Annotated in this window: 43 protein-coding genes (1 of these 43 running past the window's edge); 24 read left to right on the top strand and 19 right to left on the bottom strand. The window is 38.1% G+C overall.

What is annotated here, in order from left to right; genetic code table 11:
• Positions 1 to 1,048, top strand: a 1,048-nt coding sequence (locus LB467_RS12970; RefSeq protein WP_224474471.1) for a site-specific integrase, incomplete at its 5' end; no start/stop codon positions are given.
• A gap of 1,183 nt (positions 1,049 to 2,231) precedes the next feature.
• On the opposite strand, the gene LB467_RS12975 is transcribed toward LB467_RS12970, so the two are convergent.
• A complete protein-coding gene (locus tag LB467_RS12975; RefSeq protein WP_224474472.1) occupies positions 2,232 to 2,528 on the bottom strand; it encodes a hypothetical protein in 297 nt (98 codons plus the stop codon).
• Between the two features lie 61 nt (positions 2,529 to 2,589).
• Positions 2,590 to 3,657: a 3-dehydroquinate synthase gene (aroB, locus tag LB467_RS12980; RefSeq protein ID WP_224474473.1), complete on the bottom strand. Its 1,068-nt coding sequence runs from the start codon at positions 3,655 to 3,657 to the stop codon at positions 2,590 to 2,592.
• A 107-nt stretch (positions 3,658 to 3,764) separates the two neighbouring features.
• On the opposite strand from aroB, the gene LB467_RS12985 reads away from it, so the two are divergent.
• Positions 3,765 to 4,967, top strand: a complete 1,203-nt coding sequence (locus tag LB467_RS12985; protein WP_224474474.1) for a proline dehydrogenase family protein — start codon at positions 3,765 to 3,767, stop codon at positions 4,965 to 4,967.
• A gap of 171 nt (positions 4,968 to 5,138) precedes the next feature.
• On the opposite strand, the gene LB467_RS12990 is transcribed toward LB467_RS12985, so the two are convergent.
• The 4 genes from LB467_RS12990 to gcvT all read right to left on the bottom strand — a co-directional run bounded on the left by LB467_RS12990 (position 5,139) and on the right by gcvT (position 8,235).
• Positions 5,139 to 5,858: a YebC/PmpR family DNA-binding transcriptional regulator gene (locus tag LB467_RS12990; RefSeq protein WP_224474475.1), complete on the bottom strand. Its 720-nt coding sequence runs from the start codon at positions 5,856 to 5,858 to the stop codon at positions 5,139 to 5,141.
• 95 nt (positions 5,859 to 5,953) lie between these two features.
• Entirely contained in the window at positions 5,954 to 6,244 is a 291-nt protein-coding gene (locus tag LB467_RS12995; RefSeq protein WP_224474476.1) for a 4a-hydroxytetrahydrobiopterin dehydratase, read from the bottom strand.
• An 89-nt stretch (positions 6,245 to 6,333) separates the two neighbouring features.
• The gene (locus LB467_RS13000) at positions 6,334 to 7,149 is read right to left on the bottom strand and encodes a sugar nucleotide-binding protein (protein WP_224474477.1); all 816 of its coding nucleotides are present in this window, start codon (positions 7,147 to 7,149) and stop codon (positions 6,334 to 6,336) included.
• A gap of 3 nt (positions 7,150 to 7,152) precedes the next feature.
• On the bottom strand, positions 7,153 to 8,235 hold the full coding sequence (gene gcvT, locus LB467_RS13005; protein ID WP_224474478.1) for a glycine cleavage system aminomethyltransferase GcvT: 1,083 nt from the start codon (positions 8,233 to 8,235) through the stop codon (positions 7,153 to 7,155).
• Positions 8,236 to 8,473: 238 nt separating this feature from the next.
• Between gcvT and LB467_RS13010 the strand changes: the two genes are divergently transcribed.
• Together LB467_RS13010 and hutH are read left to right on the top strand one after the other, a co-directional pair.
• A complete protein-coding gene (locus LB467_RS13010) occupies positions 8,474 to 9,997 on the top strand; it encodes an NAD(P)H-hydrate dehydratase (protein ID WP_224474479.1) in 1,524 nt (507 codons plus the stop codon).
• 248 nt (positions 9,998 to 10,245) lie between these two features.
• Positions 10,246 to 11,754 carry a histidine ammonia-lyase gene (gene hutH, locus LB467_RS13015; protein ID WP_224474480.1) on the top strand — a complete coding sequence of 503 codons (1,509 nt, stop codon included), beginning with the start codon at positions 10,246 to 10,248 and terminating at the stop codon, positions 11,752 to 11,754.
• Here the strand turns inward: hutH and LB467_RS13020 are convergent.
• A complete protein-coding gene (locus LB467_RS13020; RefSeq protein ID WP_224474481.1) occupies positions 11,751 to 12,125 on the bottom strand; it encodes a hypothetical protein in 375 nt (124 codons plus the stop codon). The two genes, hutH and LB467_RS13020, sit on opposite strands and share 4 nt — an antisense overlap.
• A 117-nt stretch (positions 12,126 to 12,242) precedes the next feature.
• Complete coding sequence (locus LB467_RS13025) at positions 12,243 to 14,804, bottom strand: ATP-dependent Clp protease ATP-binding subunit (protein WP_224474482.1); 2,562 nt, start codon at positions 14,802 to 14,804, stop codon at positions 12,243 to 12,245.
• Between the two features lie 248 nt (positions 14,805 to 15,052).
• Here LB467_RS13025 and gyrA point away from each other — a divergent pair, with 248 nt between their 5' ends.
• The 10 genes from gyrA to cobA all read left to right on the top strand — a co-directional run bounded on the left by gyrA (position 15,053) and on the right by cobA (position 28,073).
• The gene (gyrA, locus tag LB467_RS13030; protein ID WP_224474483.1) at positions 15,053 to 17,584 is read left to right on the top strand and encodes a DNA gyrase subunit A; all 2,532 of its coding nucleotides are present in this window, start codon (positions 15,053 to 15,055) and stop codon (positions 17,582 to 17,584) included.
• Between the two features lie 22 nt (positions 17,585 to 17,606).
• Positions 17,607 to 18,848, top strand: coding sequence for a tetratricopeptide repeat protein (locus tag LB467_RS13035; protein WP_224474484.1), 1,242 nt, complete (start codon positions 17,607 to 17,609; stop codon positions 18,846 to 18,848).
• A 433-nt stretch (positions 18,849 to 19,281) separates the two neighbouring features.
• Entirely contained in the window at positions 19,282 to 19,746 is a 465-nt protein-coding gene (locus LB467_RS13040) for a (2Fe-2S)-binding protein (protein WP_224474485.1), read from the top strand.
• Between the two features lie 28 nt (positions 19,747 to 19,774).
• Positions 19,775 to 22,051, top strand: coding sequence for a xanthine dehydrogenase family protein molybdopterin-binding subunit (locus LB467_RS13045; protein WP_224474486.1), 2,277 nt, complete (start codon positions 19,775 to 19,777; stop codon positions 22,049 to 22,051).
• A gap of 17 nt (positions 22,052 to 22,068) precedes the next feature.
• Positions 22,069 to 22,407: a winged helix-turn-helix domain-containing protein gene (locus tag LB467_RS13050; RefSeq protein ID WP_224474487.1), complete on the top strand. Its 339-nt coding sequence runs from the start codon at positions 22,069 to 22,071 to the stop codon at positions 22,405 to 22,407.
• 209 nt (positions 22,408 to 22,616) lie between these two features.
• On the top strand, positions 22,617 to 23,771 hold the full coding sequence (locus LB467_RS13055; RefSeq protein WP_224474488.1) for a cysteine desulfurase family protein: 1,155 nt from the start codon (positions 22,617 to 22,619) through the stop codon (positions 23,769 to 23,771).
• Entirely contained in the window at positions 23,768 to 24,922 is a 1,155-nt protein-coding gene (locus tag LB467_RS13060; RefSeq protein ID WP_224474489.1) for an XdhC family protein, read from the top strand. The genes LB467_RS13055 and LB467_RS13060 overlap by 4 nt, the downstream gene beginning before the upstream one ends.
• A complete protein-coding gene (locus LB467_RS13065; protein WP_224474490.1) occupies positions 24,919 to 25,527 on the top strand; it encodes a nucleotidyltransferase family protein in 609 nt (202 codons plus the stop codon). The genes LB467_RS13060 and LB467_RS13065 overlap by 4 nt, the downstream gene beginning before the upstream one ends.
• 82 nt (positions 25,528 to 25,609) lie before the next feature.
• On the top strand, positions 25,610 to 26,365 hold the full coding sequence (locus LB467_RS13070) for a sulfite exporter TauE/SafE family protein (RefSeq protein ID WP_224474491.1): 756 nt from the start codon (positions 25,610 to 25,612) through the stop codon (positions 26,363 to 26,365).
• A 916-nt stretch (positions 26,366 to 27,281) separates the two neighbouring features.
• Positions 27,282 to 28,073: a uroporphyrinogen-III C-methyltransferase gene (gene cobA / locus LB467_RS13075; RefSeq protein WP_224474492.1), complete on the top strand. Its 792-nt coding sequence runs from the start codon at positions 27,282 to 27,284 to the stop codon at positions 28,071 to 28,073.
• A gap of 93 nt (positions 28,074 to 28,166) precedes the next feature.
• Here cobA and LB467_RS13080 read toward each other — a convergent pair whose 3' ends face one another.
• From LB467_RS13080 to nirB, 8 genes are all read right to left on the bottom strand, one after another.
• Positions 28,167 to 29,615 carry a rubredoxin gene (locus tag LB467_RS13080; RefSeq protein ID WP_224474493.1) on the bottom strand — a complete coding sequence of 483 codons (1,449 nt, stop codon included), beginning with the start codon at positions 29,613 to 29,615 and terminating at the stop codon, positions 28,167 to 28,169.
• Between the two features lie 50 nt (positions 29,616 to 29,665).
• The gene (locus tag LB467_RS13085; RefSeq protein ID WP_224474494.1) at positions 29,666 to 33,190 is read right to left on the bottom strand and encodes a nitrate reductase; all 3,525 of its coding nucleotides are present in this window, start codon (positions 33,188 to 33,190) and stop codon (positions 29,666 to 29,668) included.
• 114 nt (positions 33,191 to 33,304) lie between these two features.
• The gene (locus LB467_RS13090) at positions 33,305 to 34,705 is read right to left on the bottom strand and encodes an MFS transporter (RefSeq protein WP_224474495.1); all 1,401 of its coding nucleotides are present in this window, start codon (positions 34,703 to 34,705) and stop codon (positions 33,305 to 33,307) included.
• A 226-nt stretch (positions 34,706 to 34,931) separates the two neighbouring features.
• Positions 34,932 to 35,603: a response regulator gene (locus tag LB467_RS13095; protein ID WP_449619103.1), complete on the bottom strand. Its 672-nt coding sequence runs from the start codon at positions 35,601 to 35,603 to the stop codon at positions 34,932 to 34,934.
• Positions 35,604 to 35,649: 46 nt separating this feature from the next.
• A complete protein-coding gene (locus tag LB467_RS13100; RefSeq protein ID WP_224474496.1) occupies positions 35,650 to 37,467 on the bottom strand; it encodes a sensor histidine kinase in 1,818 nt (605 codons plus the stop codon).
• A 3-nt stretch (positions 37,468 to 37,470) separates the two neighbouring features.
• Positions 37,471 to 38,049: a DUF4202 domain-containing protein gene (locus LB467_RS13105; protein ID WP_224474497.1), complete on the bottom strand. Its 579-nt coding sequence runs from the start codon at positions 38,047 to 38,049 to the stop codon at positions 37,471 to 37,473.
• An 11-nt stretch (positions 38,050 to 38,060) separates the two neighbouring features.
• Positions 38,061 to 38,438, bottom strand: a complete 378-nt coding sequence (gene nirD, locus LB467_RS13110) for a nitrite reductase small subunit NirD (protein ID WP_224474498.1) — start codon at positions 38,436 to 38,438, stop codon at positions 38,061 to 38,063.
• Positions 38,439 to 38,485: 47 nt separating this feature from the next.
• Positions 38,486 to 40,996 carry a nitrite reductase large subunit NirB gene (nirB, locus tag LB467_RS13115; RefSeq protein ID WP_224474499.1) on the bottom strand — a complete coding sequence of 837 codons (2,511 nt, stop codon included), beginning with the start codon at positions 40,994 to 40,996 and terminating at the stop codon, positions 38,486 to 38,488.
• Between the two features lie 628 nt (positions 40,997 to 41,624).
• Between nirB and LB467_RS13120 the strand changes: the two genes are divergently transcribed.
• Positions 41,625 to 43,148 carry an FAD-dependent oxidoreductase gene (locus LB467_RS13120; RefSeq protein WP_224474500.1) on the top strand — a complete coding sequence of 508 codons (1,524 nt, stop codon included), beginning with the start codon at positions 41,625 to 41,627 and terminating at the stop codon, positions 43,146 to 43,148.
• A gap of 185 nt (positions 43,149 to 43,333) precedes the next feature.
• On the top strand, positions 43,334 to 43,783 hold the full coding sequence (locus LB467_RS13125; protein WP_224474501.1) for a hypothetical protein: 450 nt from the start codon (positions 43,334 to 43,336) through the stop codon (positions 43,781 to 43,783).
• Positions 43,784 to 44,364: 581 nt separating this feature from the next.
• On the opposite strand, the gene LB467_RS13130 is transcribed toward LB467_RS13125, so the two are convergent.
• The gene (locus LB467_RS13130) at positions 44,365 to 47,826 is read right to left on the bottom strand and encodes a sensor histidine kinase (protein ID WP_224474502.1); all 3,462 of its coding nucleotides are present in this window, start codon (positions 47,824 to 47,826) and stop codon (positions 44,365 to 44,367) included.
• Between the two features lie 37 nt (positions 47,827 to 47,863).
• Positions 47,864 to 49,207 carry an SdrD B-like domain-containing protein gene (locus LB467_RS13135; RefSeq protein WP_224474503.1) on the bottom strand — a complete coding sequence of 448 codons (1,344 nt, stop codon included), beginning with the start codon at positions 49,205 to 49,207 and terminating at the stop codon, positions 47,864 to 47,866.
• A 528-nt stretch (positions 49,208 to 49,735) separates the two neighbouring features.
• On the opposite strand from LB467_RS13135, the gene LB467_RS13140 reads away from it, so the two are divergent.
• The 8 genes from LB467_RS13140 (at position 49,736) to LB467_RS13175 (ending at position 56,995) form a co-directional block, all read left to right on the top strand.
• On the top strand, positions 49,736 to 51,064 hold the full coding sequence (locus tag LB467_RS13140; protein ID WP_224474504.1) for a sensor histidine kinase: 1,329 nt from the start codon (positions 49,736 to 49,738) through the stop codon (positions 51,062 to 51,064).
• Between the two features lie 6 nt (positions 51,065 to 51,070).
• Positions 51,071 to 51,451, top strand: coding sequence for a response regulator (locus LB467_RS13145; protein ID WP_224474505.1), 381 nt, complete (start codon positions 51,071 to 51,073; stop codon positions 51,449 to 51,451).
• A 2-nt stretch (positions 51,452 to 51,453) separates the two neighbouring features.
• Positions 51,454 to 52,494: an adenylate/guanylate cyclase domain-containing protein gene (locus tag LB467_RS13150; protein ID WP_224474506.1), complete on the top strand. Its 1,041-nt coding sequence runs from the start codon at positions 51,454 to 51,456 to the stop codon at positions 52,492 to 52,494.
• A gap of 39 nt (positions 52,495 to 52,533) precedes the next feature.
• The gene (locus LB467_RS13155; protein ID WP_224474507.1) at positions 52,534 to 53,517 is read left to right on the top strand and encodes a YitT family protein; all 984 of its coding nucleotides are present in this window, start codon (positions 52,534 to 52,536) and stop codon (positions 53,515 to 53,517) included.
• 19 nt (positions 53,518 to 53,536) lie between these two features.
• Positions 53,537 to 54,421 carry a YitT family protein gene (locus tag LB467_RS13160; RefSeq protein WP_224474508.1) on the top strand — a complete coding sequence of 295 codons (885 nt, stop codon included), beginning with the start codon at positions 53,537 to 53,539 and terminating at the stop codon, positions 54,419 to 54,421.
• Position 54,422: 1 nt separating this feature from the next.
• A complete protein-coding gene (locus tag LB467_RS13165) occupies positions 54,423 to 55,004 on the top strand; it encodes an HD domain-containing protein (protein ID WP_224474509.1) in 582 nt (193 codons plus the stop codon).
• 561 nt (positions 55,005 to 55,565) lie between these two features.
• On the top strand, positions 55,566 to 56,534 hold the full coding sequence (locus LB467_RS13170) for an ion channel (protein ID WP_224474510.1): 969 nt from the start codon (positions 55,566 to 55,568) through the stop codon (positions 56,532 to 56,534).
• 245 nt (positions 56,535 to 56,779) lie between these two features.
• Complete coding sequence (locus LB467_RS13175; RefSeq protein ID WP_224474511.1) at positions 56,780 to 56,995, top strand: hypothetical protein; 216 nt, start codon at positions 56,780 to 56,782, stop codon at positions 56,993 to 56,995.
• 214 nt (positions 56,996 to 57,209) lie between these two features.
• Here the strand turns inward: LB467_RS13175 and LB467_RS13180 are convergent, their stop codons facing one another.
• Positions 57,210 to 57,671: the 3' portion of an inositol monophosphatase family protein gene (locus LB467_RS13180; RefSeq protein WP_224474512.1), read on the bottom strand. Its footprint extends 345 nt past the window's final position; 462 of the gene's 807 nt are visible here — the last part of the coding sequence; its start codon lies beyond the right edge, outside the window — the gene reads right to left on this strand; the stop codon is at positions 57,210 to 57,212.

A 57,671-nucleotide genomic window follows, 5' to 3' on the forward strand; every position in this document is an offset into this window, starting at 1 on the left:
ACTTATTGGTAACAGTTCTGAAAGCCGGGTAATCAATAAAAAAATTGATGAAACCAAGGTGCAGCTCTATAAAACCCAGGACAGTCTTTTAAAAGAAGGACTGCTGATAACGGCACAGACGGTCAAAGCTAGATTTCTGGGGAGTGATCAGCAACATTATACGCTAATCTATTTGATCAAATATCACAAAGAGAAAATGGGTAAGGTTTTAAAGTATGGGACTATGAAAAACTATACTACTACGGAAAACTACCTCAAAGATTTTTTAAAAGACCAGTATCATACTTCGGATATTTATTTAAAACAGGTTGATTACCAATTTACATTGAGCTTTGAAAGTTTTTTAAGGGGCTTGCCCAGCCTCCAAAATAATGGAGTCATGAAACATATGGAACGCTTTAAAAAATTAATGCGCCTTGCCGAAGATTTGGACTGGATTGAAAAGAACCCAACCAAAAGGTTTAAACTCCGTTTTGACCAGGTGGATATGGTCTATCTTTCCAAAGCGGAATTACAAAAAATAAAAAACAAAAAATTTAAAAGGTCTACTCACAATATCAACCGAGATATTTTTGTGTTCTGCTGTTATACTGGATTGCCATATGGCGATGTCAAGGAGCTAAAGAAAAAGCATATTCAGATAGGTGTTGATGGGAATAAGTGGATCTACACCCGAAGGATCAAAACTAATACGATGCTGAGAATCCCGCTGTTAGAAGAAGCTGAACGAATTCTTGAAAAGTACCAGGACCATCCAAAGGTTTGTTCCAGTGATGTTTTACTTCCGGTCTATTCCAACCAGAAAACCAACCAGTACTTACGCGAAATCACTAAAGAGGTAAAGATAAATAAAGAACTTAGTTTCCACGCCGCTAGGCATACATTCGCAACAACGGTAACCTTAGCCAATGGTGTTCCTATTGAAACAGTATCTAAGCTTTTAGGACATACAAAATTATCTACTACTCAAATTTATGCCCGGGTGATTGATTCCAAAATTTCAAGTGATATGGACTCTTTGAGAATTAAATTAAATAATAAAAATTAAAACTTCTTTTAAAGAAATGCAGTTGGTGCAAACCAAGATGTATGAAAATTTTGTCCCGCCCACGGGACGAAATCGAATAGCAAGAGGGTAACACGCAGAGCGATGTTATTCGATTTCTTTTTTAACAAAGGCCTGATTTTACAGGGCTTTTAAATTTGAAACTTTAAAAAAATATCCACCCTACTGGATATACCCGTCTGGAAAGGTCAGTAAAATAAAGATGGCGGTAGCCAGTAAGTATTAAAATAGTATCCATTATGACAAAATAAAGGGTTCAACTAAAAACAAGTACGACAGACAAGTTGCTGAAGTTTTCTAAAAAAGCTTAGAATATAAAGTACGCGAAGTATAATACCAAATAAGCTTTTTGACTCAAGTCCGCTAGGCGGTGACTTAAATTCACCGATCAGGATTTCATAATTTCTTTAAAACCCTTCTTACATCACCTTACCTTTCAATGCTAAAAAAACAAGCTTTGAAATTAACCGGAGCGCATAAACCGCTTTGCTATTTATAGCTCCTCTATAATTTTAAAGCTTGAAGATATAGAAGCATCAAAAGGTAATGCGATGGCACTGGAAGAAGTAAATAAAAATTCAGAATAAACCGTTTCATCCTGATCTTCACTATTTTTTCTTTTCGCCGGCAAAAGGAAAATGCTCCAGATGAAAAAAGTAAATTGGATCTTGTTATAAACTTTCCGGATTGAACAGGTTCGATGCTATAATCCTTAATTTATTTTTGGAGTCGGAACTTTTAATTTCCTTCAATAATATGAGCGCATTACTACTCCATTTATTTGTATATTTGGTTAGGTCAGAATATCAAACTGCACCAATACGTTCTATTTAAATTTTGAGTTAATCGTGAGTTCAAAAATTGGAACTGCGTGAAACCGTATAAATACTGGGGTTTTCAGCGTTTTAAAAGCGTTCTGCCACCCCGACTTTTTGAGTATCAAAATACATCAAAAAAACACCTAAATAAATGATTTTCAGTTTTTTAAGTAAAACTGGGGATCATTTTTTTTAGTTTCATATCAAATAAAATGTGACCTATTCGGTTACCTGATTCATTTAATCCAGAATGATTCGGTGAATCCAATACATTTAAATGAAAAAAGGGATCCTTCCTAAAGAAAAATCCCTTCTAAATTTTAATACAGAACTCAGTTAACAGTTCACTATGACTTGTCTTCTTCCTCTTCGTCCTTTTCTGGGATTTCTACAATAGGTTCGTTGTAATCTGCATCATCATAGTCCTCTTCGTCAAAATTAGCCATAGTATTTTCAAGGCGTGTACTTACCTTCACCAGGTATATAGCATCTTCAGTTTTTACCTCAACTGCTTCAATCTTTTCGTTTTTTGCGTTTTTAAATGCAATAATTTGGTCATCGTCGTATCCGTCGGGATATTTCTCCACTAGAAGTCCGAGGATCTCTGGAGTTAGTTTCTTGTAGTCAACAATAATTCTTTTCATAAATAAAAGTTTATGAGGATGTAGTTAGTAGGTTTTAAAAATACTGTTTTTATATTATAAATCAAGCTTTCCTGTAATATTCAAAAGCATTCCAAATTAGTTCATTAGGAACTTTGCAATCTATCACTGTGTCGCCAATATCTTTTAGCAGTACAAAATTTATATTTCCGTGGGAATTTTTCTTGTCGTATTTCATCAAATCTATGATTTGCTGAATATCTTCTTCTGAAAATTCAACACGTTCATAAATATCCAGAATTTTATTAGTGATTTCCTTTAGTTTATCTTCAGGGAAATCCTGCAGTTCTTTAGAAATATAAGTGGCCAATACCATCCCAACAGCTATGGCTTCTCCATGAAGTAAAGTAGTTTTTTCTGAATGTGTCAAAAAATAGGACTCTATAGCATGACCAAGTGTGTGGCCGTAATTTAGTGTTTTTCGTAATCCGTTTTCTTCGGGATCTTCGGTAACTACTTTAGATTTAATCTCTACCGATTCTTTAATGATCTCGTCCAGGTCATCTAAAGTAAGTTCACTTAGATTAGTCACCTTATTCCAGTAAGTTTCGCTGCTAATTAGGGCGTGTTTTAAAATTTCAGCAAGACCGCTTCGCATTTCGGTTTGCGGTAAGGTAGCCAGAAATGAGGGATCAATTATCACCATTTCTGCATGGTTAATAACCCCAATTTGATTTTTTAAGTTCCCGAGATCAACACCGGTTTTTCCGCCAACCGATGCATCTACCATAGCCAGTAAGCTGGTGGGTACGTTTATATAACTAATGCCACGTTTAAAAGTTGAAGCAACAAATCCGCCAAGATCGGTTACCACGCCACCACCAACATTTATCATCAGGCTTTTACGATCGGCATCTAATTCAGAAAGGGCATTCCATAAACCGGTACAGGTCTCTAGATTTTTATTGATTTCACCGGCTTCAATTTCTAAAATATCAAAATTCTCGGAAGCTTCAATCTTCTGAAGGAAAACAGCCAGGCAATCACGATGTGTGTTATTGTCTACTAAAATAAAGACTTTAGAAGGTTTTGATTCCTTTAAATAAGCATTTATTTGGAGAAAGCCGTCTTCCTGGAAGTAAACCGGCCCATTAACTGCCATATTAGACATAGTTCTTGACGTTTTTAGCATTTGTGATTCGGCTTCGAAAATAAGCAGAAATATTCATAATAAAATCAAACTTCAATAATTATATTTGCGGCACTTAAGACACGCTCATGATTAATAGAAAAATCTTTAACGACACTAAAACAGCTTTTAAATTAAAAACCGATTTAGAGCTGGATCGTGCTATCTTTTTGTTTAGCATGATGAATAAAAAGCAGTTGGTTGACGTTGGTTCCTGGTTGACCAAATTTTCTTTAAAACTACACCTGCCGGTAGAGGGACTGATTAAAAAGACAATTTTTGAACAGTTTTGTGGTGGTATAACCGAAGAGGATTGTAAGCCACTTACCAAGGAAATGTATTCTAAAAAACTGCATAGCATCCTTGATTACTCGGTAGAAGGGAAGGAAACTGAAGAACAATTTGATTCTGCTTTAAATAAGAAAATGAAGTTGATAAAATTCGCTGCGGAAAGTGATGAATTACCATTTTCTCTCTTTAAACCAACCGGAATAGGAAGATTTGCTATCTGGGAAAAAATCACGGAGCGTATTAATCTTAGTGATGACGAAAAAGAAGAATGGGAACGTGTTAAGGAAAGAGTTAATAGCCTTTGTAAATGTGCTTACGATAACAACGTAAGATTATATGCCGATGCCGAGGAAAGCTGGATGCAACTCGCAGCCGATGAGTTGATGGAGGAAATGATGAAGAAATATAATAAGGACAAAATCCTTATTTATAATACCTTCCAGTGTTACCGTTGGGACAGATTGGAATATGTGAAAGCTTTACACGAAAGAGCTAAAAAAGAAGGATTTAAAGTCGGAGCTAAGATTGTACGCGGAGCTTATATGGAGAAGGAAAATGCGCGCGCCAAAAAATACAATTATACTTCACCAATTTGCGAAAACAAAGAAGCAACAGATGTTAACTTTAACAGTGTGATGTCTTATTGTTTAGCAAATCTTCAGGATATTCACTTATTTATAGGAACTCATAATGAGGTGAGTAATTATCTTGCGCTGCAAAGTATGGAAGACAAAGGATTACCTTTAGACGACGATCGTATTTGGTTTAGCCAGTTGTACGGGATGAGTGATCATATTAGTTATAACTTGGCCAAAAAAGGTTATAATTCAGCTAAATTACTGCCTTTCGGACCGGTACGGGAAGTAGTGCCGTACTTATTGAGAAGGGCACAGGAAAATACATCTGTAAAAGGACAAACCGGTCGTGAACTTTCGCTTCTGGAAGAAGAAAAGAAACGCAGAAAAGGTCAGCCTACCAAACACGATAGGGGCGAGCATTAAATTTAAAAAGCTGTTTGGGAATCAAATTTCTTAGGCCGTCATTCTGAACTCGTTTCAGAATCTAATATGTTAGAACTCCGAAAAATTATCGGAGCAGGCTCTGAAACGAGTTCAGGTTGACGATTAAAGAATAATCCCAAATAGCTTTTTTACGTTTTATACTGAAGAAAACTAATCCTCGGTTTCTTCCATAGTATGATATACATTTTGTACATCGTCGTCTTCTTCCAGTCTTTCCAGTAGTTTTTCAACATCAGCGGCTTCTTCTGCTGAAAGTGGTTTTGTTACCTGTGGGATTCTTTCAAACCCTGAAGAAAGTATTTCGATTTCCCGGTTTTCCAGTTCTTTTTGGATCGCTCCAAAAAATTCGAAGGGCGCATAAATATGAATTCCATCTTCATCTTCAAAAACTTCTTCAGCCCCAAAATCTATAAATTCCAGTTCCAGTTCTTCCACGTCCAATCCTTCAGCATTCAACCTGAAATTACAGGTATGATCAAACATAAACTCTACAGATCCTGAAGTTCCCAGGTTTCCGTCACATTTATTAAAATGAGAACGAACATTGGCAACAGTACGGTTATTGTTGTCGGTAGCGGTTTCTACCAACACAGCGATTCCGTGGGGGGCGTAACCTTCAAACAGTACAACTTTATAATCGCCCTGACTTTTATCACTAGCCCTTTTAATGGCACGTTCAATATTGTCTTTGGGCATATTCACGCTCTTCGCGTTTTGGATAACCGCCCTTAGTTTTGCATTGGTATCAGGATCGGGTCCGCCTTCTTTAACGGCCATAACGATATCTTTTCCAATACGGGTAAAGGCTTTGGCCATTGCAGACCAGCGTTTCATCTTACGCGCCTTTCTAAATTCAAATGCTCTTCCCATTTATTCTGAATAAAAAATTGAGACAAAAATATAAAAAAGCTTCCAATTCAATTTGAAAATTGGAAGCTTTAAATTTTAAAATATTTTTTCTGAAACTAAGCTGAAGCCTCTACTATTTCTTCAATAGCTTTTGCCAGCTTAAAATCCTTTTCGGTTATCCCATCTGCATCGTGGGTGGAAAGTGAGATTTCCAGTTCGTTGTACACGTTTCCCCAGTTAGGATGGTGTTCCTGGGCTTCAGCTTCAAAAGCAATACGCATCATTACCGTAAAAGCATCTTTAAAATTAGCAAACTGAAAAGATGTATGAATTGCATTATCCTTGTAGACCCATCCTTCAAGACTCTCCAACTTTTTATTGATTTCGTCTTCGCTAAGCTTTTTCATCTTAATAATTTTTAGTGATTAGTTCTTTAAATTTAAGCATCTAAAGCCTGAATTTTTAATCTATATCACTTTTAGTACAAGATTAACACCTAGTTCTTTACTGAAGCCTTTGTGACCTGTTGTACTGAAACCTGCAGGTTTTTGGGTAAGATATTTTCTTTGGGTAAAACCGCTAAAAACCGATCGAAATTAGAATCGTAGATATTTTTAAAAATAAGGTTCTTATGTCCTAGAACTTCGCAAACTTCTTCAATAAAATCTTTTTGATGAACCAGGTCGGTGCTGCCTAGATGAAAAACCCCTTGTTTTTTACGATTAATGATATAATGAATTTGCTGGGTTACTTTTTCAATTTCAGTAACATTAATTACCACGTTTGGAAAAACCTCTATAGCTTCCCCTAAATCTATAAGCGTTTTAATTTGCTTGATCCGGGGAGAATTTTGGCCAAAAACCATGGGCAAACGTAAGATGTTGTATTTATCGTTTGGAAGTCTTAGCAGTGCATTTTCAATTTTAATTTTAAACCTGCCGTAAATACTTTGCGATAAAGTCTTATCGTATTCATAAGAGGGAAAATTGGTAAAAGCATCAAATACATTGGCCGATGAAATAAAAAGCAATTTACACTTATGGGTAAGGATATAGTTGATTATTTCAAAATGCGCGATAATTTGGGCGTCAAAATTTCCCCGAACAGCGGAGATAATTATTGTAGGCTTTATATTTTGAAGCAGGATTTCAATATTTTCAGTTTCCATGTCAAAATGGTGAAACTGATGATTTTCCTCAAAAACGCGGTTTGCAGTATGATAGGTTCCGTGGGTATCAAAAAAGGAGCACAGTTCTTTATATAAGGCATTGCCTATAAAGCCGCTTGCTCCTAAAATTAAAATTCGTTCCAAAAATTATCCTTTATAAAAGGGCAATTTCACCTGTACGGCCGGAATGGATTTCTTTCTAACTTTTATAAAAATCTTGTTGCCAAATTTAGCAACTTCAGCAGGCACGTAGCCTAAGCCTATTCCTTTTTCCAGCGATGGTGACATTGTCCCCGAAGTTACTTCGCCAATAACCTTGCCATCTTCATCTTCAATTTCGTAACCCTGGCGTGGGATTCCACGCTCTTCCATTTCAAATGCGATCAACTTTCGTTTTGGCCCTTCTTCTTTTTCTTTCTTTAATGCTTCAGAATTAATAAAGTCTTTGGTGAATTTGGTGATCCAGCCTAATTTAGCTTCAATAGGGGAAGTGGTTTCGTCAATATCATTTCCGTAGAGACAAAAGCCCATTTCCAGTCTTAAAGTATCACGTGCAGCCAGTCCTATGGGTTTTATTCCGAAGTCTTTTCCGGCCTCCATCACACGATCCCAAATTTGCTCGGCATCTTCGTTTTTGAAATAGATCTCAAATCCGCCGCTTCCGGTATAACCTGTAGCTGAAATTATCACTTTATCTACTCCCGCAAATTCGGCAACTTCAAAAGTGTAAAATTTCATATTAGAAAGGTCTACATCTGTCAAAGATTGCATTGCTTCGGCAGCTTTTGGCCCCTGAATTGCTAAAAGCGAAAATTCGTCTGACATATCACGCATTGTAGCATCCATCGTATTATGCTGCGAGATCCAGTTCCAGTCTTTATCAATATTAGAAGCATTTACTACCAGTAAATATTTTTCAGAATTAATCCTGTAAATGATTAAATCGTCTACAATTCCGCCGGTTTCATTAGGCATCACGGTGTATTGTGCTTTCCCGTCTACCAGTTTTGAAGCATCATTGGTAGTAATCTTTTGTATAAGTTCCAGTGCCTTATCACCGGTGATAAGGAATTCTCCCATATGGGAAACATCAAAAACACCTAATTTCTCACGAACGTTTTGATGTTCAATATTTACACCTTCATAGGAAACAGGCATATTATAACCTGCAAAAGGTACCATTTTGGCATTTAGTTCTTTATGTCTGGCAGCGAGGGCAACTTCTTTCATTTTATCTAAAATTTGCGCAAATTTATTGATTTCACTTTGAATACAATATTAAAAAGGGCTTTTTGTGAAGAATCCTTGGAATAATGGAGCAGGGCTTAGTTTCCCAGGTAATAAAGTCTTTGAATTAAACTTTTATTGGCAAATCCATTTGAAATTTAAGTTTAGATTAATTTTTTAAGCCGAAGCTTTCAGGCATTAATTTGTAATTTTATGAATGAAAATTTCAACGAAGCCAATTATGAAAATATTATCCGCAGAACAATTAGGCGAAGCCGACGAAGTCACACTTAAAAATGAAGGAATTTCAAGTACGCGTTTGATGGAGCGGGCGGCGAGCCTGGTATTTAACGAAATTCACACAAGGCTGGAAGGTGCAGATATCAATATTAAAATTTTCTGCGGAATAGGGAATAACGGTGGCGACGGACTTGTAGTAGCGCGTTTACTGCATAAATACGGCTATAAGGTGAAAGTTTATGTGGTGAATTACAGCGATAAGCGCTCTGATGATTTTCTGGTGAATTCCGATCGTTATAAAAAGGAAAGCCACACCTGGCCTGAACTGATAAAACGAAAAGAAGATTTTCCTGAAATTTCTCCCGGTGATTTCGTGGTAGACGCGATTTTTGGAATTGGCCTAAACCGACCAGCAGAGGGATGGCTTGCAGAATTACTGGAACATATAAATGAATCTGGAGCCTTTTGTCTGGCTTTAGATATGCCATCTGGTTTGTTCCCGGATAAAGCACCTGCAAAAGATGCCTCAGTGATTAAAGCGAATTATACCCTGACTTTCCAAACTCCAAAAATTGTGTTTTTTCTGCCGCAAACGATGAGATATGTGGGGGAAATGCAGGTTCTGGATATTGGTTTGGACCGCGAATATTTGAAAGAGGTTAAAGCTATGGCTCAACTAATAGGTAAGCGTGAAGCCAGGCAATTTTATAAACCGCGTAATAGAAATAGCCATAAAGGTGACTATGGCCACAGTCTTGTAGTAGGAGGAAGCTATGGGAAAATTGGAAGTATGGTGCTTTCAGCTAAATCTACGCTAAGGGCAGGTGCTGGATTATGTAGTGTTTTTGTGCCAAAATGCGGTTACAATATTTTACAAACGAGCTTTCCGGAAGCTATGGTAATTACCGATGAAGATGATAACGAACTCACCAATATAGATACCGATCTCGAACCAGATGTTATTTGTTTTGGGATGGGCGCCGGTAAATCTTCTAAAACCGTAAATGCCTTCAAAAAGTTATTAGAAAAAACTGAAAATCCCATGCTTATTGATGCTGATGGATTAAATATGCTTTCTGAAAATAATGAACTTTTGGAATTGCTCCCAAAAAAATCGGTTTTAACGCCTCATCCCAAAGAACTGGAAAGGCTTATTGGAAAATGGGAGGATGATTTTGAAAAGATTGATAAGATCGAGGATTTCACGAAAAAATATAAGGTGATAGTGGTTTTAAAAGGAGCACATACCTTTGTTTTTAGCGGGAAACACACCTATATAAACAATTCCGGCAATCCCGGAATGGCAACAGCGGGAAGTGGAGATGTGCTTTCAGGAATTATTGCAGGTTTGATGTCTCAAAAATATGAACCGCTTGTTGCAGCAATTTTAGGTGTTTATGTACATGGACTTTCAGGTGATATTTGCGCTGAAGAAAGAGGATACGAAGCTTTGCTTTCCGGAGATATTAGCGATAATTTAGGGAGAGCTTTCCTTGCTCTAAAGAAAGATGAAGATCATGTCTAAATCGGCTTTTACAATTGTTTAAGTTATTTTTTGAAAATATCTTAAAAATTTAGTTTTAAATTTGGATTACGTTAGTAGAAATAAGAATTTTGGCGCAGAAATTTAAGTGGATTTGATTTAATAGTGAATTCAAAATTTAGAACCCTTTTTAGATCAAAAATCATTCATTTCAAAAAACCTGATTAGGCCTGCGAATACTTAAATGTAAAGGCTTTAACATTAAACTTCATTACCTAAAACCATAATTTATGCAGTCTCACCATTATATCAGTTCAGCCATTTTGGATTTGGAAACCATAGAAGATATATTGAGGAGTAAAATGAAATTGGCGCTTAGTGAAGAAGCTGAATGTAATATCCGAAAATCAAGAAAATACTTAAACAAAAAAATTACTGAAAGCGAAACCCCAATTTATGGAATCAACACCGGTTTTGGGGCTTTATGCAATGTGAAAATAAGTCCGGGTAAACTAACCGAACTTCAGGAAAACCTGGTAAAATCGCATGCCTGCGGAACCGGAGATAAAGTTAACAAAGAGATTGTGAAGCTGATGCTATTGCTGAAAATTCAATCTTTAAGCTATGGGAATTCAGGGATCGCCTTAGAAACCGTTTTAAGACTTATCGATTTATATAACCTTGATATTTTACCGGTAGTTTACGAACAGGGGTCTTTGGGAGCTTCCGGCGATCTTGCCCCACTTGCTCATTTGGCCTTGCCCTTAATTGGGGAAGGGGAAGTGTATTTTGAAGATAAAATAATTAGCGGAGAAGAATTGCTTAAAATTCAGGGTTGGGAAGCTCTACAATTACAATCCAAAGAAGGTTTAGCTTTGTTAAACGGCACCCAATTTATGAGCGCCCATGGGGTTTATGCCTTATTGAAATCTTATAAATTATCTTATCTGGCCGATCTTATCAGCTCGGTTTCCATAGATGCTTTTGATTGTAATTTGTCTCCTTTTAATGAGTTGGTTCACCTTGCCAGGCCACATCGGGGACAGATTAAAACAGCGGAGCGTATTCGTAGATTTTTAGATGATAGCCAGATTGCGAAAAGCGAAAAGGAGAATGTGCAGGATCCTTACAGTTTTAGATGTATCCCCCAGGTTCACGGGGCGAGCAAGGACACTTTGAGTTTTGTAAGAAAAACCATTAAAACCGAGATCAATTCGGTAACAGACAACCCTAATATTTTTATTGAAGAAGATAAAATTATTTCCGGAGGAAATTTTCACGGGCAACCATTGGCTTTAGCTTTGGATTATTTAGCGATCGCACTAGCTGAACTCGCCAATATTTCAGAAAGACGAATTTATCAATTGGTTTCCGGACTTCGCGGCTTACCAGCATTTTTGGTTGAAAATCCTGGATTAAACAGCGGATTTATGATTCCGCAATATACCGCAGCCAGTATTGTTAGTCAGAATAAACAACTTGCAGTTCCAGCTTCAGTAGATTCTATTGTTTCTTCAAACGGGCAGGAAGATCACGTGAGTATGGGTGCTAATGGAGCTACAAAACTTTTAAAAGTTGTAGAAAATTTAAATAGTGTATTGGCGATTGAATTATTTAATGCTTCGCAAGCTATGCACTTTAGAGAGCCGGCGGAAACTTCAGAAATGTTAAGGAATGTTTTAAACGAATTTAGAGTTGTGGTTCCTGTACTGCATACCGATGTGACAATGGCACCACATATAAAAGCGGCCAAATCTTATCTGGAGGGGTTTAATTTCAAAGAAAATATTTTCGATTAAATTCTAAATTTGATCCAATTTATAGCCTCTTCTAAATTGTCAAAAACTTCAAAAGAATCGGCGTCTTTGTAGAATTGTCGTTCTACTTTATGAGCGTTTAATTTAATTAGCTCGTTTTCGCTCACCACTGCGATGGCTTTTAAGTTTTCTGCACGTGCAGATTCCCTATATACTAGAGGATCTACGGCATAAGAATTTTTTCGTAAAGAGATATAGCCGTAAGGTTTATTTTGAAAAACTTCCTTTCCAATATTTAATAATTCCTGATTATTATTTGTATTAAAAAGTACGCCTTCATTTAATTCGGCGATAAGGATGTTTTGAAAAATAAGCACCTGCCCAAATTCCAATTCCATTATTTCTGTAATCATTAATATAGGGATTAATTTCGGGCAAATTTAATATAATTCAGCGACTATATTAAAAAAAGGCTATTTGAAATTAATCTTTCAAATAGCCTCTTATAAAATTGATAATCTTCTAAAATCCTAAGATTCTGTTTCTTCAATTTTTTTATCAATCTTTATGGTTAATTCATTTTTTTCCTCATCGAGATCCATAAAAATTTTATCTCCTTCCGCTAATTTTGAAGTGATGATCTCTTCTGCCAGCGCATCTTCAATATATTTCTGAATAGCTCTGTTCAAAGGCCTTGCACCATATTGCTTATCGAATCCTTTTTCAGCAATAAAATCCTTGGCTTTATCACTTAAGGTCATATCGTAACCAAGGCTTCCAATTCTACTAAATAGTTTTGTCAATTCAATATCAATAATTTTATGAATATCCTCACGTTCAAGACTATTAAAGATCACTACATCATCAATTCTATTCAAGAACTCAGGTGCGAATGCTTTTTTAAGCGCATTTTCAATTACACTTCTTGCATTTTCATCGGCTTGAGAACGTTGTGAAGCGGTTCCGAATCCAACTCCCTGACCGAAATCTTTCAGTTTTCTCGCTCCAATATTAGAAGTCATAATAATGATTGTATTTCTAAAATCTATTTTTCTTCCTAAACTGTCGGTTAAATATCCATCATCCAGTACCTGAAGAAGCATATTGAAAACATCTGGATGGGCTTTTTCAACCTCATCGAGCAGAATTACAGCATAAGGTTTTCTTCTTACTTTTTCAGTTAACTGGCCACCTTCTTCATATCCAACATATCCCGGAGGTGCTCCAATTAACCTGGAGATAGCGAACTTCTCCATATATTCACTCATATCTATTCGAATAAGCGAGTCGTCATTGTCAAATAACTCACGGGCAAGTACCTTAGCTAATTGTGTTTTACCAACCCCGGTTTGACCTAAAAATATAAATGACCCAATTGGTTTGTTAGGGTCTTTAAGTCCCGCACGATTTCTTTGAATGGCTTTCACAACTTTACCAACCGCATCGTCCTGACCAATTACTTTTCCTTTTATCTTCTTGGGGAGTTCTACCAGTTTATTGCTTTCGGTTTGCGCAATTCTATTTACGGGAACCCCTGTCATCATAGAAACAACATCAGCAACACTATCTTCGTCAACTGTTTCTTTGTGTTTTTTAGATTCCTCTTCCCATTTTTCCTGGGCTATTTGTAATTCTTTCTCAAGGTTTTTTTCATCATCCCTAAGTTTTGCAGCTTCTTCGTATTTCTGCTTTTTAACTACAGAATTTTTCTTTTCGCGTACTTCTTCCAGTTTGCGTTCCAGGTCTAAAATCTGTTTTGGAACATCTATATTGGTAATGTGTACACGAGAACCTGCTTCATCTAAAGCATCGATAGCCTTGTCCGGTAGAAAACGATCGGTTAAATACCTGTTGGTTAATTTCACACAGGCCTCAATCGCTTCATCGGTATAAGAAACATTGTGGTGATCTTCGTATTTATCTTTAATATTATTAAGGATCTCAATAGTTTCCTCTACCGTAGTAGGTTCAACAATAACCTTTTGGAATCTTCTTTCTAAAGCACCATCTTTTTCAATATACTGTCTATATTCATCTAAAGTGGTAGCACCAATACATTGAATTTCCCCTCTTGCAAGAGCAGGTTTAAACATATTACTTGCATCAAGACTTCCTGTAGCGCCGCCGGCGCCAACAATAGTGTGGATCTCATCTATAAAAAGAATAATGTCGTCATTCTTTTCAAGTTCGTTCATCACGGCTTTCATACGTTCCTCAAACTGACCGCGGTATTTGGTTCCTGCAACTAAACTGGCAAGGTCTAAAGTGACTACGCGTTTGTCAAACAGTATTCTTGAAACTTTACGTTGAATGATTCTAAGTGCTAGACCTTCAGCAATAGCCGATTTACCAACCCCAGGTTCACCAATAAGTAAAGGGTTGTTTTTCTTTCTTCGACTTAAAATCTGGGAAACCCTTTCAATTTCTTTCTCACGACCTACTACGGGATCCAGTTTATCGGCTTCTGCCATGGCGGTTAAATCTCTTCCGAAGTTATCTAAAACAGGGGTTTTGGATTTTTTGGAAGTTTTGCCGGGGCCACTGCCACCTCCGCTAAACGGATTGTCTTTAGTAGCATCATCTGTACTACTATCGTCGTCTGAAAATGACTCGGCCGTTGGACTATCCTGGAAGTCATTTTCATCACTCGCTATCATATATTTAAACTGATCTTTAACCCCGTCATAATCTATTTTAAGTTTATTAAGCAGCTTAGTGGTGGGATCGTTCTCGTTTCTCAAAATACAAAGCAGTAAGTGAGCGGTATTTATATTAGAACTTTGAAAAAGCTTGGCTTCTAAAAAAGTCGTTTTTAGGGCCCGCTCTGCCTGGCGGGTAAGGTGCAGGTTTCGTTTTTCGTTAGAAACCGCAGTAGATTCGGGATTTGCGGGGCTAAGTATTTCAACTTTACGTCTTAAATGACTTAAATCTATATCTAATGCATTTAAAATATCTATGGCCTTGCCATCTCCGTCTCGCAACAAACCAAGCATAAGGTGTTCAGTACCAATAAAATCGTGGCCTAAACGCAGCGCTTCTTCTTTGCTATATGCGATTACATCTTTTACTCTCGGTGAAAAATTATCATCCATCTTTATCTTCCTTTCTCTCTGATTTATTCAGCACAAAACTTTCAAAAATTGTACCTAATCCTATGATATTAGCTAATTGACAAAATTACTTTCAATATTCAAAGGGTAAAATAAGGAACTTATTAACGATAGTACACTAAATTTTTGTTAATAAAATTTGGTTAAACAATACGCCAAACAGGGCTTCAACATCTATAAAATATGTAAATTGGCACGTTAGATTCGAGAACTAAAATAAACTTTACAATATGGCTGAAGGAGAAAAGCTTATTCCTATAAATATTGAAGATGAAATGAAATCGGCCTACATTGATTATTCAATGTCGGTCATTGTGTCACGTGCTTTACCAGATGTTCGTGATGGCTTAAAACCGGTGCATCGCCGGGTATTGTATGGTATGTATGAACTTGGAGTCCTCTCTAACCGGTCTTATAAAAAATCGGCCAGGATTGTAGGGGAAGTTCTTGGTAAGTATCACCCACACGGGGATTCTTCTGTTTATGATACTATGGTAAGAATGGCTCAGCACTGGAGCATGCGTTATATGCTTGTAGACGGGCAGGGTAACTTTGGATCTGTAGATGGCGATAGCCCTGCGGCAATGCGTTATACCGAAGCCAGGATGCGAAAAATTAGTGAGGATATGCTGGCTGATATCGATAAAGAAACGGTAGATACTCAGCTTAACTTTGATGATTCGTTGAACGAACCGGTAGTTATGCCTACCCGTATTCCTAACCTTCTTGTAAATGGAGCCAGCGGTATTGCCGTAGGTATGGCGACCAATATGGCACCGCACAATATATCTGAAGTAATAGACGGAACCGTTGCATACATTGAAAACAATGATATTGAGATCGAAGAGCTAATGGAACATATTAAAGCTCCCGATTTCCCTACCGGTGGAACTATTTATGGTTACGATGGTGTTCGTGAAGCTTTTAAAACAGGAAGAGGTCGTATTGTAATGCGAGCCAAATCTCAATTAGAAGAAATTAATGGAAAAGAATTTCTCGTAGTTACTGAAATTCCTTATCAGGTGAATAAGGCAGATATGATCAAGAAAACTGCTGATCTGGTTAACGAAAAGAAAATTGAAGGGATTAGTCTGATTAGAGATGAATCTGATAGAAATGGAATGCGTGTCGTTTATCAATTAAAACGGGATGCTATTCCTAATATCGTTCTAAATACGCTTTATAAACATACTGCTTTACAAACTTCTTTTAGTGTAAATAATATTGCACTGGTAAAAGGAAGGCCGGAGATGCTCAACTTAAAAGATATTATTTATCATTTTATTGAGCACAGGCACGAAGTTGTAGTAAGAAGAACTGAATATGAACTCAGAAAGGCTGAAGACCGGGCTCACATCCTTGAAGGTTTAATTATCGCTTCAGATAATATAGACGAAGTTATCGCTTTAATTCGTTCCTCTAGTAATGCCGAGGAAGCCAGGAATAAGTTAATTGAACGCTTTGAATTGAGTGAGCTACAGGCAAAAGCCATTGTAGAAATGCGTTTACGTCAGCTTACCGGCCTGGAGCAGGATAAACTGCGTGCAGAGTATGAAGAAATAATGAAAACCATAGAAGACCTTAAAGACATTTTGGCGCGAAAAGAACGCAGAATGCAGGTTATTAAGGACGAACTTCTTGAAATAAAAGAAAAATACGGAGACGAAAGACGGTCTACTATAGAATACTCTGGAGGAGATCTTAGTATTGAAGATATGATTCCGGACGAACGGGTGGTTATTACAATTTCTCACGCCGGATACATTAAAAGGACTTCCTTAACCGAATACAAAACCCAGAACAGGGGAGGAGTAGGCCAAAAAGGATCCAATACCCGAAATGAAGATTTCCTTGAATATTTATTCTCAGGAACGAACCACCAGTATATGTTATTCTTTACTCAAAAAGGAAAATGTTTCTGGATGCGGGTTTACGAAATTCCCGAAGGAAGTAAAGCTTCAAAAGGAAGGGCGATTCAAAACCTTATCAATATTGATCCTGACGATCGCGTAAAAGCATTTATATGTACCCAGGATCTTAAAGATGAAGAGTACATAAATAAACATTACGTGATTATGGCCACTAAAAAAGGCCAGGTGAAGAAAACTTCTTTAGAGCAATACTCAAGGCCAAGAACAAATGGAATAAATGCCATTACCATTAAAGAAGACGATGAATTACTGGAAGCAAAACTAACCAACGGCGATAGCCAGGTAATGCTTGCGGTAAGAAGTGGTAAAGCCATTAGGTTTGAAGAAGGAAAAACCAGACCGATGGGAAGAAACGCTTCAGGGGTGAGAGGTATTACCCTTGCCGACGATAAAGACGAAGTAGTAGGAATGATTTCCGTAGAAGATTTTAATTCTGATATTCTTGTAGTTTCTGAAAATGGCTACGGAAAAAGATCCAGTCTTGAAGATTATAGAATCACGAACCGTGGCGGAAAAGGTGTCAAAACTATTTCCATCACCGAAAAAACCGGAAGTCTTGTTGCTATTAAAAATGTTTCAGACGATGAAGACATTATGATCATTAACAAATCTGGAATTGTAATAAGAATGGAAGTTGCAAATCTTAGAGTTATGGGGCGTGCAACTCAGGGAGTTAGATTAATTAACCTTAAAGGAAATGACGCTATTGCAGCCGTTGCAAAAGTACTGCATGACGAAGACGATGTTGAGTTGATGGATGACCCGGAAAAGGCTGAAGATGCTGAAGAAAACCCAAATGGCACAACTATTGCAGACGATAGTGAAGAATAACTAAATTTAAAACCAAAACGAAATGAAGACTAATATCTTTACTGTAGCGTTGTCATTATTATCAGTGGCTGCCGTTGCACAAAAAAGCGAAATTAGAAGTGCGGGTAACGCCGTAGATGATGGCAACTTTGCAGAAGCCAAAACTGAATTACAAACTGCTGAATCTATGCTTTCTGAAGCTAATGATAAATGGACAGAGAGATTCTACCTTTATAAAGGTCAGGCTTACTTAGGAAGTGGTGAAAATGCTTCTCTGGAAGATTTGGAAACCTCAGCAGAAGCTTTCAAAAAAGCCCAGGAAATGGGTAATGATGATGAAGCCGTGCAGGGATTTGATCAGGTAAGAAATGCTTTAGTTCAAAGTGCGATCAATGATCAGAATACTGAACAGTATGAGAGTGCTTCAAATAAATTGCGGTATAGCTACCAATTAAATAAACAGGATACGCTTTATTTATACTACGCTGCTGCAAACTCTTTAAATGCTCAGGATTACACTACTGCATTAGAGGATTATAAAGAACTTAAAGAAGTAGGTTTTGATGGTTCCGGTGTAGAATTTCTTGCCACCAATGTAGAAACTGGTGAGGAAGAGATTATGCCTAGTAAAGAACAGAGAGATTTAATGGTTAAAACTGGCGAATATGAGGACCCTAAGGAGCGTAAAATTCCTTCCAAGAAAGGAGAGATTGCTAAAAATATTGCTTTAATATATATCCAGGAAGGTGAAGATGAGAAAGCTATTGAGGCGATAAAAGATGCAAAAGCTGAAAATCCTGACAATATTGCATTACTTCAAGCTGAGGCCGATGTTTATTACCGTATGGGTAATAAGGAAAAGTACAATGAGCTGATGCAGGAAATGGTTGAAAAAAATCCTAACGATCCTAATATCTACTATAATCTTGGTGTAACTGCTGCTGAATTAGGTAATAATGAGCAAGCTATTGAATACTATGAAAAAGCACTTGAGATTGATCCCGAAATGAGTAATGCAAGAATGAATATTGTAGTTGCCATTTTAGCAAAAGAGCGTGATCTTATCGACCAGATGAACGAACTTGGAATGAGTAAGGAAGATAATAAACGTTATGATGAGCTTGAACAAGAGCGTAAAGAGATTTACGAGCAAGCTGTTCCTTACCTGGAAAAAGTAATTGAAGCAGATCCAGAAAATGTTAGTGCTATTAGAACTGCAATAAATATCTATAACCAATTAGGTGAAGAAGAGAAAGCTGCAGAGCTTAAGGCAAGATTGGAGTAAAAATAATCTAAGTCCATTAATTAAAACCACCGGATTCCGGTGGTTTTTTTATGCCTTAATTTTTATGCATAAAATTTAGAACAAATAAGTGGATAGAAAATTATTATTCGGTTCAAAGCTAATGGAGGCTTTGTGTAATCAGCAACTTTGGAATGCAAAAAGCTATATCTCGAAATCAAACAAGGTTTTTCTACAACCATTACTCGCAAAGGGAAGGTACTTGTAATAAGTAACAAAAAGCAAAAGAGGCAGACCTACGGTTGGGCAATGGCTGAAGGAAGTCAGTATCATTTAAAACTATTTTAGATACTATCACCAGCTCTATGGCTTCAGGTAAGATTTTAAAGTCAAAAGAAGCACCCAGCCATAGTAGTTTTTGAACTTTTGTAGTTTAATTTAATTTGTTTCCTTATTTTTAGAAAAATATATTATCATGGCAGAATTTAATGTAACTATCAACGGAGAAAAACGTAATCTTAACGTAGATCCCGATACGCCTCTACTCTGGGTTTTGAGAGACAATTTAAAACTGGTTGGAACAAAATATGGCTGTGGAATCGCCCAATGTGGTGCTTGTACTGTTCATTTTAATGGGTCTGCGGTAAGATCCTGCCAGGTTCCGATTTCAGCAGTAAAAGATAATGAAATAACAACTATAGAAGGTCTATCAGAAGAAGGCGATCATCCGGTTCAACAAGCCTGGCTGGAACACGACGTGCCTCAATGCGGGTATTGCCAGGCTGGACAGATTATGGCTGCTACTGCTCTCTTGAAAAATAACCCCAGTCCAAGCGATGAAGAAATTGAAGATGTTATGAATGGTAATATTTGTCGCTGTGGAACTTATACAAGAATAAAGGCCGCTATTAAAACAGCTTCGAATTCGCAGATCGTCTAATTTATCAGTTTATTTAAATTCGAAAGAAATGAGTAAAGTAAAAACAGGAATGGGCAGAAGATCTTTCATCAAGAACGTTTCTCTTGCCGGAGGTGGATTAATAATCGGGTTTAACTGGCTGGCATGTAAGCGTGCGGCCGAGGAAGGCGGGAAAGAGATGGCCCTGGAAATGCCAGATGAATGGTTCGAAATGAATGGTTATCTTAAAATTGGGGATAATGGAGTCGTAACTATCTACTCTCCAAATCCGGAAATTGGACAAAATGTGAAGACATCCATGCCAATGCTCGTTGCAGAGGAACTAGATGTAGACTGGAAAAATGTGATCGTAGAGCAAGCACCCTTAAATACAGATGTTTTCACCAGACAATTGGCTGGAGGAAGCCAGTCCATCCGTCAGGGTTGGGAGCCGTTAAGGATGGCTGGAGCTACAGCCAGAAAAATGCTGCTTACAGCTGCAGCAAGTGAATGGGACGTATCGGTTTCTGAACTTTCTGTGGAAAACGGAATTATTTCACATACAGATAGCGACAGGTCTTTAGGCTTTGGGGAAATTGCTAAAGCTGCCGCACAGGTTGAAGTGCCTGAAGAAGTTGAACTTAAAGATAATAGTGACTTTAAAATTATAGGTACTTCGCGCAAGAATGTAGATGCAAAAGGCATGATTACGGGCAAGCCCTTATACGGTATTGATGTTCACCGGGATGATATGCTTATCGCTATGATAGTTCAACCCCCCGCCTTTGGTATGGAGTTTAAATCTATGGATGCCGCAAGAGCAAAGGAAATGTCCGGAATAATAGATGTTTTCACTATAGATACTTACCCGGAAGATATGGAAAGGGAGTGGAGTGACGTAGCTGCGTTCTCCAAACTGGTAGTAGTTGTTGGTGAATCAACATGGCAGGTAATGCAAGCAAAAAAAGCATTGAAAGTTGAATGGGATCTAAACCCGAAATTGACAAAACAAATTCAGATACTCGAAAAAAGTGCTGGTTTAGCCGAAGGAGGAGGATTGGAAAACTCAGATATCCATTATTCCTTAATGGCCCAACTTGGTTCTGATAATTCTGAAACAGTAAGGAAAGACGGGGACCCTGAGGCCGCTTTCAGCAATGCGGCCCGTGTTATTGAACGTTCTTATACCTGCCCGTTTCTTGCCCATAATTGTATGGAACCAATGAACTTTTTTGCTAATGTTACCAATGACAAGGCAGAATTATTGGGACCTATTCAAACTCCTGAGTATGCAGAAAAGAGTGTGAACAAACGCTTAGGTTTGGATCTTGAAAATATAGATATACAAATGACCCGTATGGGTGGTGGATTTGGCCGACGGCTCTATGGAAATTTCCTTGTAGAAGCTGCAGTTATTTCCCAAAAAATGGGAGTACCAATAAAACTTGTTTATACCCGTGAAGATGATATGACCAACGGAGTCTACCGCCCGGCTTATCATGTTACTTACCGGGCTGCCCTGGATGGGAATAATAATCTTACCGCTTTTCACGTGAATGCCGGTGGTATGACGGAAAGTCCTCTTTTTGCCGATCGTTTTCCTGCGGGAGCGGTTGATAATTATCTTGCTGAGAGCTGGACGATTGAATCAAATATTTCTACAGGGGCCTTTAGGGCACCCAGGTCTAATTTTATTGCGGGAGCAGAACAGTCATTTCTGGATGAACTTGCTGAAGAAATGGGGCAGGACCCTATTCAGTTTCGCCTTGATATGTTAAAACGTGCGCAAAATGACCCTGTTGGAGAAAACAACGATTATGACGCGGCCCGTTATGCCGGGGTTTTGGAAGTAGTGAGGGATAAAGCAGGTTGGAATAACGGCAGTTCTACTTCAAGCAGAGGTGTTGCTGCTTATTACTGCCATAATTCCTATGTGGCGCAGATACTGGATATGAACTTAATAGATAATGAACCGGTAATCGATAAAGTTACCTGTGCGGTAGACTGCGGAATTGTGGTGAACCCAGATGCGGCAAAGAATATGGTGGAAGGTGGAACTATAGATGGTATAGGGCATGCACTGTATAGCGAATTAACATTTAAGGACGGAGTTACACAACAAAATAATTTTGACTCATACAGGCTTATTCGCCACCGCGAAGCTCCAAAGAAGATTGATGTACATTTTATTGAGAACGGTCTGGATCCAACAGGACTTGGAGAACCGCCTTCTCCTCCTGTGCAGGGAGCATTGGCAAATGCATTATATAAAGCAACAGGAAAAAGAATCTATAAGCAACCATTTTACCCGGAAATAAGTACTGAAAGCAGGGAAATAAAAACCTAATCGGAGCTTTCTGCGAAATGAAAAAGATCAAATTCAAATGTTGGGTAGAGTACGAAGGGGAAAAATTCTACGGCCCCGGCCCAAACGAATTGATCAAGCAAATTAAGAAAGAGGGATCTCTTGCAAAAGCTGCAGGTCAAATGAATATGTCTTATAAAAAAGCTTGGAGCCTGGTTCAGAGATTGAATAATAATTCTGAAGATCCCTGGGTAATTTTAAAAAAAGGCGGACAACATGGTGGCGGGGCTGAGGTAACTCCAAATGCTATAAAAGCCGTCCAGGAATATGATAAACTACAGCAAAAGATTAATGAGCTGCTCAAGCAGCAGGAGGATTTGCTGAAAGTTTTAAAATAAATTGAAATAAGACGTTTGATAAGTTTTTTACACGTGATAAACCAGCCCGTCCGCTTAGGAGGGCTGGTTTCAGCTTCTAATTTATTTTAAATTATAATCATATTTGATTCTGAAATAAACCTACCTGACCGGACGGGCAGGTTGAGAATGACGTTTTAAAGACTTTTTTAAATAGTTTATACCGATATATACAAGGATACATAACGTTAATGCAAGGAAAAAGAAAAATATATCTCGACTATAATGCAAGCACTCCGGTAGATCAAAGAGTGGTTGATACTATGTTGCCATATTTCACTGAAAAATTCGGAAATGCCAGCAGTGATCACATTTTTGGTTGGGATGCGGAGGAAGCAGTTGAAAATTCGCGGGAACAAATTGCCGGATTAATAAATTGTAAAATCACTGAAATAACTTTTTCATCCGGTGCAACCGAAGCTGCCAATCTCGCACTGTTTGGTTTTTGTGAAAGAAACAGATATAAAGGCAATCACATTATTACCTGTAAAACCGAGCATAAGGCTGTACTAGACACAATGCTGGCATTGCAAAGGAAAGGTTTTGAAGTCACCTATCTGGATGTGGATCTAGAAGGTAATATTGACCTTCAGGAACTAGCAGAGTCAATTACTTCGGAAACAATTCTCGTGTGCCTTATGCTGGCAAATAATGAAACCGGATTGATCCATCCCATGCTGGAAATTGAAAAGATAGTGCACTCCAAAAATGTGAAATTGATGAGTGACATTACTCAGGCGGTGGGCAAAATTCCGATTGACCTAAAACGACTGAATTTAGATCTGGCTATTTTCTCTTCTCATAAAATTTACGGGCCTAAAGGGGTAGGCGCATTGTACATTAATAAGAAAAATAAAGTGGAAATTGATCCTTATGTTTTTGGTGGGGGACAGGAAAAGGCAATACGGCCCGGCACATTGAATGTTCCCGGAATTGTTGGCTTTGGTAAAGCCGCTAAAATTGCTTCTACTGAAATAGAGAAAGAATCAGAAAGAATTTTAGATTTAAAAAATAAACTGGAAAGCGATCTGAAAATGATCGAGGATACTACAATCAATTCTGAAGCTTGTGACAGGCTTCCAAATACCACGAATATTTCATTTAAAAATATTGAAGGCGGCCAATTAGTTAGAAAACTGAATAATCTAGCCATTTCAAGGGGCTCGGCCTGTACCTCAAATACAGTTCAGGCCTCCCATGTTTTAAAAGCAATGGGGTTAGACGATGAATTGGCGTTATCTTCTATTCGTCTTAGTTTGGGAAATGGTACTACCCTGGAGGATATTAATTTTGCCGTAATGGAGATCACTAAAACTGTAAACAAGTTAAAAGGGATAATTGTATGAGGGAGTTGGATGCCATCATATCAAAATATGAACTTCTGAGAGAACAGGATATTGAATGTGTACTCGCAACCGTTGTGCATGTGGAGGGATCCTCTTATCGAAGAGCAGGAGCAAGGATGCTGGTGGATGAATACGGAAATATTACCGGGGCAATTAGCGGAGGCTGCCTGGAGGGTGATGCACTCAGGAAGGCACTCCACGCAATGCACCAGCAACAAAATAAATTGGTTACTTATGATACCAGCGATGAGGACGATGCCGTAATTGGTGCCCAGCTGGGGTGCAACGGGATTATCCAGGTTTTGTTTGAACCCATGGATTATGAGGATGCTCTTAATTCCTGTGAGTTGCTTAAAAAAGTAATTAATCAAAAGAAGCCGCTGGCAATTGTAGTGCAGTTTAATCTGAATAAATCTAAAGTTCAGCCGGGAACCAAAATGATAATTTCTGAAAATTCAGAAGTTATTGGCAGCAAGCCTAAAGAGGAATTATATAGGCATATCCTGGAACAGGCCATCCTGACCCTGAAAATTAACAATCCTAATTTTGCTGAATATTTACTTGAAGACGAAAATCATCATGTTTTTATTCAGAATTATCAGCCACCCCTAAAATTGATCATAGTTGGTGCCGGAAATGACGCCCAGGTTTTGGCACAACAGTCCGATTTGCTGGGTTGGGAGGTGGTAGTAACCGATGGACGACCTACCCATGCCAATAGGGAAAGGTTTGCTTCTTCTTGCCAGGTAATTGTCTCAAAGCCCGAACGAACCCTCGAAAATATCGAACTGGATAATCGCAGCTATTTTGTATTAATGAGCCATAATTACAATTATGACCTGAGGGTTTTGAAGCTACTTTTAGCAGAAAAAACAATACCATACATTGGGATTCTTGGTCCTTTAAAAAAATACCAAAGGATGTTGAAAGATCTGGAAGAAGACGGGTTTGATGTTAAAGAGGAAGATTTAAACAAGATATACGCCCCCGTAGGTCTGGAAATAGGGGCCGAGACGCCTGCAGAGATCGGGCTTTCGATTCTAGCAGAAATTCAGTCGGTTTTAACGGGAAAGACTGCCAGGCCTTTAAGGGAAAAATCTTCTCCTATCCACAAAAAAGAGGATACTCAATTTAAGCAGGTTCAGATTTGAAGGAAAAGGTGAAAATAGGAATTATTATTCTTGCCGCAGGATCTTCCAGCCGCCTCGGTTATCCAAAACAAATAGTGGAATTCAGGGGGAAATCCTTACTTCAGCATAGTATAGAGGTTGCGGAATCCCTAAAATTTGACTCTAAGATCCTTGTTTTAGGAGCAAAGGCAAAAGAAATTGAAAAGAAAATTGATTGCAGGAATTTTAAAATAGTATACAACCAAAATTGGAAAGAAGGAATGGGCACAAGTATTGGCAAAGGTACTTCTGAAGCGCTTAAACTTGAAGATGATCTGGACCATATTCTAATCCTGCTTTCAGATCAGCCTTTTATAACTTCAGAAAAGATTCAGGAATTGATACGGATACAACTCAGTACTAATAAGCCGGCAACATTCTCAGAATATTTAGGTAATGTTGGAGTTCCCGCTATCTTTTCCCGATCACTTTTTTCTGACTTAAAAGGGTTGAAAGGAGACCAGGGAGCTAAGAAACTGCTAAGAAATAAGAGTTTTGAATTCAGGACCGTACAATTTGAAAAAGGGATTTTTGATGTGGATACCGCTGCAGATGTTACTTTATTAAAACAGATGGAAGAAGAATGAAAGTGACAATGAATTTTTTAACAAGCTCTTTAAAATCCCGATCTAAAATGGAAATAAGGTCTAATGTTTCTAATTTCCTTATATGCCAATAGAGTACCTTCCGTTAATTTTTTTCTTTATCGCGCTATTTTATAGTTCTGTAGGTTTTGGTGGCGGGTCCAGTTACCTGGCTATCCTGAGTCTATTCTTTACGGATTTTTATGAAATCCGCTCTACAGCCCTTGTACTGAATATTTGCGTAGTTAGCATTGGGACAATCATGTTTATAAGGCACCGTGTATTTAATTTTAAGTTATTCTGGCCGTTTTTACTAACCAGTATTCCGCTTGCCTTTTTGGGTGCACAACTCAAACTTTCCCAAAAGGTCTTTTTCCTGGTCCTGGGTGGTGCTTTAATTCTTTCAGGCTTGTTTCTGATTCTAAAATATCTTCAGAAAAAAATAGAATCAAAAGACTTTTCAAATCCCAGGAAATTCTTGTTAGGTGGCTTTGTAGGTCTACTTTCAGGCATTTCAGGAATAGGGGGAGGTATTTTTTTGTCCCCGGCCCTAAATATTCTAAAATGGGCAAACCCAAGGATTACTGCCTCGCTGGCTTCCGTATTTATTTTGGTCAATTCGGCGGCAGGTCTGGTAGGTTTGAAGATGGCGGGAACTTTTCAAATAAACTATGAGCTTATCATTCAGTTAATTATCGCCGTTGTTCTTGGCGGAACCCTGGGATCTTATCTTTCCAGTAAAAAATTCAATCTTAAGTTTTTAGGTATTTTAACCGCCCTTTTAGTGTTTTATGTGGGCCTCAAATTAATTTTAGGTTATGGCTTTGGCATAAATATCTAATATGCTTATCCGTTTAGAAACCTACAAACAGTTTTTGTCACCCTGAGACCCGTGATAAAAAAAATACCTAGCGTAGGAAAATGACGTTTTCGAGCAAAGCGAGTTTTAAACTCCGTGTGTGAGTGTAGAAAATCAGCAGCGTTAATAATTTTTGAAAGCTTGTCCTGAGTGGAGTCGAAGGGCCCTGGAAAAAATTTAGCTGTTGATTTGCGATTTTTTCTGCCTCCGACGACCAGAAGGGAGGAAGGCAGTTGCCAAAAAAACACCTCCACATAAGACGCCCTTCCTGCCCGTCCGTTCAGGCGGGTTTTGTTTCGCTTACTTGTATCCGACGAACGTAGTGAGAGGAATACACGCAAAAAATGAAAAAAAAGAAACTTGCATAACAGTTAAGTTTTATTTTGAATTATAAAAACAAGCCTGAATAACAGGATTTTAAAAATACGTCGATGGTAGCGCAGTCGAAGGGTCAAACAAAAACGTCTCGACTGCGCGACGTGACACTTTATTTCAATTTTGCCTTTTGGGTCTCTTACGGATATACAATATATCTAATAAAAGGGATTTTAAGCTGAATAAGTTAAGTAGTTTATTATATGCCTCAATATCGATCTCAGGACTTTGTAATAAAAAATATTTCTTTGGCTTTTTCTAAAAATGATACTTCCCAACGGTTTACGTACCCCATTTCAGGATTATGGTTTTAATAAATTTTCCTGGCATTTATTTCATATAAATTATTAAAAACCTTTGAAATTATTGCGCCCATAAAAATGATATTACACTCTTGATTTATTACGTATAAATACTTAGTTAATGGTTTGATTGCTTAAATTGTGTTTCCAATAGATAATTTTGATTAGGGAATACAAGTCTTGAAATATTCCAGATTGAGTTTAAATTAACCTGAAAAGAAATGAGAACGTTAACCAATATACCAAAATGTACAATTGTGGGCGCTGGCCCGGGAGATTCCGATTTAATTACTCTAAAAGCAGTAAAAGCCTTAAATAAAGCAGAAGTGGTACTGTATGATGCCCTGGTAAATCCTGAAATCCTGGAACACGCTCCACAGGCCGAAAAAATCTTTGTTGGAAAAAGAAAAGGTTGCCATGCCTATGCCCAGGATCAAATAAATGAGCTTATCGTAAAATTTGCTATGGAGAAAGGGACGGTAGTACGTTTAAAAGGTGGTGATCCCTTTGTGTTTGGTAGGGGAAGTGAAGAGAAAAACTATGCTAGTAAACATGGGGTAGCAGTAGAAGTAATTTCAGGAATTTCTTCGGCTATTTCTGTACCGGCTTCGGTGGGAATTCCGGTCACCAAACGGTATACCGCTGAAAGCTTCTGGGTGATTACCGGAACAACTTCAGGGCATAAGCTCTCCAAAGATGTTGCCATGGCCGCAAAAACTTCAGCAACCGTTGTAATTTTAATGGGAATGGGTAAACTTGCTGAAATTGTAGCTTTATATAAGGAAGAAGCTAAAGAGAAATTGCCGATTGCGATAATACAAAACGGTACATGCAAAGAGCAAAAGCTAATCGCCGGCAACATCAGTAATATTGAAAACCTGGTCAAAAAGTATAAATTAGGTACGCCTGCAATTATCATTATTGGGGAGGTGGTAAGAGAATGTGAGGCTTATAATAAAGAGTTAAGCACAACGGAAATTGATGAATTTATACTTCAGAATTTGACTATATGAATTTTCCCCATACTGCAGAATTGTATTAATATCAATGCATTTCGAAAGATGAGGGTTAGTGCCTAATGAAACATTTTTGTTAGATTTAAAAAATTATCCAACCTTTTCCTGTATACGTTTTTCAAAGTCTGACTTTGAAGACTCGCAGAGCTGACATTTATAGGATTCTGGAAGCTTTTCAAAGCTGGTTCCTGGTGGGATTTCCTGAGTGATGTCTCCAAATTCTGCATCGTAAATACTAAGACAGGCCTTACATTGCCATATTTCCCTGCTCTTTTTTTCTTTTTTAGGTTCTGGTTCTGGCTTTTTTTTGGGTTTTTCTTCCTCTTCCCCCAACTGATTAAAATACATTTTACTTAATTCAATAAGTAGTCTTGGTAGTTCTACCTTATCTACATCCTGCACGTGAATCACATAATTTTGTGTATTTGGGTCAAAATTTTGAGCATAGAGTAAATTGTAAGTATCGCGTAACCGCATACCTTCCAAGATCTGCCGGGCTTCATTTTTCTCAATCACAACCGCGGTAAAATAGTTGCTTTTTTTTGTAGAATCGAAAATTCCGAAAGTAAGCCCATAGGTACTAATGTCGTTTTGGTCAAAATTGGAGACCAGGTATTTTTTTAGTTTCAAAGCCTCTTCATTATCTACCGGAATATGCCAGTTTAACTCTAGCATTGAGTGCCGCACGTTAATTCCGCGCTTTCCGAGAAATTTTTCCCACTCGAGTTTCGACTTTTTTGGAATTCCTTTTATAATCAAAGATTTCCAGGGCGTAATTGAAATCTTTCCAATTTTAGATTCGGCACATAAATCACACATCGCTTTTAGGAAGTTTGTGTAATATTTATTATTTCGCCAGTAGAGTCCCAGCCAATAACTATCCATCCCAATTCTATTCATTCCTTCGTAATATGGGAAGGGGTGATAGGGGATATCCAGGGATTTATCTATCGTACGATTATTGGTTTCCAAAGCATCGCTTAACAAATTAAAAATCATCCCAACCTCTTCGGGTTCTTCCTGAAGTATTTCCTCAATTCCATAAACAATATCTCCCACGTCCCAGGTATAGATAAGCGCCGGATAAACCTGCATTTGTTTCCAATGCGGTAATTGAATGTACAAATACCAATAATCTTCGTGTTCTGATGCTATAAAATTTAAATGCCCGGTAAATAAGGGAACCAAACGTTGTTTGGGGTCTGTGATGTTGACTTTTAAATTTGGGGGTATTCTAAACTGTTCCAGCACGTATAAATAGCGGTCGCCGGTAAGCCAGTGGGTTCCAGGAAAAATATCTGTAGTTACATAAGAAGAGACAATATTTTCAGCTCCCTCGGTTTTTGGCGGAATAATTTGATATTTATCTTCTTTAGAAAAATTTTCAGCATCAATGGCTTTAGTGATTAAAATATCCTGCCGGGATCCCAACGAAATAGAATTTGAACCGGATGCTTCGGCCAATTCTACGATTTCCTTTAATTCCGCAGGAGATAAAACCCCTCCTTTTATAATTAATCTTGAGAATGTTTTTTCCATGATATTCTATTTAACTTTATATAGAGCGGTCAGTTAGGGCGCAGTCGGGACTAAACAGCCGCCAAAATCTGCCGAACTTCGGTTTTACAACTTCCGCACCCCAAACCGGCACCGGTTTCTTTACAAAGAGCCGTAAAATCTTGATTTCCATTTTTAATGGCTTCTTCCAGGTTCCCGGCTCCAACCTGGCTGCAGGAGCAAACCAGTTTTCCTTTTACCGGTTTACTGGTTCCTGAACCACGTAATAAGGTATCGCGCTTATCGGCCAGTTCCATCTTACTTTCAATAAGTGTTTTAAACTGGGCAAATTCGTTTTTATCCCCCATTAAAATTGCACCAACCAGTAAATCATCTTTTACAATGCATTTTTTATAATAACGTTTACTAACATCAATAAAAACAATTTCCTCATATGCAGGGTCGTTATCAGGGACATTAATGTCTCCAATACTACAAAGATCCAGGTCTTTAAATTTCAGAATATTCATTAGTACTGAACCCTGGTAAATACTGCCTACATCGCCGGCCAGAAAATTAGAAAGGGTCTCGGCCTGTTCTTCGGCTGCAGAGGTGATTCCGAACAATTGACCTTTATATTCAGCAATTTCACCAATTGCAAAAATATCGGGATTAGAAGTTTGCAAATGCTCGTTTACCTTAACGCCGCGTCCACAATTTAGTCCGCTTTCTTTGACAATTTCAATATTTGGGCGTGTCCCAATGGCATAAGCAATGGCGTGTGCGTTAAGGATTTTTCCACTTTTCAGAGTAATATTTAGTTCACCGGGATTATCTTCATCGTCAAAAACAGTACTTACCTCGTTGTCAAAATAAATATTAATGCCCCGTTCCTGAACGTCCCTGGCCAGTAGTTTGCTGGAGAGGATATCAAGCTGGCGCTCCATAAGCCGGGACGAACGTTGTACTATGGTAATTTTTATATTTTCCTTTTGAAGGGCCGCCGCCAGTTCAAGACCAAGCAGACCCCCGCCTACAATCACCACATGTTGTTCTTCAGGTGGGAGGCCGGTATTTTCGAGGTAAGTTTTAAATTCATCGGCGTCTGCTTTGCTTCGCATCGTAAATCTACCTGGTAAACCAAGCTGGGCATCTTTCGGAACAAATGCACGGCTTCCTGTTGCAACAATCAATTTATCAAAATGATGTTTTATCTCCAGATCATCGGTAACCGATTTATTTTTTTGGTCTATTTGGGAAATTGAACGGTCTTTATGAAGCTGGAGGTTTAATTTTCCCAGTTCAACTTCCTTGATTTTTAAAAGTTTCTCCCAGCTGAGTTCTTCCGTAACATACTCGGGCAGTAGAACACGATTGTAAAAAGGATGCTCTTCTTTTGAAAATACGTGCAACTCATCATCTTTATTGTGGTCACGATAATTTTGAAGAAATCGGAATGCAGCTGCCCCGGCTCCGATAATTATAATTTTTTCATTCGGCTTTTTATATTTTGAAACCGAAACCGTAGTGAATTTGAAGTCGGGTTCTTTTGACTGCGGATCAACCCGATTAAAGGTTAAGTTATTTGCCCGGTTAAGATCACTCTTAAGTTGTTTTCCCCAATGCATCGGTAAAAATAGTACACCCGGCCTTACGTCTTTGGTGATTTTTGCTCGTATTCTAACATTTCCATTTTCGCTTTTTACTTCAACGACATCACCATTCTTAATAAAATTTTTAATACCATCTACAGGATTGATTTCTAAAACCGGTGAAGAATAATGTGTACGAAGTCGGGAGACCTTTCCCGTTTTTGTCATACTATGCCACTGGTCCCGAACCCTTCCTGTTGTTAGGATTAAAGGGAATTCTTCATCGGGTTGCGTAGATGTGTTATTAATTGAAGCAGGAATATTAAAAATCGCTTTTTTAGAAGGGGTATAAAACTGATGGTCCTCAAATAGCCTTTTAGTGCCAGGATGACGATATTCCGGTACTGGCCACTGAATGGTTCCTTCGTTTTTTAAGCGATCGTAGTTTAGGTGGGAAATATCTATATTGGTGCCTCTAGTCATTTCACAGTATTCTGCGTAAATTTCTTCAGTACTATTGTAGTTAAATTCAGTGAATCCCATTCTTTGCGCAAAATCACAAAAGATCTCTACATCTGCACGGGCTTCTCCGGGTGGGGTGAGTGCCTGTGGTAGATACGAAATCCGTCTTTCAGAATTTGTCATGGTACCTTCTTTTTCCAACCACCCGGCAGCCGGCAGCACTAAATCGGCATATTTTAAAGTATCAGATTTATGGGAGATTTCCTGTACTACAACAAATTTGGCCTTTTTAAGTGCAGCTTCCGCTTTACGAACATCTGGCAAGCTCACTAACGGATTGGTGCAGGCAATCCATACCGCCTTTAATTTGCCGCTTTCCAGGGCATCAAACATCTCGGTAGCGGTGTAGCCTGGTTTTTCTGAAATCTTATCTATACCCCAAAAATTAGCAACTTCCTGTCTGTGTTCCGGATTATTCAAATTTTTATGAACTGCGAGCAAATTGGCCATTCCACCAACTTCCCTTCCGCCCATGGCATTAGGTTGCCCCGTAAGAGAAAAGGGCCCATTGCCGGGTTTTCCCACTCTTCCGGTTATTAGGGAAAGATTAAGCAATGCGAAATTTTTATCGGTACCCACAGAACTTTGATTAAGCCCCATCGCCCACATACTGATAAAACCTTTGGAGTGTCCAATCATTTCAGCAGCTTCTTTAATTTCTTCTACGGGAACGCCGCATTCTTTAGCTGCTTTTTTGAGAGAAAGTGAATATGCCTGTTTTTTATAATCCTGAAAGTTTTCAGTGTGTTCTTTTATAAAATCTTTGTCTATGTAGCCCCTTTCTATCAATCTTCGACCTATGGCGTTGAATAAAATAATATCGCTACCGGGAATTAGTTGAAGGTGAAGGTCGGCAAAGCGTGCAGAATCGGTTTTACGAGGGTCTACCACAATTACTTTAACATCTTCCGGGTTTTCTTCTTTATGTTTTTCCAGTCTACGGAAGAGAATAGGATGGCACCAGGCCGGGTTAGCGCCGGCTATTAAAAAACAATCGGCCAGTTCAATATCATCATAAGAGACAGGCACCGAATCTTCCCCGAATGTTTTTTTATAGGCTACAACCGCCGAGCTCATGCATAAACGGGAATTGGTATCAATATTATTCGTGCCTAAAAAACCTTTGGTAAGTTTGTTGGCGATGTAATACTCTTCGGTAAGGCATTGCCCCGAAACGTAGAAACCAACGCTATCTGGTCCATATTTTTGAATGAGTGTTTTAAAAACCTGGGCGGCGCGATCAAGGCCATCATCCCAGCTTACCCGTTCCCGCGGATGGGATTTGCTCCAACGCATTTCCGGATGCAAAATCCTGTCAGACAAATCATTCGCCACATAATCAAGATTCATACCTTTTGAACATAGCATTCCGCGGTTTACAGGATGGTTTTTATCACCTTCAACCGTAATTTTATTATCAGGGCTTTTTTGTGCTACAATACCACAGCCTACCCCGCAATAGGAGCAGGTAGTTTTAATTTCTTCTTTTAGTATTTTCTTCATAAACTCAGCGGCAAAAGGTACTTAAACGCTGGTTGTTAAGCGCTTATAATTTATTAAAAGACAGGGTTTTTTCTGCTAAATCTTTATAAAACCCAGCTGTTTATTACGGTGTTTCTATGCATTTTGGTGGCTTAATTCCATAGCAGCTTCTTTCTCATCCTCCTGAGAAAAACGAATTGCCAGGCTAACGAGCCCTGCGGCTAGAATGCTGAAACCAATCCATAGAAATGCATCAGAAATTGCTGCTGAAGATGCCGAAGCTCTTGCTGCTTCAATTACTTCACTAGTGCGGCCTTCGTTAGCGGCGATTGCTGCTTCTTCGGCGGCAACCGATTTTATTTTTAAATACAGAGCTGCTAGAAACGCCCCTACATTACCGCCTGCACCCACAATTCCTGAGATAGAACCTATGGCTTTTTTATTGATAAATGGAACCACAGCAAAGGTGGCGCCCTCTGCCATTTGTACTGCCAAACTAAATGCAGTAAGTAGTACAATGGCCATAATAAGACTACCGGCCATAGAGAAGAGGGATAGGATTACTCCTTCAGCAATTAAAATTAGGGTGAGAAAGAACACACGGCCTCTTAATCCGCCTTTTTCCCCCGATTTATCACCAAAGTATCCGCCCAGGGTCCTGGCAAAAAGGTTCATAAGTGCGAAAGCCAAAATAATGTTTCCGGCTGTTACCCGCTCCAGGTTAAAGGTGTCTTGCAGATAGCTGTCCATGGTACCATACACGGTAAGTTCTATTCCGAAACAAACCCCGTAAACTACAAAGAGTATCCAGACGCGATAATCTTTGATAGCGGTTAAAAATCCGTTTTTGTCCTTTTTAATAGGAATCCTTTTTCCCGACTTTTTTAAATCTGAAAAATTTCCTTCCGGGGTGTCCTGAGTAAAGAAGTAATATATAAAACCCATACTGAAACAAACCAGCCCGGCCACAACCATAGCATAACGCCAAACTTCAGCTTCAGCCACTCCCAAAGCAACAAGCCCGGCGGCAATTAATGGCATTCCCAGCCGATTTGCCCCGCCGCCCAGGTTACCCCAACCGGCGGATGTCGCATTGGCAGTTCCTACTATATTGGAAGCAAACATTAGTGAAGTATGTACCTGTGTAATTACAAACGAAGCTCCGATGAAACCCATAAACAAACGACAAAGCTGGAATTGCAATGGAGTTTGTACCAGCCCACAGAGAATGGTGGGAATGGCTCCCAACATCAACAACCAGGTGTAGCAGATCCTGGGACCGTACTTATCGCATAATTTACCAATAAGCAGTCGGGCAAAGACTGTTCCCGATACAGCCAGGATAATCGCGTTCCATTTTTGAGAAGGGCTAAGCCCCAAATCTTTTTCCACCTGTGGCATAAATGGAACAATTCCAAACCAGGAGAAGAAACAGATAAAAAAGGCAATGGCCGAAATCCAAAACGTCCTTATTGGAATACTTCTTAAGTTTCTTAAGTCTAACTTTGTTGCTTTACCAGTGATCACTTCTTTCATAATACTTAGTTTTGTGGTTTAAAATTAAGTATATATACTTAAAAAACTAAGTAAAAATAAATTAATGCGAAAATTAGAAAAATGAAGCTTTAGAATTATAAATGATCAAAAACTTAAGGGATAAATTATTAATGTTCAGGTAAGAGATACTATCTGGTAGGGGGTGTTCGAAGATAAAACTTGTTTAAGGGGGGATTTCCTTATTATTTATGAAGGGGTATAACAGTTAAATCAAATTAAGTTCACGGGATTTATGGGTAAGTTCCATAAGGTTTTTTACTTCTAACTTTTTCATCAAATTAAATCGGTGGGCTTCAGCAGTTCGCTTACTTATTTTAAGATCGGCCCCAATTTCCTGATTATTTTTTCCTTCTAAAATGAGTTTCAGAATTTGTTTTTCCCTTTTCGTAAGTATGTTTAGTGCCGGATCTTGTTTATGGGCTGACTCATTTAATTGCTTTTCAGAATTTCCACTAACAAAATTATTAACGATAATCGCAGAAACATCTCCACTAAAATATTTGCCTCCCCCGGCAATTTTGTTAATGGCTTTAAGGAATTCTTCCTTGCTGGAGCCTTTTAGTAAATAGCCATCTGCACCTGCCTCTACGCACTGCACTACGTATTCGGTAGAATCATGCATAGAGAGGACTAGTGTTTTTAAATCGGGAAAATCCTTTTTTACTTTTTTCACCACTTCAATGCCGTTAAGCTCTGGCATTCGTATATCTACGATGAGTAAATCCGGAATGTCTTTTTCAATAATTTCCAGGGCTTCTTTACCGTTGGCCGCTTCATTTACCACTTCCAGGTTATCCTCGTTTTCCAGTAAGGCAATAATGCCATCACGTACCAATTCGTGATCATCGGCTAAAAGTATTTTGGTTTTGCCCATCATATTTCTGATTTTATACGTACGAAAATACGCAATTTTAAATAGAAGTTTAATCTTGTTCTAACGGAAAATTAAGCGTTACCCGTGTCCCTTCTCCCGGTGAAGAATTAATAAATAGTCGGCCATTAATAAATTTTACACGTTCTTTCATAAAGGTAAGGCCCATTCCGCGATTGCCGTTTTTTTCTTCTGAAATGCTTTTTGGGTCAAAACCTTTGCCGTTGTCTTCAATACCAATACTTAGGATTTCCTTACTGTGGCTCACACTAACAATAATATGCGTGGAGCCTGCATACTTGATGGCATTATTCACAGCTTCCTGGGTGATGCGGTATAGGTTTATTTCGGTAATATTCCCCAGTCGCTGTGAAAACCCGGTTTTATTAAATAAAATAATATCCTTTCCGGTAAGTTTTGATAACTCTTCGGTGAGTTTTTGAAGTGCTGGTACTATCCCGTGGTCAGTAAGTTCGGGTGGTGTTAGGTTGAAAGTAGCAGCGCGAACCCCCTGAATAATTCTTGTGCTTAATTCTTTTAAACTTTCAATTTTGCTTTCGGCCTTTTCAGGATATTTAAAATCTATACTTTCCAGGTTGTATTTAAGCCCCGTTAGCATCTGGCCAATTCCGTCGTGAATATCTTTAGCAATTCGGTTTTGCTCGTTTTCCTGATTTTCAATGATCTTTTTAGCAATCAAGCCATGCTGCCGCATCTTTTCTTCATAGCTCTTGCGGGTTAATTCCTCAATTTTTAGCTGTGCTTCTTTATTTTTGGTTATATCTACCCCAATAATAGTAAGTTCGGTTTTTTCTTTTTCCGGTTGAAACGGCACTATGGAAAGTTCCAGCCAAATATCTTTTTTATCTTTGGTAGAGGCTTTTACTTCTCCCTGCCAGCCCGATCTTTTATGTGCTGAAATGAGTTTTTCAATATTGAGTTGCTCATTTTCTTTGGGTGATAATATTTCGGAGAATTTAGTCTCCATATTAAATTTTTTATACTGAAATAATTTTGAAAATCGTTCACCTATATGCAAAATATCGCCATTTGGTGTAATTCGGGCAAATAGTAAGATTTTATCCATTGCCTGCCCGAGTGCACGTAACTCTTTTACAGATTTTTCACGGGCTTCGCTTATGGCATCTGCATCACGGGCCATTTTTACAGCTCGGGATTCTGCGTGAATCAGGTTTTTGATGTTATTTTTAACACCTTTGGCCGCCGGTAAAAAAATGAAGAAAAATTCCAGGAGTAAAATAGAAAGAGTGAAAATTGTTAAAAATAATTCCAAACTCTGAAGTCTCTCTACCCGGGTATGTGCCTCTTCATCATATTGATTTACCATCGCATCCATGAGCTCAAGAAAAGAGGCTTCATTTTCTAAAATCTGTGCTATTTCTGATGAAAAATCTTCTGTAGGACGCCCCGGGTTTTCTTCTATTTTCAGCAATAAACTCTTAGAAGCTTCCTCAATTGCTTCAAAATAAGGTTGGATCTCAATAAATTTCTGCTGAATTTCAGGGCTTTTTTCCGAAGCAATATTTAAACTGTCGCTACCATTTTGAAAGACCTCGTGAGAATGCACCCAGCGCTTAAGGCTCATCTCGAGGCTTTCAGCAAGGCTTTCTCGCTTCTCTATATTTTCGGTTTCAGAAAGTAAAAGGCTTTCTTTGGTGAGTTTCTGACTCAACATTCGCTGGCGTCCTGAAATATTGATGAGTTTGGAATCGCCTTCCTGTTCTTCAAGAAATTTTCCGATAAATAACTGACTTATAATTACCGAAAGCGCAATGGCCGTGAGGGCCAGAATGTATAGCTTTCTAAGTTTTATAAAGGTGTGTTGGTCTAGAGAGCTACGGGGCGCCATTGTCTATTTTAAAGCTTCTTTTATTAAAGTTTCACTGTGTTTGGAAAGCGGAAGTTTCATAGCGGCTTCGTGACCTTCGGGAGACATTTTTGCCCAGGTTTTTTTTACGATATCTATAATTTTTTCATCCTTGTGTTTTGCCGCAAATTCTTCAAAATAATGCTCCATAAAAACCAAACAAACCACATCTTCCATAATTTGGGATCCTTCGTCTTTTTTAATCTGCTTTTTTTTGATTAAAAATGAAACCCGGTCACGAAAATCTTTATCATAACCTACTTCTTCCAGAATTCCATCTGTAATTGCGGCGTGGGTTTTTTTAAGCCCTTCCCGCCATTTTAAATATCCAACCCGGTTCATAGGATAGGTGTCCCGAGGTACTTTCCATCGGCAAATATGCTGGGCACGCACTGCAATTTGTAATTCTTCGGAACACTGTGGATGAAAATCCAGCAACTTATCAGTCATTCGTTGTGAATACAATAATTCTTTCGGAACTTCTTTTCCATTGGCTTTTTCCACATTTGGATCTTCAGCATTTTTTTGGTCTATACGTTGTATGGCTTCCTGAAATTTACTCATGGGTAGGTTTCTTAGTCTATAAAACCAATATAGACATTTTCTGCCTCAATTTTAACGGGATATACTGCAATTTTAAAATCTTCACCATTAAGGTTATTTCCGTCTTTTAGGGAAAAGGTTTTTTTGTGCATAGGGCAGGCCACTTTTGGAATTCCTTCTTTGTCGCCAATCATCCCGCGAGAAAGAACCATTTCCAGTTTATGCGGACAAAGGTTTTGACAGGCATACCATTTGGACTCACGAGTGAAATTAAAAACCGCAATTTGTTTGCTTTTATATTTTATGCAGCCGCCTCCATTTTCAGGAAAATCATTGGTTTTACCTACATTCACCCATTTAAGTACTTGGGGTGGTGTTACACTTTGGTATTGCGCTAATAATTCTTGCATAATTTTTCGATTTTGATATTTTGTATTGGATTAAAAGCCTGTAAAAATTAAGTCCAGGCTTTGGGCATTTTTTGGTCACGCAAAGGCACAAAACTAATATTATCATCCCCTTCATCTGAATTGACAAAATGTTTAAAACGCTTCATCATTTCAGGATCTTCAATAGCCTGTTTCCATTCACATTCGTAATTGGCAACTAAGCCCTGCATTTCTTTTTCAAGGTCTTCGGCAATTCCTAATGAATCTTCAATAACCACTTTTTTGAGGTGTTCAATGCCACCGTCCAATTTTTCTAACCAGGGTGCGGTACGCATTAAGGGTGCGGCCGTACGGATGTAATACATCAAAAAGCGATCTAGGTATTTCATGGTGGTTTCATCGTCTAAACCTTCAGCAAGTAAAATGGCGTGTTTTGGCGTAGCACCTCCATTTCCACATACGTATAAATTCCAACCAGATTCTACGGCAATAATGCCAAAATCCTTTCCGCGGGCTTCAGCACATTCCCTAATACAGCCGGAAACTCCGCCTTTTAATTTATGCGGTGAGCGCAAACCTCGATAGCGTTCTTCAATTTGAATGGCAAAGCTCACGCTTTCATGCATTCCGAACCGGCACCAGGTAGAACCAACACAGCTTTTAACCGTTCGAAGGGATTTTCCGTAGGCATGGCCACTTTCAAATCCTGCGTCAATCAATTCCTTCCATATTTCAGGCAGTTGGTGCAATTCGGCACCAAAAAGATCTATACGTTGCCCGCCGGTGATTTTAGTATAAAGGTCAAATTTCTTAGCTACGGCGCCTATAGTCATTAATTTATCTGGAGTAATTTCACCGCCCGGTATGCGTGGAACGATAGAATAAGTCCCATTTCGTTGAATATTGGCTAAAAATTTATCGTTACTATCTTGAATGGTCACTTGTTTATTGGCGGTTTCCATAGTAATACTTGCGAAAATTGAAGCCAGAACCGGTTTGCATTTTTCGCAACCATGACCTTTTCCGAAGAGATTCAGTGCTTCATCAAAATCTTTGACTTTATTAATTTTCACTAAATCAAGAAGTTCCTGTCGGTTAAAATCGAAATGTTCGCAAATCACCTCGTTTACTTCCTTTCCAAGGGATTTCATGGTAGCGTTAAACAGGTCTGTAACCATAGGTTTACAACCGCCACAACCGGTAGAGGCTTTAGTTTTGGCCACAACATCATCCATCGAGCAACATTCACCACTTTCCAAAGGATTGCAGATGTCACCTTTCGAAACTGCCTCACAAGAACAAATTTGAGCGGTATCGGGTAACTCGGATACTGAACCAAGGGCCGTATTTTCCCCGCCACGACTTCCCAGAATAAGGTCTTCAGGGTTTTCAGGAAGTTTTATTCCGTTGATATATAGCTGAAATAAATTCTGATAATCTGAAGCATCGCCCACTAAAATTCCACCGAGTAGTTTCTTACCATCCCGGGATACTTTTATACGTTTATAAATCCCACTTTGTTTATTTTCGTAGGTAATGGCAGAAACTTCTTCATTTTCAATAAACGGATCGCCAAAACTGGCCACATCGGTACCAATTAGTTTTAATTGGGTAGACATATCAATATGATCGGCCATAGTTTTATCACCACCACAAATTTGAGAAACGGCAACCTCGGCCATATTATATCCCGGGGCGACAAGTCCATAAATAGCGTTGTTGTAGAGTGCAGCCTCACCAATGGCGTATACACCTTTGGCCGAGGTCTCCATTTTATTGTTCACGTTGATGCCGCCGCGCTCGCCAGTTTTAAGTCCGCCAGATTTTGCCAGTTCATCCCGGGGCCGAATTCCAGCAGAAATAATAAGCATATCGGTTTCATGCCGGGAGCCATCTGAAAATGTGAGCGCATCAATTTCTTCTTCACCACTAATTTCTGAAGTGGCTTTATTGGTTAGGATTGTTATGCCTAAACTCTCAATTTTACGAAGAAGGGTGTTACTGCCGGCTTCGTCCAGCTGCCGCGGCATTAGCCTTGGCGCAAATTCTACCACGCTGGTGTCCAGGCCGAGTTCTTTAGCTGCGTTGGCCGCTTCCAGTCCTAATAGTCCGCCGCCCAACACCGTGGCTTTTGATTTGTTTTTCTTCTGAAGTTTCTTCGCATAGGTTTTTATAGCATCCAGATCTTCTGTAGTACGATAAACAAAGACCCCCGTTTTTTCTGAACCTTTGATTGATGGTATAAAAGCCGAAGAACCCGTTGCAAGCACCAGGTAATCGTAACTTATTTTTTCACCTTTATATGTGGTGACATTTTTTTCTTCAGTATTGATTTCTGAAATAAGAGAAGAAGTACGTAGTTCAATTCCATTCTCTTCATACCATTCCCTGGGAGCCAGGAGTAGTTCGTCCTTTCTTTTTTCTGAGAAATATTCACTAAGGTGAACGCGATCATAAGCCGGACTCGGCTCTTCTCCAAACACCTGAATTTGGTAGCTTTCCCTATCAGGACGGGCTATCAATTTCTCGCAAAATTTATAACCAACCATTCCGTTTCCTACTACAAGTATTTTTTTCATAACTACGTAATTTTAATTCAAACTTAAGTAAAAATACGTAAATATACGTATGAAGATGAATTTTGTTCGTAGAAAAACGGAATTATGAAAATAGAAGCTTCAAATTTAAAATTCATCACTTCTTAGAGGCCTAAAAAGAGTATTCTTAAAATTTATTTTTATGAAGGGTGCTTCCAGCATTTTGGACTGAATGCTTTTTTGAGATAAAAGTTATCCCAGATTTGGTGAATTTTTTGTAATGCCCTGAAAAAAGCGTGAAAACAAAAAGTCGAATAAAAAAGGCAGGTACATTCTAAAATAGGTCACCGCTAATAGAGACCATTTGAATGTAATTAAAATATTATGATGGTTTTAAAAACAAAAAAAATACTGATAATCAATCAATTAATAGTGTTTGTTCTAAACAGGGGAAAATCACCCGTTAATGAAGAACATCTTAAATTGTAAAATATATTTAATAAAATTAATGAGTTTTCCGTTTTTCATTTAGCATTTTAAAGGGGAGGTACATTGCCGGAATCTCAATGCGGAAGGAAGACTTAATAACTTAAAAATAATAGCCCGCGCCATACCTGACATGGGTGGGAGTAGACCCAGATAGCATTTTAATTTTTAAAACTTAATCACTATGATTTCAAGCCCTATTTGGAATATGTTCGAACCCGCTAATGATTTTCCATTATTAAAAGAGGTTCAAAACGTAGATGTGAGTATAATTGGTGGAGGTATTACCGGTATTTCTACCGCTTATTTTCTTAAAAAAGCCGGTTTAAGAGTAGCAGTCCTTGAGGCGGGAAAAATTGGAATGGGCACCACCGGACATAGCACAGGAAACCTCTATTTAATAATAGCCGAGCTATTATCTTCTCTGGATTCTAAGTATGATGAAGAGATTATTAAAAAAGTTTTAAAATCCAGGGCTTCAGCTTTGGGAACTATAGAAAAAATTATTCAGGAAAAAGAGCTGGATTGTGATTTCAGCCATCAACCAATGTATCTTTTCTCTAAGGATAAGGCTGATAAAATTGAAAAAGAAATATCGATTTCTTCAAAACTGGGCATTTCAAATGCAGAAGTGGCCAACGATAATTTTCCATTTGAAGCAAAAAAAATCCTGAAATATCCTGAGCAGGCGCAATTCAATCCCTTTCTGTATGTCACTCAATTGGCACATAAAATAGTTTCAAAAGAGTGTCAAATTTTTCAGGATTCCAAGGTTGAGGAGATAAATAAATTGGATTCAGGAAGTTATAATTTAAAAACTGAACAGGGCAGTGTTTTCAGCCGTTATTTAGTGCACGCCACACATACACCTAAAGGAATAGACTTAAAATTTGATACCACGCTTGGTCCATACCGGGAATACGCCCTTGCCGCAAAATTAAATAATGATAATTATCCTTCCGGTATTTTTTGGGAATACAGTGGAAAAGAAAAATTCTCATTTCGCAGCTATAAACGAAATGGACAGCGGTATGTTATGGCTGTAGGGAAATCATATAAAGTTGGGCAGTCACAAAATAATAGCGAATTACTGGAATCCCTGGAAAGTTATTTAAAAGAAAAATTTTCAGTAAAAGAGATCACACATTTTTGGGGTGGTCAAAATTATAAACCTGCTGATTTATTACCCTCTATTGGAAGAAAAAGCGAGGGTGAAAATGAATTTATTGCAACCGGCTTCTCTACTGACGGACTGATTTACGGATCTCTGGCCGGAAAGATTATTACGGATTTAATTACAGGAAATAAAAATGAATTCGAGGAAGTTTTTAATCCTTTAAGGGTCAACCCGGTGAAATCTGCAAAGTCTTTTACGAAGGAAACCTTGAATGTAGCTAAAGAATTTTTTAAAGATCATATTCTGGGAAGTTCAACTGAAGAATTACAGAAACTCAAAATTGGAGAGGGAAAAGTAATGGAAATTGAAGGAAAAAAGCTGGCGATTTCCAGAGGTGATGATGAAAGTTACCGAGTAGTTTCGGCCAACTGCACCCATTTAGGCTGCATTGTACACTGGAATGATCTGGAAAAAAGTTGGGATTGTCCTTGCCACGGTAGTAGGTTTCAACCTTCCGGTGAAGTCATTGAGGGTCCAGCGATGGATGATTTATTTAATGTAAGCGATAATAATGAACAGATAATTGCGTAAAACTTGTTCTTACGCCTTAATTTAATCCCTCATTGAGGGTTTAATTCCCCGAGGCCTGCCCAAATCATTCAGGCGGGCTTGCCCCGAGGTACTTGATTATATAAATTATCAGGCATATTTCGGTAGTACAGTTTCTAATTCATCCTTCACCTGAATTTTTCTATCGGAAAACCTGATTTTTTAATTTGAAATTTGAATTTTATATGTCTTATAAAAATGTGATAAGCTGGGGTATTGCCGTACTAGGATTTAGTCTAATTGTTTTTTTCTTTTTCAAAGTGGAACAAGCTTTTTCTGATACAAAAACGGTGGATGACGTCCAACAGGCAATTGAAAATTTTCAAATTAGTATATGGTGTGGGTGGGTTCTTCTCACAGGCTCCGCAATTTATCTTCGATGGAAGAATGGTAAGCATACGCTTTTTATAATGGTTTATCTTATCGCTATAACTGCGTTTGTCATTTTAGGATTGTATGTCAACCAAGGGGCAGAACTTGAATTGTGGTCACTTGGTAGTTCCTTCAGAGAAAATGTCACCTTTATGGTAATTATTAATATTTTACTTATATGTGGAATGACAGCTCTTATCCAGGGAGCTATTTGGTGGTTTTCTAAAAAATGGCATCGTAGTTAATCAGAATGTTTTATGAGCATCCATTTTCTACTGATATACTAGCTGCATTTAATCCCTCATTGAGGGGCGAAATTATAAATAGTTTTCATACCTCGGGGGATTGCCTCGGGGTTACTGATTAAAAGCAATGAGGGAATAAATAATTAAGTAGATAAGGAGTATATTTTGAGTTAACCATATTGGTTGGCTTCATTATAATAAAAGCTAGTCTTTAAAATATTGTTTAGTTTAATGACCTGTATTCGTTAGGCGTGTAGCCGGTACCTTTCGTAAACATTCTGTTGAAGTGTTGGGGATTTGAAACCTAATTTCATAGGCTTTTAACTTATGGATTTCTCACGATCTTTGACCAAATCTAATAGTTTTAAGTGAATATGATCCAGGGCTGATTTACCAAAAGCAGTTGGCTTTTAGACAGATTAGATCGGGTTCTTTTCCAGGTAAAGGTTTGGAAGAAATTTGAAATATTTAATCTCTGTTTCCAGTTGTTTTTTCTTCGGAATGCTGTGAAAACGGATTAGAATAAAGAGATTCCGAAGGATTTGAAATCGGCTAAAAAAGCGCCTGTCAATATCCCTCTATTACGCATTTAAAACTTTGCCCTTCGGCTTTTCTCTGGTAACCGGGAGGGAAATGACAAAAGTGGCTCCCTCACCATCATTCTTCACCAGCTTTAATACTCCGTTATGCCCGTGGGTGATAATATTATAGCTAAGGCTTAATCCTAAGCCGGTACCTTCACCGGTAGGTTTTGTGGTGAAAAACGGTTCAAAAATCTTCTCCCTTATTTCTTCAGGTACTCCGGGACCATTATCTGAAATCAATATTTCAGCATGTTCTCCCATTTTTTGGGTTCTGATTTTTATGCGGGGTTCATAATCGCCGTTAAGCTGTTTTTTCTTCCCCATTACGGCATCTAAAGAATTTCCTATAACATTGAGTAACACCTGGCCTATTTCCTGGCCTACCACTTTTATCTTTCCTATTTCCGGATCTAATTTTTGATCAATTTTGACAATGAAATCGGGATATTTATTGCGTTTGCCCTGGTAAGCCAAATCAATATAATCTTTTACGAGAGCATTAAGGTCAAACCATTCAAGTTTGGGAGTTCCTCCTCTGGCGTGCTGCATCATTGAACGCACGATGGCATCGGCCCTTTTTCCATGTTGCTCAATTTTTGAAGTGTTTTGTTTTAGGTCCTGCATAAGCATCCTTATCTCCTCTTCATCCCCTTTTTTTCGGGCCTCTTCCAGTTCTTCCACCAGGTCAACTGAAAGTTCAGCAAAATTATTGATGAAATTAAGTGGATTTTTAATTTCGTGAGCGACTCCTGTAGCAAGACGACCCAGGGAAGCCATTTTTTCAGACTGTATTAATTGCTTTTGGGTTGCTTTTAATTCGTTATATGCCTTTTCCAACTCCCGAACTTTTTCCAGTTCGATCGCTTTTTTCTCATTTTCTGCCTGCAGTGCAAGAGCCTCGGCTTCAGCAGCATCCGATCTGGCTGTAGCCGTTTCGGCCTGTAATTCTGCTTCCCTAATCCTGGCATTATTACGTTCTTTCTTGATAACCCGCTTTCGTTGAATCCGGTCTACTATAAAAATACCCAGACCCAGGATAAGTCCATAGATAAAGAATGCCCACCACTGAAGCCACCATACCGGTTCTACCAGAAAGGTGTACTGAAGGGGTTCCGCTGCAGTCACCCCACTTTCATTTTCTGCCATCACTTCCAGGGTATATTCCTTAGGCCCAAAATAAGCGGGCAAGTTGGTATATCTTAAGCGCTTTACCCCCGAGGGTGAAGACCAGTTATTTTCATACCCCAGAAGACGTGTTCTGTACCTTACCTCTGCAACATTGGCAAAGCTAAGAGCGGCATATTCAAAAGTGACTTCATTCCTGCTGTCACTTTTATAGGAAATTTCAGTAGAAGTAAGCTCTAACTTTGGAGGTATCATATTTGCATTGTCTTTTTCGGGATAATAAATAGAAAGGCCGTGCGAAGTACCGTAGAACACGTTTCCATCCTTATCAACTTTAACTGATCCGTACAACCAAACTTCGTTATCTACTAATCCATCCTGCCTGGTAACAACATTTAGCACTGTTCCATCCTCAGAATCTACTTCTGCCAGTCCTTTATTTGTGCCTACCCAAAGGTGGCCTGTGACGGGAGAAAGCGCAAAGCTTATGGCATTATCTGCGGGAAGACCACTTTTTCTATTGATGTGGAAAAGTTCCTGTAGGTTTTTAGGATTCAGCACGAAAAGCCCCAGCTGCGTACCTACGTAAAGCTTTTCCTTGTGCCAAAGTAGTTTTTCTATATGGTTGGTAGGTGATCCTTTATCCAACGACCAAACTTTCTCAAAATAATTTCCTTCAGATTCAGCAATTCTTTGGAGATTCTTCTGGTTAATCTGGAAATTACTTCGGAAAAGTCCGCGATCAAGCGTACCTACCCAAAGATAGCCTTCTTCATCCAGAGCAACAGATTTATAAAGGGTGGAAGGTAATCCATGCGAGGGACCCAGTTCATGAATTTTGTCATTACTAAAAGCGTAGAGACTTTTTAGGCCAGGAAACCATACAATCCCTTTAGTTGAATTTTCTTCTTTGTCCCTAATAATTAGATTTTCTGAAGCAATAAATGGCGGACTGTTGGGAACGGAAAAAAGGAATGCCCCTTTACCAAATAATTCAGTTTCTTGAACATTAACAGCATCTTCTATTATTAATTCCTTTTCAAAAACCACAGCATTAAGGCCCTGGGTAGTTGCTATCCAGATACGGCCTTCATCATCTAATGAAAGTCCGTTTACCCAATCTCCCGTGAGGCCGTTTTCCTGGGTAAGGAAGACGGATTCCCCTTTTTCATCAACACAGGTTGCGCCACCCTCGGTTCCCACCCAAAAGCGGCATGGTCCTGTTGAGGGAATAAGAACGGCATTTAGTTTTCCAGATGGAAGAACAGGCTTTTCACCCACAATATATCGAGCCGTATAATTTTCAAAGGCATTAAAATTAAACCTCATTTTTGAGACTCCTCCCGATTGAGCAATCCAGATATTACCCTCCCTGTCTTCTAATATGTTGTATACATTATTGTTTAATAAGCCATTAGCTCGAGAGTAAGAATTTAAAATTTGTCCTGAAGACTTATCGATCCTCGTAATTCCAGATTCTCCATTTCCTGCCATAACAGTACCATCTTTAAGAAGAGCCAAATTGGTTACGTTAGATGGGGAACCGGCATCAATCTTTTCAGGTGTTTTTTGTGAAGAACTAAAATGAAGGATTTCACCATTTTGCCTGTAGGCCCAAACTGCTTCATCCTCATCTTCAAGAAGGGCATAAAAATTTTTGCCTTCAGCAACTTCAGAAGCATAAAGAATATTTGATTTGTCATCTGAGAATTTGACTAATAGTCCGCCTTCCAACCCAGCCAGAATTTTTCCCTTATTGGTCGCCAATAATGAATGCACCTCGAGATTATTCTCACCTTTTACCGCCGTAAAAATGGTATCTGAGGTAATATTTCCTTCATTTATTTTATACCTGATAATGCCTTTATCTGAGGTTCCCAGCCATATACGGCCGTGAGTATCAACAGCTAATTGTTGATTCCTGCTAACGGCTTCCCGGGTAAGAAGCATTCCTTTAAAAAGTGGAGTGAATTGAACTTTTTTTCCATTTTTATATGCCGGAAGTGGTTTTTCTGAAACCATTAATCCTCCTCCAGAAGAAACCCAAAGATACCCTTCAGCATCTTCTATCATTTGCCAGACCCCGAGATCCCGAAGTCCCTGCTCCTGATCATATACCTCCATTTCAGAACCGTCGTATCTCACAAGGCCAGAGGTGAATACTGCAAACCATATAAAACCCTGCCTGTCCTGGTAGATATGAGTTACCATAGCAGATGGAAGCGCATTTACTTCGCTATCACTGGTAAAGTGGGTAAGCGGAAGCTCCTGAGCTCCCGCGTTGCACCATCCGGATAAAAAGATTACTATTGAAAGAAAATACCTCCAATTCATTTAAAAATGGGTTGTTAATTTATAGAGCTACAAGGGGCTAAATTCCGCCGGTACCATTAAAAGAAGTAAGCAAGCGTGTATCATTAGAACTTACAGCTTTTGTTTGCACCTTAACTGATACTGCTTTCTCTTCCCCGGGACAGGTTCCGAGCTCCCGGCAGGCTACTGCTTCACCATAAATCAAAAGTGCATCGTTAAACGATGAATCAGGTTCTCCTGAAGTCAGTTTGGCCCCCCGACCACTAATAACATTGAGTTCAGCCGTTAGTAATTGCTGAAGGTATTCATCTAAATCTGTTTTGATAGGCCTGGTAAGGATATCTAAAGCATTGGCTTGTTTGTCATCTCCAAACTGAAAGGGTTCCATCAAAAGTAATTCTTCTATCCCCGAAAGGAAAACCAGAATATCTTCCTTAGTGTAGTCAGAATTTTTCTTTCCGGCGTGCCGTAACTGCTGAATCCAGTATTTTGTTGGTTCGGTATCGAGTAGAACCGTAGTTTCAAGATCTTCGATAATTTTTTGGGTGTTCGCCTGAAAACCAAAGTTCAGTCCGGAAACATTTTCTGTTATATCCTCGACATCGATATAGGAACTACCAATTGCAGTATAATTATCATTTTCCAAAAGATCATCAGTAACTTTAATTCGATAATCCCCCTCTATTACCCTAAAAGAAAAAGATCCATCAGAAGCAGTTGGAACAGATCCTATTTTCTCATCCATAATATTATATAGATCTATTGGAATCGAGGAAATACCTGACTCTGCCTCCTGTTTATCTCCACTATTATTAGCATCGATATAGATACTGCCAGATAGGGTATAGACTCCTTTGCAGGGGCCTATTATTTGGCCGGTATCCTCTATACTTCCACGAGTAACGGTTGCATTAATAACTCCCAGAGGCATATCCCCTTCATAAGTAATGGAATAATCCTGGCTTCCGTCCTTTGAAACAGAACTATTCCATTTAATGGCTTTCGGAAATAAATTAGCTGACTCCTGCGGGGAATAATTTACCACATCTCCAGCACAGTCAGGAGTTTCCAGAAAGAAACTGTCTAATTGAGGAGTTTCTCCGCCACCGGTTAATGTATAGTAAAAGGTGGTTATTTGATTTTCTTCGTTTTCTGTGAGACTGCGTCCAGTAAATTCAAGTGTATAGGTATTAATAAGGCTTGTTTCATACGGTTCTAAAAGATTCAGAAAATAATCAGGTTTAAGAGTTTCCTGCAGTTTGCTTAAAGCATCCTCCTCTGCCACTTTTGTTGTATTAATTTCTCTTTCATTGGGAAAAATGGATTCTTCGGAAGGTTCACAACCGAAAAGGATGAGCCCCAATAACAATACACCCACCCATTGGTAATTGCATAGTTTCATAATATTAAGATTTAAATTAAAATATTGTCCGGGAGGTATAAAAAAGCACATTTGAAAAAAGAAAAGTGTGGGACTAAAAGCACTGCATCTTTCTCAATTACCAATTACATTGTAGAGTATTAACTGGTTTCGTTCAACAAAAGGGCTAAATAATTAACTGGCAGTAAATTAGCTCCAGAAAGATATAAAAAATTCTTTAGATTAGAAGATTAAAAATGATATTTTCGTTTCAGATTTTCCATAATTTTTCCTGAAAAATTAAAAATTAGCTGATTTTCTAATCTTTTTATATTCAATTGTTTAGAGTTTCCATTATTTTGTACTATTTTAGTTGTTCCCCAATTTTATATTCCCCTACATTGTTATTTTTAGCCGAACTAAAATTCCTGCTCCAGATACATAAGCTCATAAATCACAATACCTACTCCTAAAGTGGATTGTCCGGAAGCAGCCGGAAATGCAACTCAATTTTTTCCGGGAGAGAACCCGGTTTATTATATCATTATTCCCTAAATGAAAATTTACAGGATGAAAACAGCGGGATTATATGAACTGGAAACCGTTTATGAGGCTACAATTCGTGCCTTGACGGATTTTTCTCATGATATTGATTTTGACGAAACTTTTTTACGGGAAATTTTTGCTTCTTCATCTCAGATTACCAGTACAGCCTATCATGAAAGTGGCTCGGAAATCGCTGAAATAAGAAAACTTCTAAAACAATACATAAAAACAGCTGAAAATTCTTCAGTAAAACCTTCAACGCAATGTACTTCAATATTTAAGTCTTACGCTCCGGATGGAAATTCGGCCGTTTATGTAGATAAACTGGAATATTTTTTCGGGTCGTCGCAAAAAATAGTTTTAAGTTTATCAACCACCTTGTTCAAAATGGAGCAGGGCTGGAGGGTGGTTAATCTGCATGTTTCCACCCCTGCTTTAAATCCTGAGGGAGAAAATCCTTTTTTAAAAAAGGAATCGAAAAAAGAAGTCAAACCCATAGAAAAATCCCTTAAAGAAGATAACCCTGCTTTAAGGGAAGCACTTGAGCAAATTACTTCCATACAAACCCAGTTGATTCGTCAGGAAAAACTTGCCTCCCTCGGTAAACTAGCCGCCGGCATTGCCCATGAAATAAAAAACCCACTCAATTTTGTTATCAATTTCTCCGATCTTAGTTCAGAGTTACTTGATGAAGCCGTGAATGAACTGGACACTCTTGACCAATCTGAAGCCAAACAGGAGATTACTGCAATCCTGGAAGATGTAAAAACCAATCTGGAGAAGATTAATCAGCACGGGACCAGAGCCGATAGTATTGTGAAATCCATGTTGAAACACAGCCGGGGTGGAAATGGTAAGCCTGAAGCGGTAAAAATCAATGACCTTATTAGGGAATATGTGAATTTATCCTTTCACGGTATGCGGGCCGGAAAAAAACCTATTAATGTAAGCATTGACCTGGAATTAGACGATAGAATAGCGGAAATACCGCTTATTCAGGAAGATTTTAGCAGGGTAATTTTAAACTTGTGTAATAATGCTTTTGATGCAATGCGTGAAAAGCTTCAAAATACCCTGGAGAAAAACACTTATTCGCCCAGATTAACTGTGAGAACTATTCCCGAGATTAATTTTATAAGAATAGAAGTAGAGGATAATGGTCCGGGAATCCCGGAAGAAATTAAGTCTAAAATCCTTCAACCTTTTTTTACCACCAAGAAAGGGAACGAAGGTACGGGCTTAGGCCTGAGTATAACCCAAGACATTATTAAAGCACATCAGGGAAGACTGGAGATTTATTCTGAAGAGGGAAGCCTTTCACGTTTTATAGTTCAGTTACCCTGCAAAAAATAAAATATTATGAAAGTATTAATTGTAGATGATGAAAGGGATGTGGAGACCTTATTCCGTCAGAAATTCAGGAAGGAAATTAGAAGTAACGATGTAGAATTAGTTTTTGCTTTTTCAGGAGAAGAAGCCATGGAAATCCTTCAGCAAACAGATCCTCCTAATGTGGTTTATGTATTTTCGGACATTAATATGCCCGGTATGACAGGGCTGGAATTATTGGAAAAGATAAAATCAAGATTTCCGCAGATCTATGTGAGTATGATCTCGGCCTACAGCGACAATGAAAATTATAGTAAGGCAAAAAAATCTGGTGCGAAGGAGTTTTTTACCAAACCTATAGATTTTAATTCCCTTAAAAAAGAAATTAAAGAAATGGATAATCAAATATAACTATGACCAAGATTTTAGTGGTAGATGATGAAACTGACCTGGAAATTTTGATCAAGCAAAAATTCCGTCAGAAGATTAGGCAAAAACAATACGAATTTATTTTTGCCGAAAATGGCCGGCATGCCCTTGATCAACTAGCAGCACATCCTGATGTAGACCTGGTGCTAAGTGATATCAACATGCCTGAAATGGATGGTCTTACCTTGTTGTCTAAACTAAGCGAACAGAATTCCCTGTTAAAATCGGTTATCGTCTCAGCATACGGCGATATGGAGAATATTCGTACCGCCATGAATCGCGGAGCCTTTGATTTTATCACCAAACCCATTGATTTTAAGGATTTGGAGATCACTATAGAAAAAACCATCTCCCATATTGAGGGTATTAAAAAAACCCTTCAGGCAGTAAAAGAAAATAATATTCTGCGAATGTATGTGGATGAGACGGTTCTCAATTTTATGGGTGGGAAGAAAATAGAAGAGTCTCTCTTTCACAATGAAATAGTGGAAGGAACGGTCGCATTTATTGACATATGCGGATTCACCGCTATTAGCGAAACCGAACCCGCCAATAAGGTAGTGGCCATGCTTAATGCTTATTTTGATATCATGGTTAATGAAATTATAAAAGAAGAAGGAACTGTAGACAAATTTCTGGGAGATGCGGTGATGGCTTCTTTTAAAGGAGAATTTCACCTGGACCGAGCTATGGATGCTTGCTTATCTATTAAAAAAGCGATCCAACAGGCAGATATTGGAATTGGCCCCGATCTATACAAGCCAGAGGTTTCCATTGGAATTAACAGTGGAGAAATGGTTTGGGGAAATATTGGTTCAGCTACTTTACGACGTCTTGACTATACGGTAATCGGAGATGCCGTGAATGTGGCTGCCAGATTACAAGGGGCCGCTAAAAATGGTCAGATTCTTATTAGTGAAGCCGCCTATAACAAAGTCAGGGAATCTTTTTGTTGTAACAGAGTAGCGGAAATAAAGATGAAAAATAAGGAATTGCCCGTAATCGTATATGAAATTTTAAGTTAGGTAACCTAAACAATCTATTTAAAGCCATTTTTGACCTTAATGAATTTATTTAACCAAAATTACTGGTATTCTGTTTTCAGCTTTCGATCGGTATTTTTTACCATAATTGGTGTATTCTTCGCGGTATTGGGACTTAAAGGCTTCCTGCTGCCAAATAAATTTATTGACGGAGGAGTAACAGGAATATCAGTACTTCTTACCGGGTTTTCAGAAATTCATATTAGTTATTCATTATTCCTTATCAATTTACCTTTTATTCTGTTAGGGTTTCGTAAGCTCGGATCCCAGTTTGGGATGCAGGCTTTTTTAGCTATAACATTACTTTCAACTGGAATGTACTTTATTGAAATTCCCGTCATTACTACTGATAAGGTTCTTATCGCAATGTTTGGAGGGCTTTTCATTGGTTTTGGTATTGGATGTGTTCTGCGGGGTGGTGGCATTATTGATGGTTTTGATGTGATTGCTCAGTATACTGAAAAAAAATCCCCTTTTACTTCAGGAGAAATTATTCTAACATTAAACACGCTCATGATCTTAGGCGCGGCCTACCGTTTTGGAATCGAATCGGGTATGTATTCCATAATGGTATACTATACAGCGATGCAAACAACGAATTATGTGGTTGATGGCTTTGAAAAACATACCGCCCTTAGTATAGTTTCAAACGAGACAAGAGTTATCCAGCAGGTCATTTTAAGTAAATTTCAGAAAGGGATTACCATCTTTAAAGGTAGACGGGGCTTTTTGCCCGACTCATTTAATACTAAAACCGACTGTGATATAATAATGACGGTAGTTACCCGCCTGGAAATTCATCGCATCCAAAAAACCATTAGAATTATAGATCCTGAAGCATTTATTTTTGTTAGCAATCTTAAAGAGATGAGCTATGGAGAAAGCAACCACACTCAAGGTTTAAAATCTTTTCTTGTGTTAGAGCCAATATCCGAAACAGAAAATAACTATGCTAAAGACAAAACGCTTAAATCAGATTTAAGAAGATACACACCGAATTATTAAATTTATTGAACTATTAATTATGAGCAGCAATACGATAAACTGGAAGTCTATATTTTCCCTGTCATCAATAATTTATACAATTTTAGGAGTAATTTCGGCTCTAATCGCGCTTCAGGGTTTTATGATCCCTAATCATTTCCTCGATGGTGGGGTAACCGGGGTTTCCATTTTAATTGAAGAGGTTTTTAATATTCCCTTCAGTATATCCTTAATCCTGTTTAACCTGCCTTTTATTTATCTTGGTTATAGAAAAATCGGGAAAACATTTAGTATAAAAGCTTTTATAGCCGTTATTCTTTTGGCGGTATTAATGACGTTCATCACTTTTCCGCAGGTGACCAGCGATAAGGTTCTTATAGCTGTTTTTGGTGGTTTTTTCATCGGCTTAGGTATTGGACTCGTTATTAGAGGTGGTGGGGTTATAGATGGTCTGGAAATCATAGCTCATTATACCAATAAGCGGGTTGCTTTTTCTACCAGTGAGATCATTATGAGTGTAAACACGCTACTTTTTATTGGTGCCGCCTTTGAATTTGGTATTGAAACCGCCATGTATTCCATCTTGGTATACTATACAGCTATGAAAACTTCAGATTATGTCGTTGATGGTTTTGAAGAATTTACGGCACTAACAATAATTTCCAGAGAATATGAAGAAGTGAAATCCATAATTGTAAATGATTTTGGTAAAGCTATAACTGTATATAAAGGAGAAAGAGGTTATCTTCCGGGTTCATTTGAGGTAAAACAGGATTGTGATATTGTAATGACCATAGTCACCCGTATCGAGATCCACAGGATCAAGGAAAAAATAAAAGAAACAGATCCAAATGCTTTCTTTTATGTGCAAAGAATTAAGGAGGTTAAAGGTGGCCTGGGAAAACATAATGAACTTCAACATTAAAATGGATAGATTAAGTAGTATTTACAACAAGGTCATTATTGCCCTTGAGGAAGGCTTGCCTCATTGGCTTACCTACCACAATGCTGAACATACAAAATACGTGCTGAAGCAGGCCGAAATTATTTCTAAACATGAGGGAATTACCGGCCGCGACCTGGATTTAGTAAGAATTGCAGCGCTTTATCATGATACCGGATTTTTAAAAGATCGGAAAAATCACGAAACATTGAGTTGTAACTTTGCTTCGCAAGACCTTAGGGAAAGCCTCACAGAAGAAGAAACAGACAAGATCTGCGGTATGATAATAGCAACAAAAATCCCTCAAAATCCAGTAAATATTACTCAGAAAATTATAGCCGATGCCGATTTGGAATATTTGGGAACCGAGAATTTTTTCCGGTTTAGCAGAAATTTATATCAGGAGCTTCTTCATTATAATCCAAGCCTAACCCTAAAAGAATGGGACGAAATTCAGATCGATTTTTTAACCAAGCACAGCTATCACACTAATTACTGTAAGCAAACGAAAGAACCCATAAAAAAAAGAAATCTGGAAATGGTGAAGGAAAGGTTGCTTACCTGAAAATCAACTATAGTTTCTAATCTCTATTGAAGAGATTTTTGTTTCGTGTACTTATACTAATAGATTATCATGCCCGGGACTTTTATCAGAAATTTTTAATAAACCACTGCTGGTAGATTAGAAAGGCCATGACAAACCTGCTCCGGCACAAAAACGATTATCATAACTGGCAAAAAGTCTTGTGTTTTCCCGGCAACATGTTCAACACCTGTTTGCCAGGTTTTTTATTTTCAAAATTTGAATTATCCGGCAGGTTGGTATTCCAACCAAAATTCATCTTATACCTGGTTAAAATTTTCAAAATAGCTCATAGGATTGAGGCCAAAGTTGACCTGTTGGTATATTTTAAAATCGATAGGAGAGGTGTCGCAATTAGTAAAAAGGGAGCTATCTGCATTTTTGTTTTATTTAGGAGGCGAAACAACGAGAGCCGTATTAAAAATAGGAAGTATGTTACTGAAATAATTTTTATATTTAGTATTGTGAAAATCTAAGATGTTTTAGGCCAACAATTACCTTTTCGTTTTATGATCCTGAACAAAAATTTAGAAGAATCAATAGATGTCTGGGGTATTATTATTTATTGGAATTATTTTATTGCTTGTAGCAATTCATGACTTTTTTTTCACCACTCTTTCAGGTAATGGAGCCGGATTCGTTTCCAGTAATATTTCTATTTTAACTGATAAGATAATTGAATTTTGCGTAAAGATCTTTGGAAGAAAAGCATATAATTATAATGGATTATCCGTGAATCTTATGATTCTGTTTACCTGGCTTCTCTTAATATGGGTTGGACTTTTTCTGGTTTACACTTCTAACCCCGAAGGTATTACCAATAGCAGTGGCAGAGTAGCAAACCATTGGGAACGTCTTTATTTTACAAGTTATACGCTTTCAACCCTCGGAATGGGAAATTTTACACCAACTTCTCCAATATTTGAACTGGTAACCGGTTCCTTTTCTTTTTTTGGTTTTATTTTTTTTACAAGTTCGATGACTTATTTCCTTTCAGTTTCATCTGCGCTCGTAAATAAGAGAACTTTGTCAAAAAATATTTATAACTTAGGGAAAACTCCTCAGGAAATTGCAAAAAACATTTTGGGTTTTGATTCATCGTTCAGTTATCAACAAATCTCAGAGCTACAGAAATTAATAGATAAACATTCAGTGAATCATCACGCATATCCTGTGGTTCATTTTTATAGACAAAGTAAGGAAAAGGATAGTTTAAGTATCAACATTGCTAGATTGGATGAAGCAGTTACCATTATACTTTATTCAAATGATAGTGGGAATTACCGGGAGGAGTTAAAGTTATTACGCTCTTCTTTGTCAGGTTTTTTAGATGATATGGAAAAGAATTTCACCTCAAATCTGTCGTTAGGAAGAATCACGATAGATTCTTATGATTTTCCCTCTTTAGAATCCAAGGAAACTGTAAGAGAACTAAGAAAGCGTAGGATTATAGTTGAAGGACTATTTAGAAGTGAAAATTTTACCTGGGAAGATGTTTTTTCTAAAAGTTGAAACACAAATTTCCATGGTAATTCATTTCTGTTAAAGCGGTTTCGTCTATTATAAAAACAATCTGTTGTAAAATTTCAATGACAGCTTTTCGGCTTTAGCCCAAAATCTACCATATTACTAAGAAAATTCTTGAAAAAGATGAAATATATGAGAAAAAAAGCTTAACATTCCCTTTCGATTTGGCCTGTTATTTGAGGCAATTAGAAAATATTATCATTAAACCACTATTTTTTTAAACAGTAATTATGGGCAGACCTTCTACAAAAGCTAAAGATTTGAGAGATGGATATTATATTGAGGTTCGGAATAAAAACCAAAGAACCGGAATAAAAATCCGAAGGGATACCAAAGAGCAATTGCTTTTAGCTATCGAAGAATATAAAGAAAGCAAAGAAGTCATTATTTTAGGTAAATCTGAAAATGGAGTTATGAAAGATATTCCAGGTCTTAAAAACAGCTAATAACTTTCAGAAGTCAACAAGCGATGGTATTAAAAAGTAAACCCTTAATCGCTTTGAGCGGCATATGATAGAAAAAACAATCACCTAAATTTCAATGTGATTTTCTCATTAATTTTTCTATCACTTCTTTTTAGTGTTTTCTGAGTCTCATCGATATCCTATTTTGGCAGCTATTTGTCAGTTTTTATCTCAATAAATTATTTAATTACACACTTTATGGGTTTAATTCTGTTGAATCAAATTGAAAGTTACTTTTGGCAATAAAAGCAGGTAATTTTAGCTTCTCAGTATTGTATTCTAAAGGAAGGATTCCATCTTTTTTGGTCATCATATTACCGCTTGCCGTTATAAGGGCATCAAAAGCGGCAATCTCCCATTCAGGAACGGGTTTTAAATGAGGATAATAGTTATATTTTCCTTCCGCAATTCCGCATAATTTTAGCGGGCTTTGATCAACCACTTCCTTTAAGGAACCCTCCTGATAAGCTTTGAAATCTTCCAGGAATTTTTCGGTTTTTTTATTCATTAGGTTTTTACTTTTTAAAATTTTCAAAAAGAAACCTTCAACTGGCTTTCTAATTAAATTCTTCTCTTGCAACAACAAGGTTTTATCTTCATTTTCTCCAAAAGAGAAATTTTTAATCTTGTATGGTTTATTGTTAATTGCTATAAATAG

It is taken from the genome of Salegentibacter tibetensis (genome assembly GCF_020164485.1).
Classification (GTDB): Bacteria; Bacteroidota; Bacteroidia; order Flavobacteriales; family Flavobacteriaceae; genus Salegentibacter; species Salegentibacter tibetensis.

What these genes read in the sequence shown, in the direction of transcription:
- aroB (WP_224474473.1), bottom strand. Translation starts at nt 3,657, where the DNA reads ATGTCTAATATGGCAGTTAATGGGCCGGTTTACTTCCAGGAAGACGGC.
- LB467_RS13120 (WP_224474500.1), top strand. Translation starts at nt 41,625, where the DNA reads ATGATTTCAAGCCCTATTTGGAATATGTTCGAACCCGCTAATGATTTT.
- LB467_RS13105 (WP_224474497.1), bottom strand. Translation starts at nt 38,049, where the DNA reads ATGAGTAAATTTCAGGAAGCCATACAACGTATAGACCAAAAAAATGCT.
- LB467_RS13025 (WP_224474482.1), bottom strand. Translation starts at nt 14,804, where the DNA reads ATGGATGATAATTTTTCACCGAGAGTAAAAGATGTAATCGCATATAGC.
- nirB (WP_224474499.1), bottom strand. Translation starts at nt 40,996, where the DNA reads ATGAAAAAAATACTTGTAGTAGGAAACGGAATGGTTGGTTATAAATTT.
- gcvT (WP_224474478.1), bottom strand. Translation starts at nt 8,235, where the DNA reads ATGAAAGAAGTTGCCCTCGCTGCCAGACATAAAGAACTAAATGCCAAA.
- LB467_RS12985 (WP_224474474.1), top strand. Translation starts at nt 3,765, where the DNA reads ATGATTAATAGAAAAATCTTTAACGACACTAAAACAGCTTTTAAATTA.
- cobA (WP_224474492.1), top strand. Translation starts at nt 27,282, where the DNA reads ATGAGAACGTTAACCAATATACCAAAATGTACAATTGTGGGCGCTGGC.
- LB467_RS13010 (WP_224474479.1), top strand. Translation starts at nt 8,474, where the DNA reads ATGAAAATATTATCCGCAGAACAATTAGGCGAAGCCGACGAAGTCACA.
- LB467_RS13095 (WP_449619103.1), bottom strand. Translation starts at nt 35,603, where the DNA reads ATGATGGGCAAAACCAAAATACTTTTAGCCGATGATCACGAATTGGTA.
- LB467_RS13040 (WP_224474485.1), top strand. Translation starts at nt 19,282, where the DNA reads ATGGCAGAATTTAATGTAACTATCAACGGAGAAAAACGTAATCTTAAC.
- LB467_RS13050 (WP_224474487.1), top strand. Translation starts at nt 22,069, where the DNA reads ATGAAAAAGATCAAATTCAAATGTTGGGTAGAGTACGAAGGGGAAAAA.
- LB467_RS12975 (WP_224474472.1), bottom strand. Translation starts at nt 2,528, where the DNA reads ATGAAAAGAATTATTGTTGACTACAAGAAACTAACTCCAGAGATCCTC.
- nirD (WP_224474498.1), bottom strand. Translation starts at nt 38,438, where the DNA reads ATGCAAGAATTATTAGCGCAATACCAAAGTGTAACACCACCCCAAGTA.
- hutH (WP_224474480.1), top strand. Translation starts at nt 10,246, where the DNA reads ATGCAGTCTCACCATTATATCAGTTCAGCCATTTTGGATTTGGAAACC.
- LB467_RS12990 (WP_224474475.1), bottom strand. Translation starts at nt 5,858, where the DNA reads ATGGGAAGAGCATTTGAATTTAGAAAGGCGCGTAAGATGAAACGCTGG.
- LB467_RS13150 (WP_224474506.1), top strand. Translation starts at nt 51,454, where the DNA reads ATGACCAAGATTTTAGTGGTAGATGATGAAACTGACCTGGAAATTTTG.
- LB467_RS13055 (WP_224474488.1), top strand. Translation starts at nt 22,617, where the DNA reads ATGCAAGGAAAAAGAAAAATATATCTCGACTATAATGCAAGCACTCCG.
- LB467_RS13100 (WP_224474496.1), bottom strand. Translation starts at nt 37,467, where the DNA reads ATGGCGCCCCGTAGCTCTCTAGACCAACACACCTTTATAAAACTTAGA.
- LB467_RS13165 (WP_224474509.1), top strand. Translation starts at nt 54,423, where the DNA reads ATGGATAGATTAAGTAGTATTTACAACAAGGTCATTATTGCCCTTGAG.
- LB467_RS13020 (WP_224474481.1), bottom strand. Translation starts at nt 12,125, where the DNA reads ATGATTACAGAAATAATGGAATTGGAATTTGGGCAGGTGCTTATTTTT.
- LB467_RS13140 (WP_224474504.1), top strand. Translation starts at nt 49,736, where the DNA reads ATGAAAACAGCGGGATTATATGAACTGGAAACCGTTTATGAGGCTACA.
- LB467_RS13085 (WP_224474494.1), bottom strand. Translation starts at nt 33,190, where the DNA reads ATGAAGAAAATACTAAAAGAAGAAATTAAAACTACCTGCTCCTATTGC.
- LB467_RS13155 (WP_224474507.1), top strand. Translation starts at nt 52,534, where the DNA reads ATGAATTTATTTAACCAAAATTACTGGTATTCTGTTTTCAGCTTTCGA.
- LB467_RS13130 (WP_224474502.1), bottom strand. Translation starts at nt 47,826, where the DNA reads ATGAATTGGAGGTATTTTCTTTCAATAGTAATCTTTTTATCCGGATGG.
- LB467_RS13135 (WP_224474503.1), bottom strand. Translation starts at nt 49,207, where the DNA reads ATGAAACTATGCAATTACCAATGGGTGGGTGTATTGTTATTGGGGCTC.
- LB467_RS13035 (WP_224474484.1), top strand. Translation starts at nt 17,607, where the DNA reads ATGAAGACTAATATCTTTACTGTAGCGTTGTCATTATTATCAGTGGCT.
- LB467_RS13145 (WP_224474505.1), top strand. Translation starts at nt 51,071, where the DNA reads ATGAAAGTATTAATTGTAGATGATGAAAGGGATGTGGAGACCTTATTC.
- LB467_RS13090 (WP_224474495.1), bottom strand. Translation starts at nt 34,705, where the DNA reads ATGAAAGAAGTGATCACTGGTAAAGCAACAAAGTTAGACTTAAGAAAC.
- LB467_RS13160 (WP_224474508.1), top strand. Translation starts at nt 53,537, where the DNA reads ATGAGCAGCAATACGATAAACTGGAAGTCTATATTTTCCCTGTCATCA.
- LB467_RS13175 (WP_224474511.1), top strand. Translation starts at nt 56,780, where the DNA reads ATGGGCAGACCTTCTACAAAAGCTAAAGATTTGAGAGATGGATATTAT.
- gyrA (WP_224474483.1), top strand. Translation starts at nt 15,053, where the DNA reads ATGGCTGAAGGAGAAAAGCTTATTCCTATAAATATTGAAGATGAAATG.
- LB467_RS13045 (WP_224474486.1), top strand. Translation starts at nt 19,775, where the DNA reads ATGAGTAAAGTAAAAACAGGAATGGGCAGAAGATCTTTCATCAAGAAC.
- LB467_RS13060 (WP_224474489.1), top strand. Translation starts at nt 23,768, where the DNA reads ATGAGGGAGTTGGATGCCATCATATCAAAATATGAACTTCTGAGAGAA.
- LB467_RS13170 (WP_224474510.1), top strand. Translation starts at nt 55,566, where the DNA reads ATGTCTGGGGTATTATTATTTATTGGAATTATTTTATTGCTTGTAGCA.
- LB467_RS12995 (WP_224474476.1), bottom strand. Translation starts at nt 6,244, where the DNA reads ATGAAAAAGCTTAGCGAAGACGAAATCAATAAAAAGTTGGAGAGTCTT.
- LB467_RS13070 (WP_224474491.1), top strand. Translation starts at nt 25,610, where the DNA reads ATGCCAATAGAGTACCTTCCGTTAATTTTTTTCTTTATCGCGCTATTT.
- LB467_RS13080 (WP_224474493.1), bottom strand. Translation starts at nt 29,615, where the DNA reads ATGGAAAAAACATTCTCAAGATTAATTATAAAAGGAGGGGTTTTATCT.